The following is a 41,516-nucleotide window of genomic DNA, read 5'->3' as shown; positions in this document are numbered from 1 at the left end:
GCCAAGGCCCCCCGGCGCCGGATCGGTGATCCGGCGGACCGCGGCCACGACCCGCTTGTAGTTCGCCAGCGGTTCGCCCATGCCCATGAACACGATGTTCGACAGCCGTCCCGGCCCGCCGGGCATCCGCCCGTCCCGCATCACGGCCGCCGCCGAGCGCACCTGGTCCACGATCTCGGCGGTGGACAGGTTGCGCTCCAGGCCACCTTGCCCGGTCGCGCAGAACGGGCACGCCATCCCGCAGCCCGCCTGACTCGAAATACACAGGGTCGCGCGGTCGGGGTACCGCATCAGGACGCTTTCGAGCAGCGTCGCGTCGTGCGCGCGCCACAACGTCTTGCGGGTCGCGCCTTCGTCACATTCCAGCGCCCTGACCTCGGTCAGCAGCGGTGGCATCAGCTCCCCGACCAGCCGTTCGCGTGACGCGGCCGGGATGTCGGTCATCGCCTCGGCGTCGACCGTCAGCCGGGAGAAGTAGTGGTTCGACAGCTGCTTGGCGCGGAACGGCTTCTCACCGAGTTCGGCGACGGCTTCGGCCCGCTCGGCGACGGTGAGGTCGGCGAGGTGGCGCGGCGGCAACCCGCGTTTGGGCGCTTCGAAGACCAGGGGAAGGGCACTCATGACCGTTCCAGTGTGCCATGACCTGCACGGTTGCATGCCGACTGTTTCCGATATATCGTGAACATGTCGGAACAAGTCGAAAGGAGACCGACATGAGAAACCGTCCACCTTTTCCCCCACGTCCTGACGCGCGAGGCGCGTTCGGCCCCTGGCCTCGCGGCTTCGGCGAATTCCCTCCCGGCTGGGGCCCCGGCGGCCCGATGCGCGGCCACCTGCGCGGGCATCACCGCGGCGGCCGGCGTGGCCGGCGCGGCGACGTGCGCTCCGCGATCCTGACCCTGCTGGCCGAGCAGCCGCGTCACGGTTACGAGATCATCAGCGAGATCGCCGCGCGCAGCGGCGGATTCTGGCGCCCGAGCCCGGGTTCGGTGTACCCGACGCTGCAACTGCTCGCGGACGAAGGCCTGGTCACCAGCCGCGACGAGGGCGGCAAGAAGCTGTTCGAGCTCACCGACGAGGGCCGCGCGGCCGCCGAGCGGCAGGACGGCGCCCCGCCGTGGGAGCAGATCGCGCACGATGTCGACCCGACCGAGATCGACCTCCGCAAGGCGGGCGCCACACTGGCCGCCGCGGCGATCCAGGTCTCGCAGGCCGGCACGCCGGATCAGAAGAGGCGCGCCGTCACCGTCCTCAACGAGGCGCGGCGCTCGCTCTACGGCATCCTCGGCGAGATCGACACCGAGGAAGACGAAGAGTGACCGGGCAGCACGAGGCCGGTGGGCTTCTCGCGCACATGTACGCGATACCCCACCGGCACCGTGTACCCGTCGTCGCCGCCGGCGCGTAGCACGTCTTCGATCGCGTTCGCGGCGACCTCCGGGCTGAACTCGATCTTCAGCACCGACACCAGCTCCGTCCTCGTGCGAAAGGACCAGCGCGTCGCGACCCGGCGGCAGCGAAAACCGTTGCGGGCGAAGAAGTTCTCCACGGCCGCGGGATCGTAATGCGGCAGATCCGCCCGCATCCACTGGCCATACGGCTCGGCCGTCGCGTCCAGATCGACGATCACGAGCGCACCGCCAGGCCTCAGGATCCGGTCGGTTTCCCGCAGTCCGGGCTCGCAACCGGGGCCGAAGAAGTACGCGGTACGGGCGTGCACGACATCCACACTCGCGTCCGGAACGGGTATCCGGTGCGCGGAACCCGCGAGCACGCGCACGTTCGAGACGCCGTCGAGCCTGCGGCGCGCCCGGCGTACCAGTGGTTCATGCGGCTCGACGCCGATCACCGTCTTCGCTTCGCGGGCGAACTCCGGTAAGTGGAATCCGTCGCCGCAGCCGAGGTCGAGCACGTCGCGGCCGGCCCACGCGGCCTCTTCCACGAGCACCCGCCAGATCTCGCGGTCGATGTCCTGCGCGCGATTCTCGAGTTCGTAGACGTCGGTGTGGTACCAGATGTTCGGACTGGGGACCACGGCCCGCCCGCCGCGGGCAAGCGCTTTCAGCCCGCGGCGGGCGGCGTTCCGCATGACCGCAGCATACGGGAGCGCGGCACGAAAAAGTCTCGCCACGGACGTAGACTCGAACCTCCCTGGGGATAGGAGGCTCGCCATGGCACCCGGTCCGACGGCCACCCGATCCATACTCCCCTCGGGTATACCGTGCTGGGTCGAGCTCGCCACCTTGGACGAGGAAGCCACGCACCGGTTCTACAGCGGGCTCTTCGGCTGGAGCTTCCACGTCAACCGCGATCCCGCGACCGCCAACGGCCGCTACCTCATCGCGTCGCTCGCCGGCCGGGACGTCGCCGGGAGCTACCTCGCTGCCGCCGGGCAGACCAGTCTCTGGACGATCAACATCTCCGTGCACAGCACGGCGAACGCCGCCGAATGGACAGAGCATCTCGGCGGGCGGGTGACGCTCGGGCCCGTCGCCATCCCGAACCGCGGGAGCATCCTGCACGTCACCGACCCGGCCGGTGCGCCCGCGGTCTTCTGGCAGCCGGCATCGACCTGGGACTTCGTCAGCGGCGTACCGAACACGTTCGCCAACGCGGATCTCAATACACACCACGGCGACGCGGCCGACGGGTTCTTCTGCCGGCTCTTCAACTACACGTCCCGGCAGATCGGGGACAACCGCGGCGTGGACTACGTCGAATGGTGTCTCGACCTGGAGCCGGTGCTGTACCGGTACGTGATGGGTCCCGAGTACCCGGCTGACACGGTGCCGCACTGGATGGTCTACTTCGACGTCGATCCGGCGCGCGGTACCGACGCGACGGCCGGGCACGCGCTGATGCTGGGCGGCCGCATCGTCGTCGAACCGTACGACTCGCCGTGGGGCCGGATCGCGATCATCGCCGACCCGTGCGGCGCGGTGTTCTCGGTGATCGACCGCGGCGTGATCGACGAGGACTTCGGCCGCGCCGAGGTCGACGATCCCTACGACGACTAGAAGCCGAGGAACGCCGACAGCAGCACCCACGACACGACGGCCGAAGGCAGCAGCGAGTCCAGGCGGTCCATCAGGCCACCGTGACCGGGCAGCATCGTGCCCATGTCCTTGACACCGAGGTCCCGCTTGATGAGCGACTCGACGAGATCGCCGAGGGTCGCGGTGAGCACGATCGCCGCGCCGAACAGCACACCCTGCCAGACGTGGCCGTGCAGCAGGAAGTGCACCGTCAGCCCGCCCGCGACGATGCCGGCGACGAGCGAACCGGTGAAGCCTTCCCAGGTCTTCTTCGGACTGATCGACGGCGCCATCGGGTGTTTGCCCTTGAGCACCCCGGCCGCGTACCCGCCGGTGTCGGACGCGACCACGCCGATCATGAAAGTCAGCACGCGCCCGACGCCGTCATGCGGCGGGACGAGCATCGCCGCGAACGAGGCGAACAGCGGCAGGTACGCGGCGGCGAACACGGAAGCCGACGTGTCCCGCAGGTAGCCTTCCGCGCCACCCCGCAGCCGCCAGAGCAGGCACACCAGCACCGTGAGCGCGAACGCGATCACCGTGCCCTTGAGCCCGAACGGCCAGGTCAGCCAGATCATCGCCTGCCCGCCGGCCAGCAGCGGGATCAGCGCGAGCCTGATGCCCGCCGCCCGCCGCACCGCCTGCGCGAACTCGATCGTGCCGACCGCGATCGCGACCGCGATGATCCCGATGAACAGGTACCGCACGGTGAGCAGCGAAACGAGGATCGCCGCCCCCAGCACGAGCCCGACCCCGATCGCCGCGGGCAGGTCTCGTCCGGCCCGCGACGGCTTCTTCGCCGGTTGAGCGGGCTCGTCCGGCTCCGGAGAAGGCATCGGGGCCTTCTCCCGTTCGTCACTCACCTGGGCCATCAGACCTCGAGCAGCTCGGATTCCTTGTGTTTCACCAGCTCGTCGACCTGGGCAACATAGTTGTCGGTGAGGTTCTGCAGCTCCTTCTCGGCCCTGGCGACGTCGTCTTCGCCGGCTTCGCCGTCCTTGGCGATACGGTCGAGCTCCTCCTTGGCCTTGCGGCGCACCCCACGGATGTGCACCTTGGCGTCCTCGCCCTTGCCCTTGGCCATCTTGACCATCTCGCGGCGCCGTTCCTCGGTCAGCTGCGGGATCACGATGCGGATGATCTGACCGTCGTTGCTGGGGTTCACCCCCAGGTCGGAGTCGCGGATCGCCTTCTCGATGGCGCCGAGCTGCCCCTGGTCGTACGGTTTGATGATCGCCATCCGCGCCTCGGGGATGTTGACGCTGGCCATCTGGTTCAACGGCATCGTGGCGCCGTAGGCCTCGACGACCACGCGGGAGAACATCGAGGGGTTGGCCCGACCGGTCCGCACCGACGACAGATCCTCTTTCGCGAAGGACACCGCTTTTTCCATCTTCTCCTCGGCGTCGAGGAGGGTCTCGTCGATCACGGCTACTCCCGTTTCGTGCTCTGTTGTCTCCGGTGATCCCACCAGGGCTAGGCGGTCAGCCCGTCGGTGGGGGTGCTGACCAGTGTCCCGATCCTCTCACCGCGCACCGCTCGCGCAATGTTTCCCTCGGTGAGCAGGTTGAACACGATGATCGGCATGTTGTTGTCCATACAGAGGCTGAAGGCCGTCGCGTCGGCGACTTTCAGCCCACGTTCGAGTACCTCCCGGTGCGTGATCTCCTCGAACATCTTGGCGCCCGGGTCGGTCTTCGGGTCCGCGGTGAACACGCCGTCGACGGCCTTGGCCATGAGGACGGCCTCGCACCCGATCTCCAGCGCCCGCTGGGCGGCCGCGGTGTCCGTGGAGAAGTACGGCATCCCGACGCCGGCGGCGAAGATGACCACGCGGCCCTTCTCCAGGTGCCGCTCGGCGCGGCGCGGGATGTAGGGCTCGGCGACCTGGCCCATCGTGATCGCGCTCTGCACGCGCGTGGGCACGCCCTCCTTCTCCAGGAAGTCCTGCATCGCGATGCAGTTCATCACGGTGCCCAGCATCGCCATGTAGTCGGCACGGTCGCGGTCCATACCACGCTGGGACAGCTCCGCGCCGCGGAAGTAGTTGCCGCCGCCGATGACCACCGCCATCTGCACCCCGGTGCGCACCACGTCGGCGATCTGCTCGGCAACCGAATGCACGACGTCCGGATCGACGCCGAGCGACCCGCCGCCGAGCATCTCCCCACCCAGTTTCAGCAGTACCCGCCGATAGCCGCCGTCGGCCCGTTGCTCCGTCACGCCCGTCACCTCCGCTGGTACCGCTCCGCCCGCCAGTGCTTCTTCGGCATCGTGCCCCGTCCCCGAAGTCGCCGGAGACGGGGCACGATACGCGTCGGCCGCCGAAGCCTACTGCTGGCCCACCTCGAAACGAGCGAACCGGGTGACGGTCACGCCCGCGGCGTCGAGCAGCTGCTTCACGGTTTTCTTGTTGTCGGTCACCGAGGGCTGCTCGAGCAGCACGGTGTCCTTGTAGAAGGCGTTGACCTTGCCCTCGATGATCTTCGGCAGAGCCTGCTCGGGCTTGCCCTCGCTCCGGGCGGTCTCCTCGGCGATACGGCGCTCGTTGTCGACCAGCTCGGCCGGCACCTGCTCGCGGGTCAGGTACTTCGGCTTGAGCGCCGCGATCTGCAGCGCCGCGCCGCGAGCGGCATCGGCGTTGTCGCCCGTGTACTCGACCAGCACGCCGACGGCCGGCGGCAGGCCGGCGCCGCGGCGGTGCAGGTACGTCTCGACGGTGCCGTCGAACGAAGCGACCCGGCGCAGGACCAGCTTCTCGCCGATCTTCGCGGCCAGCTCCTGCACGGCGTCGCTGACGGTCTGGCCGCCTTCGAGCGCCGCCGCGCCCAGCTTCTCGACGTCGTCGGTGCGGGCGGCCTTGGCCGCCGCCACGATCTTGTCGGCGAGCTGCTGGAACTGCTCGTTCTTGGCGACGAAGTCGGTCTCCGAGTTGAGCTCGATCAGCACGCCGCCGTCACCGGCCACGAGGCCCTCGGCCGTGGCGCGCTCGGCGCGCTTGCCGACGTCCTTCGCACCCTTGATGCGAAGGAACTCGACGGCCTTGTCGAAGTCGCCGTCGTTCTCCTCGAGGGCCCGCTTGCAGTCCATCATGCCGGAGCCGGTGATCTCGCGGAGGCGCTTCACGTCCGCCGCGGTGTAGTTCGCCATCGTGTTTCCTTCGGAAGTCTCGCGGGAAGGCTGGATCAGGAGGAAGTGGTCTGCTCGGCGGCCTGCTGCTCGCCGCCTTCACTGCCGGCCAGCAGTTCCTTTTCCCATTCGGCCAGCGGTTCGTCGGAGGCGACGCCGGGCTCCGGCTTGTCCTGGCCCTCCGGAGCCGAACCGTTGCGGCCCGAACGGGCCAGCAGACCGGCGGCGGCCGCCTCCGCGACGACCTTCGTCAGCAGCGCCGCGGACCGGATCGCGTCGTCGTTGCCCGGGATCGGGTAGTCCACCTCGTCCGGGTCGCAGTTGGTGTCGAGCACCGCGACCACCGGGATGTTCAGCTTGCGCGCCTCGCCGACCGCGATGTGCTCCTTCTTGGTGTCCACGATCCAGACGGCGGAGGGGACCTTCGCCATGTCGCGGATACCGCCGAGCGTCTTCTCCAGCTTGTCCTTCTCGCGGGTGAGCGTGAGGATCTCGCGCTTGGTCAGGCCCTGGAAGCCGCCGGTCTGCTCCTGCGACTCGAGCTCCTTGAGGCGCTGGAGCCGCTTGTGCACGGTCTGGAAGTTGGTGAGCATGCCGCCGAGCCAGCGCTGGTTGACGTAGGGCATGCCCACGCGCTGCGCCTCACTGGCGATCGCTTCCTGCGCCTGCTTCTTGGTGCCGACGAACATGATCGTGCCGCCGTGCGCGACGGTCTCCTTGATGAACTCGAAGGCACGGTCGATGTAGGTCAGCGTCTGCTGCAGGTCGATGATGTAGATGCCGTTGCGCTCGGTGAGGATGTAGCGCTTCATCTTCGGGTTCCAGCGCCGAGTCTGGTGCCCGAAGTGGACACCCGAGTCGAGCAGCTGCTTCATGGTGACGACGGCCATGGCCGGATTCGCACCTCTATCTGTCTTGAGCGCGCCGGGGTGAGCCGGCCCGCTGGGTCGGTTTGTCGCCGCCGGCCGGGTGGCCGCCAGCCCTGGTGCCGTACCGGTGCCCGGACCCCGCCGAAGCGGGGACCGCCGGGCGCCGCGCGTCCCACCGGCCAGTCACTGGATGATGGGGCATGTACGTACACGCGAAGTCAGCCTGCGCAGGGCAGGCCGCTCAAACAGTGTACGCCCAGGCGCATGTGCGCTCAGCACGGGCAAGGTGAACGACCGCCAGTTATCCACATCCCCCCGGTTATCCACAGAATCGCATTCTGTTTCCCCACAAACACACTCAGTGCGCGATGCTGGAAAACGTGCACCTGATCCCGCGTCCGGCCCTCCCACTGGTGATGGGAGTGCTGATGCTGCTCGCCACGGCAGGCCTCGCGCCGTCGGCGGCGGCGCCGCAGGCACGGGCCGCCGCCGATCCCCGGTTCTCCTGGCCGCTGGCTCCGGCGCCCGCGGTCACCAGGCCGTTCGAGCAGCCGGAAACGGCCTACGAACCAGGCCACCGCGGCGTGGATCTGGCTGCGGCGCCGGGCCAGCAGGTGCTCGCGGCGGGTCCGGGCGTGGTCGTGTTCTCTGGCCAGGTCGCCGGCCGGGGCGTCGTCTCGATCGACCACGACGGCGGCCTGCGGACGACATACGAGCCGGTCAGCCCGCTCGTCGCGGCCGGTGCGCAGGTGTTCGCGGGGCAGCCGATCGGGGCCGTCGAGCCCGGGCATCCAGACTGTCCCGTCGCCGCCTGCCTGCATTGGGGTGTGCGGCGAGGAGAGGAGTATCTGAACCCGCTGGCCCTGATCCGCACGGAATCGGTGATCAGGCTGAAGCCCTGGGCTCGATCGTCGGTGCCGCCTTAGCGCCTATCCGGTGAGGCGGGCCCGCAGGCGGAGCACAGCCCGGGTGTGCAACTGGCTGACCCGCGACTCGGTGACACCGAGGACCTTGCCGATCTCGGCCAGGGTCAGGCTCTCGAAGTAGTAGAGGCTGACCACGATCCGGTCGCGTTCGGTGAGCTGGGCGATGGCCTCGGCCAGTTGCCGCCGGTTGTCGCGGTCGACCAGTACGGCGACGGGGTCGACGGCGTCATCGTCGGGGAGCGTGTCGACGAACGACCCGCTGTCCTTCCCCGCCGCGACGAGGTCCTCGAGCGCGACGACGCTGGTCAGCCGTAGCTGGCCGTAAAGGTCGCGCAACTCGTCGAGCCCGATGCCGAGTTCCCCGGCCAGTTCGGTGTCGGTCGGCGTGCGGTGCAGCCGCGCGCCGAGCCGTTCCAGCGCGCGCTCGGCTTCCCGCAACCGGCTTCGCACTACCCGGGGCACCCAGTCCTGAGATCGGAGGTCGTCAAGGATCGCACCACGAATGCGCTGCATCGCGTAGGTCTCGAACCGCCAGCCGCGCTCGGGATCGAACTTCTCGATCGCGTCGATGAGCCCGAAGATGCCGGACTGCACGAGATCCCCGACGTCGACGTGCGTGGGCAGCCCGGTGCCCACCCGCCCGGCGACATACTTGACCAGGGGTGCGTAGTGCAGCACGAGCCGCTCACGCAACCGCTGGTTCGGCATCGTCCGGAACTCGCGCCACAACGCGTTGATCGCAGCGTCGACCTCGTTGGGTGCATTATCGCCGGCGCCCTTCACCGCACCGGCGGCGCCAACCCCACCCCCGGCCGCGCCGGACGTCGCTGCGCCCGCGCCGGACGCCTCCGCGGGGGACCCCGCAGTGCCCGCGGCCGCAGTTCCCCCGGGCGCGACCGCGGTCCCCCCAGGCGCGGGCACGTCCTCACCCGGGTGAGCCGTGTCCCCAGCGCCAGCCCTGTCCCCAAGACGAGCTATCTCACCAGGACGAGTCGTCTCACCAGGACGAACCGCGTCCCCAGCGCGAGCCACGCCCCCAGGACCAGCCGCTTCCCCAGAACCGGCCACGTCCCCAGCACTGGCCGCTCGCCCAGCACGAGTCGCTTCCCCGGCGCGGGCCGCGTCCCCAGAACCAGCGACCTCGCCACTGCCGTCCACGTCCCCAGAACCAGCCGTCTCACCAGCGCGCGCCGCTTCCCCAGCTCCAGCCGCTTCCCCAGCGCCAGCCGTATCGCCGCGGCCAACTGTGTCTTCGGGACGAGCCGCGTCACCAGGGGAGCCGCTGTTCGGGGACGAGGCGCCAGAGTGGTTCGCCACCGTGCGGACCGCGCCGTTCTCGCGACCGCCCTCGCCTGGCTGTTCACCGCTCTGCGGACCCCCGCGGCGTGGCGCGCGGGCGGGTTCGGCGGGTACACCGGAGTCGCCGTTCGGACGGGCATCCGAACGGTCGGCGTCGGTGAGTCGCAGGTCGGCCGTCACGCGGCGGCCGCTCTCGTCAGCGGGCTCAGTTCGGTCTCCGGGCTCATGTCTGGTCGCTGGTGGTGAGGGCGGCCCGGCCGGTCCGCCCCGATCGCTTCCCGGGATCATCGGGCACGAGGGTGGGCTCGGTCGTGGATCGCCTTCAGCCGCTCGACTGTCACGTGAGTGTAGAGCTGTGTCGTCGCCAGCGTAGCGTGACCGAGCAGTTCCTGAACGCTGCGGAGATCCGCCCCTCCCTCGAGCAGGTGGGTCGCCGCGGTATGCCGCAGCCCATGGGGGCCGATGTCCGCGGCCCCAGGCACCGAGCCGACGGCATCGTGGACCACCCGCCGCACGGCGCGCGGGTCGAGCCGGCCACCGCGAACGCCCAGGAACAACGCGGAGGAACCGCCCTTGCCCGGCCGGGCGGCCATCGCCGGCCGGCCGCTGTCCAACCACGACCGCAACGCGTGGCCGGCCGGAACACCGAACGGGACAACGCGCTCCTTGCCGCCTTTGCCGAACACCCGCACGACCCGGCTCCCGAAATCCACGTCGTCGACGTCGAGACTACAAAGCTCGGACACGCGGACCCCCGTGGCGTACAACAACTCCAGCACGGCGTGGTCCCGCAGTGCTTCCGGATCCAATTCGGCCGCGCCCGCGCCCGCGGCTCGCAGGACTTCGCCCGTCTCGTCGTGCCTCAGGACCGCGGGGAGTGTCCGATGCGTCCGGGGCGACACGAGTCGCGCGCCCGGGTCGGCCCCGATCGCACCCTGCCGTCGCGCCCAGGCCGTGAAGGTGCGCGCCGACGCCGAGCGACGAGCCAGCGTCGTCCGGCCGGCGCCGCCGCCGCGCTGGTCAGCCAGCCAGGCACGAAGCGAGGCGACATCCAACCCGGCCAAGGCCTCGCGATCGTCGTCGGCTCCGTGGTCACGATGAAGGAACCCGAGAAGCGAGATCATGTCGCCGACATACGCGCGGACCGTATGCGCGGAAAGCCCGCGCTCCAGGCGCAGGTGCCGCTCGAAGTCATCCAGCAACCTGTCCGCCGCCGCGGGCAAAGCAGCCCGAACCTGCCGGAGATCGATCCGGCCTACTTCGTCCTTCCTCACGGCCATGGCTAGCCGCGCGCCTTCTCGCCGCAGTTGAGAGGCACGCGAATCGGGCACGAAACGGAGTCAGGAGTGCGCACAGCGTACGCGCGTTCGGTCACCGAGCGTTCACCAGAGACCACCGTCATGGGTACTCACGCTGGGCGAATATGGCGCGATGGTCAAGTATCGCCACACCACATCACCGGCCGATAACGCGCCGACAGCCAGGCTTTGGTGACACAAACCCTGTTCGCGATTGACGGTGTCAACCGCGTGGGTGGCCGTAGTCAACGACCCTCGTCAATGCTTCCGGCCGGACGCGGGCCCAACAACGAGGCCGCGCTGTGCAAGTCAGCCAGCGCCGCCAACGCGTAGTGCGCAAGCCCGTCCGCGCCATCACCTTCACCCTCGGACCACTGGGCGTAGCCCCGCTTGAACGCGAGCACGCCTAGCTCGCTGGCTAGCTGCGCAACGGGGTCGGGGACGCCACGAGCGACGAGCGCCGCCGTCATCGCTGCCGCGAGACCAACGCTTTTGAGCGCGTCCCGCTCCTGGAGCTCGGCGCTGGCCGCAACCGCTGCCCTGATCCGCGGCCCGAGCTCGCGGTTGACCGGCCCCATTGCACTCGAGGCGCGCTCCAGTCCGGCGGCGACCGCATCAAGCGGGCTGGCATCGGCAGACGATTCGGTAATCCCTTCGGCGAGCAGGGTGCTCAGCGTCTCTTGGCCGGCGACCAGGACCTCTCGCTTGTCGGCGAAATGTCGGAAGAACGTACTCCTGGTAACCCCGGCCCGCTCCGCGATCTGGGCCACTGTCGTGGCGTCGTAACCCTGCTCGGTGAACAGGTCGACGGCCGCGACGACCAGCCGCTCCCGCGCCCCCGGTTCCCATCGTGCCACGCCCCCATCGTAGGTGATGCGACACATGTGCCATCACTCGTGTACTGTGATGCGACAGAAGTCCCATCACTTCGAGGAGAACCTCATGCGCGTCTTCGTCACTGGCGGTACTGGCACCATCGGCTCCGCCGTGGTCGCTGAACTGCTCCGCAACGGCCACGCCGTCCTCGCGCTCGCCCGCTCGGACAGTTCAGAGCGGACTCTGAAGGACGCCGGCGCCGAGGTGTTGCGTGGAGGGTTGGCAGACCTCGACGTGCTGCGTGCCGGCGTCGCGCAGGCCGACGGTGTGATCAGCTTGGCTTTCGGTCGCGACTTCAGCAGTCCGGAAGCCCTCGCGGCGGCCATCGCCGAGGAAAGCGCCGCCATGGCCACTTTGGGTGAGGCACTGGTCGGCAGCGATCGACCCATCGTCACCGTGTCCGGAACGCCATCGGCGCCCGGCCGCGCCTCCACCGAGACCGACCCGGTGCGGACCGATGGACCGGTAGGAGAGCGTGGCCGCTCGGTGAACGCACTGCTGTCGCTGACCTCACACGGTGTTCGCGCCACGTCCGTCCGAATGCCGCGCACGGTTCACAACCGGGGCGAAGGTGGCTTCGCCGGCCTGCTGACCAAGGCCGCCCGCAACTCTGGGATCGTCGGCTACCCCGGCGACGGCACGCAACGCTGGCCAGCCGTGCACGCCCTCGACGCGGCGGTCCTATTCCGCCTCGCTCTGGAGTCCGCGCCGGCGGGGACGGCGTGGCATGCGGTCGCCGACGAGGGCGACGCAGTGCGCGACATCGCGGAGATCATCGGCCGACGGCTCGATCTGCCCGTCCAGCAGGTGCCTGAGGAGACCTTCGGTCCGTTCGGCCCGATCTTCGCCATGGACCAGCCGGCGTCCAGTGCCCACACCCGCGAGGTCCTCGGGTGGCGGCCGACGCACCCGAGCCTTCTCGACGACCTGGAGAACGTCCAACCGTGAGCCTTCGCGCGTAGCGATCGATTCCGCGATGAGCGGGCCGGATCTCGGGAGACGAGGTACCCGACGGCCTTGATCGCGGCCGCGGCGTCTCGCCCCGCTTATCCAGCCGTTGCGGCTATCGTCGCCGAACATCAAGGATCCACGAACCGAGACTGACCTCGATGACGTCGCCGTGAGACAACGGGAGTTCCGCAAGCCGACCACGATCGATACGTGGTGCGCACTGGGCTCACCGGGAGCATTGGGCGGGCCGCGCCGTGCTGGAGATGTCCGGGAGGCTGGTGATCAGTCGTGCCGCCATGCGGTACCCGGCCTCGGCGGCCTGACGCTCCCCAGCCATCTCCAGCAGGTGCGTCCGGACTGCGTGCAGGCGATGGTGCCGGGACATCCGGTCGTCAGCATCCGGCGGCTCAAGGAGGGCGAGTCCACCTACCGGACCACGCACCACGGCGACCGCGACGGCACGGTTGTAGCAGGCCCGCACCTCTGCCGGATCGTTTCCGGTGATCTCGAAGTGCACCGTCGGCTGAAGGTCGGAGCGGCCTCGACATCCGCCAGCGAAGATTTCGGGACGGCGGGTGCTCGTCGCGGGCGCGCGGCCGAGTGGATGGACATGCCGCGGCCCGGCGCATAGGTCCGCACGAACGCGACGTCGCGACAAGCGCACTGGCCAGGCCCTCTTCCGGCGCACTGAACAAAACGCCCTCGTGGCCGACCCGCTTCGGCAAGAGGGCCACCTCCACAACCTGGACAACGGACCCACCGAGACGATCAACGGGCGACTCGAACACTCCCGACTTCCGTCACGTGAAGACAACACCTCCTCGGTTCGTCTCGAACTGGCCCATTAGGCGCTTTCCTGGGTTCTCCCGACGACACGTCGTTGCTGCCAACCACTTTCATCGCACTGAACCAGCCCCTCGAGTTCGAGCGCGGGCAGCAACGCGCGAACCCGGGGTACGGGCACGCCGGATTCGGTCGCGATCTGCTCGGCCGATTTGCCCTGACGCCGCTGGAGCGCCTCGTGCACCCGGAGCGCGTCCTGCTCCAGACCATCCGTGCGGCGCTTCGGCCAAAGCCGCTCGGCCGTCGCTGTGCCCAGCTTGCCCACGATGTCGATCACGTCGTCGACGGACGCGACCAGCGTGGCGGCGGAGTTCCGGATGAGGTCATGGCAGCCCGCGGACGTCGCCGAGCTGATCGGCCCCGGCACGGCCATCACGAGCTTGCCCAGCGCCATGGCTGTGTTCGCGGTGTTGCGCGCTCCGCTACGCCGGCCGGCCTCGACCACGACGGTGCCCTCGGTCAGCGCGGCGATCAGGCGATTCCGGACGAGGAAGCGGTGGCGGGCCGGCCTGGTTCCCGGCGGATACTCACTGACGACAAGCCCGCGTTGCTCGGCGATCTTGCCGAGCAGGATGGTATGCCCGGAGGGATAGCCGGCGTCCAGACTGCAGCCCAGCAACGCGACGGTCACCCCGCCCGCGGCGAGGGCTCCGCGGTGCGCGGCGCCGTCGATGCCGAAGGCCGCACCGGAGATGACGGACAGTTCGCGCCGCGCCAAGCCGAAGGCGAACTCGCCCGCCACGTTTTCGCCGTAGCCGCTCGCCGCCCGAGATCCGACGATCGCCACCGCGGCCTCGGCAGCCTTGTCGAGCCGGGCCGCGCCGCGTGCCCATAGGGCCAGGGGTGGGGCACCGCTCTGGAGTCCCCGCCGCCCGGCGACGTCGAGGCACAGGAGCGGCCAGGCTGGCCACTCGTCATCCTCGGGGATGATCAGGCGGGCGCCGTCGCGCTCTCCTGCTTCGAGGTCCGACTCCGCGCGGTCGTTGTCGCGCCGGGCAGCCGTTTCGTCGGCGACGGATTGGGGGCATTTCCCCGCCCTGACAGCCTTTGCCGCGGCAATCGGCCCCACTTCCGCCGCGAAGGCCGCCAACGCGCGGGCCGGCGGTTCGGCGACCCGCAACAGATAGGCCCGCGCGAGTCGCTCTTCGGTCACCACCATGCTCGGCTCCGTCCGGTCGAAGCCGCCGCGCGGGCCCGGGCGAGGTGGCCATGAGAAACAGCCGGGCGTGGGCGCGGCGAGGACAGGTGCAGACGGTTTGGGCCCGCGCCAGCGAGCGAGGACCTGCGCGGGGCAGTGAGGAGCGCGGAGGTCGTGCGGATCTCCGGTCCCGGAGCCCCGGAGCGGCGGCGCCACGGTCGGCAACCGGCCCGGGGTCCTCCGGCCGGAGCAGCCGCGCGGGCCCGGGCGGACCGTCTGGCGAGGTGGCGATGAGAAACAGCCGCGCGTGGGCGCCGCGAGCACGGGTGTAGACGGCCTGGGCCCGCGCCAGCGAGCGAGGACCTGCGCGGGGCAGTGAGGAGCGCGGAGGTCGTGCGGGTCTCCGGTCTGCGGAACTCCATAGCGGCGACAGGTTCGGCACCAGGTCCGGCGTCGCGGCCGCGCAGGCCCGGGCGGGCCGTTGCCGATCGACGTGGCGATGAGACGCAACCAACCACGGGCGCGGCGAGGCCGGGTACGGATTGTGCAGGCCCGTATCGGGTGGCGAGGTCGCGCGCGGCGGTGGAAAGCGGGGAGGTCATGCGACTTTCCGGTCTCGGAAGCCCAGGACGGCGGTAGCACGGTCGGCACCCGGCCCGGGGTCCTCCGGCCGGAGCAGCCGCGCGAGCCTGGGCGGACCGTTGCCGATTGGGGCAGCGACGAGACGTAGCTAGGCCTTCGCGCCGCGAGGTCCGGTGCGGGCGGTGCGGGCCCGCGGCGGGTGGTGAGGCCTCGCGCGCGGCGGTGGGGAGCGGGGAAGTCACGCAGCTCTCCGATACCGGAACACCCAAGCGACCCCCGCATAGTCCGACCGCCGACCCACGTGACGCGGCCTCGCCCGCGGCGGTGAGAGGCAGGGAAGTCACGCAGCTCTCCGGGAGCGGAACACCCAAGCGACCCCCGCATAGTCGGACCGCCGACCGAGTTGACGCGGTCATACACGCGGCGGTGAGGGACAGAGGGGTCACGCAGCCCTCCGGTACCGGAACACCCAAGCGGCCGCGGCACAGTCCGACCGCCGACCGAGGTGGCGCGGCCTCGCCCGCGGAGGTGAGAGGCAGGGAAGTCATGCGGCTCTCCGGTCTCGGAACTCCAGTGCGGCGGCCACGTGGTCGGCACTGGGTTCGGGGTCGGCGGCCAGGTCGGCCAGGGTCCAGGAGAGGCGCAGGCAACGGTCGGCGCCGCGGGCGGACAGGAGGCCCCGCTCGAGGCTGCGATCCAGCAAGGCGGTTGCGTGCCGTGGAAGTGCGAACTGGCGGCGTAGCGCCGGCCCGGGGACCTCCGCGTTGGTGCGCCAGCCGTGCGCCGACCATCGGGTGGCCGCGCGGTCGCGGGCCGCCAGGACTCGTTCGCGCACCGCTTCTGTCGGCTCCGGGGCGCCGTCCGCGTGCGTGGTCATCGCGGTGATGGGACGCATGCGAACCCGGATGTCCACCCGGTCGAGCAACGGCCCGGAAAGCCTGTTCAGGTACCGGCGGCGGGCGGCCGGCGTGCAGGTGCAGTCGGTTTCCCGTGGCGGCGCGCACGGGCACGGGTTGGCGGCCAGGACGAGCTGGAACCGCGCCGGGTAGCGGACCGAACCCTTCGACCGGGCGATCCGGATCTCGCCTTCCTCGATCGCGGTGCGCAGGGACTCCAGGGCCTGGCCCGAGAATTCGCAAGCCTCGTCGAGCAGCAGCACCCCACGATGGGCCTGGCTGATCAGGCCCGGAGAGGCAAGTCCACTACCGCCCCCGACCAGGGCGGCCACCGACACCGAATGGTGCGGCGCCACGAATGGCGGCGTCGTCGCCAACGGTGCCGTCGGCGAAAGCGATCCGTGCACGGAATGGACCGCCGTCACCTCGAGGGCTTCTTCGATCGACAGCGTCGGCAGCAGGCCGGGCAACCGCTTCGCGAGCATCGTCTTGCCGACGCCCGGCGGCCCTGTGAACAGCACGTGATGACCGCCGGCGGCCGCGACCTCGAGCGCCCAGCGCGCTTCGGGCTGGCCGACCACATCCGTGAGATCCGGTGGTTTCGGTGGGTCGTTCCCGGCCGCGACCTCGGGCCTGACCAGCGTGCCCTCGCCTTCGAGCCAGGAGATCACATCTGCCAGGCGAGCCGCGCCGAAGATTTCCAGATCTTCGACGAGAGCCGCCTCGGACAGCGAATGCGCCGGGACCACGGCCCGTTTCATGCCCGCCTTCCGAGCGGCTATCAGCCCGGGCAGCACGCCGCGGATCTCGCGGACGCGGCCGTCCAGCGACAGCTCACCCAGCAGGATCGTGCCGGGCAGCCTGGTCGCGGGCACGCTCCCGGCGGCGGCCAGTACGGCGACCGCGATGGCCAGGTCGTAGCCCGAGCCCAGCTTGGGCAGGTCCGCGGGAGACAGGCCCAGGGTAAGCTTCTCCCCCGGCCATTGCCGACCGGAGTTGCGGACGGCGGAGCGCACCCTGTCCTTCGCTTCGCGGAGCCCGGCGTCGGGCAGGCCGACGAGCTTCGTGGTCGGCAGGCCGCCGCCGAGGTCGGCCTCGACCTCGATGAGCCGGCCGTCGATCCCGAGGACGGCGACCGACCAGGTGTGTCCGATCGGCATCAGAAGGCCCCGGGAAAGTGCTTGAGCCGGAACTCGCCGGCGGGATCGACCAGGACGGAGACCACGTCGAACCGGATCCGGCACCAGCCGACGTGACGGGCTCGGAGCCACTGGCCCGTGATGCGGCGGATACGGGCGATCTTCTCAGGCGTGACCGCCTCGGCCGGATCGCCGAAGTTCCGCCCCGCCCTGGTCTTCACCTCGCAGACCACGACCGTGCCGTAAGGATCGGTGGCCACGATGTCGAGTTCGCCCTCGCGGCAGCGCCAGTTCCGTTCCAGCACCACGAGACCGACCGACCCCAGATGCCGGGCGGCCAGCTCCTCGCCTTTGCGGCCGAGGTCGAGATGTGCGGCCGGTCTCGCGACAGCGTCGCTCACTGCTACCCCCAGTGCTCGGTTCTTCACGTCCGGTGAAGACGTTGCCAGGCTCGGCACTGGGTGCGCCAGAACGAATCGCGACACCTGTGGATAACCCACCTGTTGTGGACAAACCGGGCGGGATCAGCCCGAGAACGGACCGTCCTCGGGCAACCGCAGGTCCGGCTTCTCGAGCTCTTCGACGTTCACGTCCTTGAACGTGATGACACGCACGTTCTTCACGAAACGCGCCGGGCGGTACATGTCCCACACCCACGCGTCCGACATCCGCACCTCGAAGTACACCTCGCCACCACCGTCGCGGACCTGCACGTCCACGGCGTTGGCCAGGTAGAACCGGCGCTCGGTCTCCACCACATACGAGAACTGGCTGACGATGTCGCGGTACTCCCGGTACAGCGACAACTCCATCTCGGTCTCGTACTTCTCGAGATCCTCTGCGCTCATGGAATGCGCGCCCCTCCTCGCGAGCTCGGCCGACTTCCGGCGGCGGAACTCTCATTCTGACTCACGACGTCGTCAAGAGCACGCACCGGCGGCTCCTGCTGCTCCAGCGCGGCCGCGGTCAGCATCACCTTGTGCGGCGGCCGCGTCCCGTGCGCGGCCGCCGCCGTCGCCACGTTCGTGTAAGACCACCGATGTACCGCGCTGGGACCGTGCTCGGTGAGCGCCGCGCCGTGGTCGTTCGTCGTGTACCCCTTGTGCACGTCGAACCCGTACGCCGGATGCTCCCCGTGCAGGTCGACCATGATCCGGTCCCTGGTCACCTTGGCCAGCACCGACGCGGCCGCCACGCACGCGACCGCCCTGTCCCCCTTGATCACCGCCAGGCTCGGCGCGCCAAGCCCGGGCACCTTGAACCCGTCGGTCAGTACGTAGCCAGGCGCGGTCCGCAGCCCCGCGATCGCGCGGCGCATGCCCTCGATGTTCATCACGTGGATGCCGAGCAGGTCCACCTCGGCGGCCGGAATCACCACGATGGAGTAGTCGAGCGCCCGCGCTATCACCCGGTCGTAGACACGGTCGCGGGCCAGCGCCGTCAGCAGCTTGGAATCGGTCAGTTCCGTCAGCCGCGCCGCGTCACCGGGTTTGAGCACGCAGGCCGCGACCACGAGCGGGCCGGCGCAGGCACCGCGCCCCGCCTCGTCCACTCCGGCGACGGGACCGAGCCCGCGCCGTTCGAGCGCGGACGTCAAACCCCAGAACAGATCCCCCCGGACGACCGCCCGGGGTGGCCTGATCGGGGCCGCGAGCGCCGAAGAGCTACCCACTGGCTATCGCTTTCGCTTGGCCGCCCTGCGCACGCCGGACCCGAGCCTGCGGCTGAGCGACACCGCGGGCCAGGCCGCGGCCATCCCGACCCCGAGCGGCACACCCTGTTGCCAGTTGGGCGCACTCATCCCCAGCGCGACCGGTTGCGCGTTCTTCTGCGGGTTGGTGTCGCTGATCCCGCCCCATCTGCTGGGTGGCAGCACGATGATGCGGGCCTTGCCGATGATGTCGGAAACGGGCACGACGCCACGCAGCCCCCCGCCGCCCTGGCAGCGCGAATCGCATGAGTCGTTGCGGTTGTCCCCCATGACCCAGACGTCGCCCTTGGGCACCGTCACCGGATCGAACGGGTCCTGGTGCGGGTCGTTCGGATCCACCCAGTGGATGTAGGGCTCGTTGAGCGCCTTGCCGTCGACCACGACCCGGTTCTGCGCGTCGCAGCAGGACACGGTCTGGCCGCCGACGGCGATGATCCGCTTGACGAAGTCCCGCTCGTCCGGTGGCGCGAGGCCGAACACCGAGCCGATGTTCTGGAAGAACCGCACGACCGGGTTGCTTGAGCGCTCCACCGGGCCTTCGCTCTCGACCCACGGTTCGGGACCCTTGAACACCACGACGTCACCGGGGCTGGGATCGGTGAAGTCGTAGGTGATCTTGTCGACCAGGATCTTGTCGCCGTAACAGCCGGTGCAGCCGTGCAGCGTCGCCTCCATCGATCCCGACGGAATCGTGTAGACCCGGGCGAAGAATTGCTGGAAAACAAAGGCAAGAACCAGTGCGACCACGATCAGGATCGGCAACTCGACCCAGAAGGAACGCTGTTTCTTGGGCTTGCGGCGTCGCCGCTTTCCATTTGCGCCGGTTTCCGCATCTTCGCCGTTTTCGGCACGTTCCGGTTCGTCCTCAGCAGCGCTCGAGGGCACAGGTTCGACCACGTCGCCAGGCTACTAGGGCGCCGGTCAAGACGCCGTGGGGGCTTCGCGACGCTCCTTGATCTTCGCCGCCTTGCCGCGCAGCTCACGGAGGTAGTACAGCTTCGCGCGCCGCACGTCGCCGCGCTTGAAGACCTCGATCTTGGCGATATTCGGCGAGTGCACCGGGAAAGTGCGCTCGACGCCGACGCCGAACGAAACCTTGCGCACGGTGAAGGTCTCGCGAATGCCGCCGCCCTGACGGCGGATGACGACGCCCTGGAAGATCTGGTTGCGCTCGCGGTTTCCTTCGATGACGCGAACGTGCACCTTCAGCGTGTCACCCGGGCGGAAGTTCGGGATGTCGGAACGCAACGAGTGAGCGTCCAGGCTGTCCAGGGTGTTCATCGGGATTCCGTCCTTCGTCTGCTACGTGGTTCCGGGCGCGGACCAGCTCGGAAGCGATCGACCCGGGGGCTCATGGGGCGCGCAGGGAACCGCGCCAACCTGTCAAGTATTGCAGACGCGATCGCACCGGGATCACCCGGCCTGCCGCTGCTCCCCGCGCACGCGGTCGAGCAGCGCGAGATCACGCTCGTCCAGGCTACCCTCCGGCAACCGGTCCAGCAGTTCGGGCCGCCGCCGCAGGGTGCGCTCCAGCGCCTGGTCCCGCCGCCAGCGTTCGATCAGCGCGTGGTTGCCGGAGCGGAGCACTTCCGGCACCGGGAGTTCGCGCCAGATCTCGGGCCGCGTGTAGCTCGGTCCTTCGAGGAGGCCGTCGGAGAACGAATCCTGCTCCGCGGAGACGGGATTGCCGAGCACGCCGGGCAGCAGCCGCACCGTGGCCTCGACCATCACCAGCACCGCGGCCTCGCCACCGACCAGGACGTAGTCGCCGATGGACACCTCGTCGACCGGCATCCGGCGGGCGGCATCCTCGATGACCCGCTGGTCGATGCCCTCGTACCGGCCGCACGCGAAGACCAGGTGCTCCTCCCGCGCGTACGCCCGCGCCATCTCCTGCGTGAACGGCCTGCCGGCCGGCGTGGGCACGACCAGGCGTGTCGCTTCGCCGCATACGGTGTCCAGCGCTTCGCCCCAGACCTGCGGCTTCATCACCATGCCGGGGCCACCGCCGTAGGGCGCGTCGTCAACGGCGCGATGCACGTCGTACGTCCAGTTCCGCAGGTCGTGCACCTCGAGCTGGATGAGATCCCGCTCGATCGCGCGGCCCAGCAGCGCGGCCCGCAGCGGGTCCAGGTACTCGGGGAAGATCGTGATGACGTCGATCCGCATGGCGGCCCCACTATCCGGTTTCGTCGAGCAGGCCCTCGGGCGGGTCGAGTACGACCCGGCCCGCGGCCACGTCGACGACGGGCACGATCGCCCGCACGAACGGCACCAGTACCGTCCGGCCCTCGCGGTCCAGGCTGAGCAGCTCGCCACCGGGCGCGTGCACGATCTCCCGAACGGTGCCGACGGTCGTGCCGTCGGTGAGTTCCGCGCGCAGCCCTTCCAGCTCGTGGTCGTAGAACTCGTCGGGATCGTCCGCCGGCGGCAGGTCCGCGGTGTCGACGAGCAGCAGCATCCCGCGGGCCTGTTCGGCCTCGTCGCGGGAGCGGACCTCCTCGAACCGCACCAGCAGCCGCCCGCTGTGCGCGCGGGCGGCTGCGACGGTGAGCGACCGAGTGCTGCCGTCCCGGTGCCGCGCGGCGAGCACGGCACCTTCGGCGAACCGCTCGTCGGGCGAATCGGTGCGCACGTCTACGGCCAGTTCGCCGCGGATCCCGTGCGCTTTCGCGATCCGCCCGACCACGACCTCCACGGCGGCCGGGTCAGCGGTCGGTGTCGACGACGTCCACCCGGACGCCGCGGCCGCCGATACCGCCCATCACCGTGCGCAGCGCGGTCGCCGTCCGGCCGCCCCGGCCGATGACCTTGCCCAGATCGTCGGGGTGGACGTGCACCTCGAGCGTGCGGCCACGCCGGGTCGTGATCAGCTCGACCCGGACGTCGTCCGGATTGTCGACGATCCCGCGCACCAGGTGTTCGAGGGAGTCGGCGAGGAAGCTCACGCCTCCGCCTTACCCGCCTCGTCGGCCTCGGCCTTCTTCGGGGCCTTCTTCTTCGGCGTCGTCGCCTCGGTCGTCGGCTCCTCGCCGGCGGCGGCCAGCGCGGCATTGAACAGGTCCTGCTTCGACGGCTTCGGCTCGCGCACCTTCAGCGTGCCCTCGGCGCCCGGCAGGCCCTTGAACTTCTGCCAGTCACCGGTGATCTCGAGGATGCGCTGCACCGGCTCGGTCGGCTGCGCGCCGACACCCAGCCAGTACTGGGCGCGGTCCGAGTTCACCTCGATGAAGCTCGGCTCCTCCTTCGGGTGGTACTTGCCGATCGTCTCGATGGCCTTGCCGTCGCGGCGGGTGCGCGCGTCGGCGACGACGATGCGGTAGTACGGGGCACGGATCTTGCCCAGGCGCTGCAGCTTGATCTTGACGGCCACGGGTGTGGGTACTCCTTGGTTTTCTCGGTGCTCGCTGGTGCCGGGTCACGATCCGAGTGGGGAACGGACACGAGTACCCGAAGCTTTGGGTCGCCACGACACGGTGAGAGGGACCGGCCGCAGCGGGCAAGCGTCAATTGTGCCAGACGCCGCGGACGGGTGCGCTAGAGGGTCGTCACGCCCAGGGTGGTGAGCAGGAGCGCGACCGCCGGCAGGAAATTGTTCATCTGGTGCGCGACGATCGCCGCGGGCAGGCGGCCGGTGAACAGCCGCGCGAGCCCGATCGGGATCGCGATGACCAGCAACAGCGTCGTGCGCAGCGGTTCGAGGTGACTGACCGCGAACACCGCCGTGGACAGCAGGAACGCCGCGACCCTCGTCCACCGCTCGCCACCCCACGGCAGCCGTTCGACCGCGCCCCAGAGCAGGCCGCGATAGATGATCTCCTCACAGACCGGACCCAGCACGGCGAGGTAGATGAACATGATGATCGCGGCGGTCAGCGACATCGGCTGGTCCTCGACCAGCGCGCCGATCGCCGAGGTCGCGTTGCTCTCGCCGACGGCCTGGGTCCAGATGAACGCGCTGATCGTGGTCAGGACGAGCCCGAGCGCGCCGAGCTTGAGGCCCATCCGGATATCGGCCCAGCGCCATTCCAGGCGCAGGTCGATCCGCGGGCCGTTGCCACGCCACAGTGTGATCAGGACCGCGACGAGGGCGGCGAGAACGGTCGGGGTGATCGTGCCGATCAGGACGTCACTGACCGGGGTCGGCCTGCCGGGAGGCGCGGGGCCGAGCAGTACGCTGACGAACGCGGCCGAGGCCAGCAGGACCGCTTCGACGACGAGGAACGCGCCGAAGCCCCAGCGGTGCTCCGGTGGCGTGGCCGCTTCCGGCGACTCCAACGCCCCGGCCGGTTCGCCCGGCTGCGTCGACGTCACCCGCTGCCTCCATCCCATCCGTCCGAACCACTTCCCGAGCCTAGTCGCCATGGCTTCGCCGTTCAGGTGATCGGGCGACGGCGGACGGTGCGGGTGCGGCTCCGCTGCTCGACCCCAGCGCCCCCGTTCATGCCCTTCAGGCTATGTGGCGCCGTGCGACCGCCCGAACCCGGGCGGTGATCAGCGTCAGCGGACGAGGGCGCCGTTCAGCACGATGTGACGCGGTCTGCGCAGAACGGACAGATCCTCGCGGGGATCGGCGTCGCAGACGAGCAGGTCCGCGGGTGCGCCTTCGGTCAGCGACGGGTGCCCCAGCCATTCGCGTGCGGACCACGAAGCCGCGGCGAGGGCGTCCTCGCGGGACATGCCCGCCCGCCACAAGGCTTCGATCTCGTCGACGACGCGGCCGTGGGCCACCATCCCGCCCGCGTCGCTGCCGGCGTAGATCGTGACGCCCGCCGAGATCGCCGCACCGATCATGTCCGTCACGCCCGCGTGCAGCGCGCGCATATGGGCCGCGTAGACCGGGTACTTTCCGGCCCCGTCGGCGATGCCGGGGAAGTTCTCGATGTTGATCAGAGTCGGGACGAGCGCGGTCCCCCGACGCGCCATCTCCGCCAGCACGTCCGGCGAAAGGCCGGTCCCGTGTTCGAGGCAATCGATGCCCGCGTTGACCAGACCCGGCATCGCGTCCTCGCCGAAGACGTGCGCCGTCACCCGCGCGCCCGCCGCGTGCGCGACCTTGACCGCCTCCTCGAGCACGTCGTCCGGCCACAACGGAGCCAGGTCGCCCTTCGAACGGTCGATCCAGTCGCCGACCAGTTTGACCCAGCCGTCACCGTCCGCGGCCTGCGCGGCGACCGCGTCGAGTAGCCCGTCCGGGGACTCGAGGTCGATGCCGAGACCGGGGATGTAGCGCTTCGGCAACGCGAGATGCCGCCCGCAGCGGATCATCCGCGGCAGGTCGGCGCGTTCCTGCAGCGCGCGAGTGTCGATGGGCTGGCCGCAGTCCCGGATCAGCAGCGTGCCCGCGTCCCGGTCCACGCGCGCCTGCTCGATCGCTTCGTCCACAGTGGACGGGCCATGTACCCCGATCGCCGGGTGGCAGTGCGCGTCCACCAGGCCGGGCACCAGGAACCCCTCTGTCACAAGGGTTTGCGCGCCGTCGACCGGTTCGAAGGTGATCCGGCCGCCATCGATCCACAGATCGCGCCGTGCGCCATCGGGCAGCACGACACCGCTGAGGTGCATCACTTGTTCTTCGGCAGCTTGAACTTCGACGGGTCGAAACCGGGTACATCGTTCATGCCGCCACCCAGCTGGGACAGGTCCGGCCCGCCGCCGGGCGGGAGCATCGGCATCCCGCTGGGGAAACCGCCGCGCACCTTCGGCTGCGTCGGCCCGCGCCCCTTGCCCTTCTTGCCCTTCTTGCCTTTACGGCTCTTCGTGGCGCTACCACCGCCGAACCCGAACCGGCCCGCCATCTGCTGCATCATCTTGCGGGCCTCGAAGAACCGGTTCACCAGGTCGTTGACCTCGCGCACCGTCACCCCGGAACCCAGCGCGATACGCTGCCGGCGCGATCCGTTGATCATCTTCGGCTCGGCGCGCTCGGCGGGGGTCATGCCGCGGATGATCGCCTGCAGCCGGTCGAGCTGCTTGTCGTCGACCTGGGCCAACTGGTCCTTCATCTGCCCGGCGCCCGGCAGCATGCCCAGCAGGTTGCCGATCGGGCCCATCTTGCGGACCGCGAGCATCTGCTCGAGGAAGTCCTCCAGCGTCAGCTGGCCGGTGCCGAGCTTCGCCGCGGCCTTCTCGGCCTGCTCCTGGTCGAAGGCCTGCTCGGCCTGCTCGATCAGGGTGAGCAGGTCGCCCATGCCGAGGATGCGGCTCGCCATCCGGTCCGGGTGGAAGGTGTCGAAGTCCTCGAGCTTCTCACCGTTGGAGGCGAACAGGATCGGCTGGCCGGTGACCTGCCGGACCGACAGCGCGGCACCACCGCGGGCGTCGCCGTCGAGCTTGGTGAGCACCACGCCAGAGAACCCGACACCGTCGCGGAAGGCCTCCGCGGTGGTCACCGCGTCCTGACCGATCATCGCGTCGACGACGAACAGCGTCTCGTCGGGCGTCACCGCGTCACGGATGTCCGCGGCCTGCTTCATCAGTTCCTCGTCGACGCCGAGACGGCCGGCGGTGTCGACGACCACGACGTCGTGCTGCGCGTGCTTGGCCTCGTCGATGCCCCGGCGCGCCACGTCGACCGGGTCGCCCACGCCATTGCCCGGCTCGGGCGCGAACGTCGGCACTCCGGCCCGTTCGCCGACCACCTGGAGCTGGGTCACCGCGTTGGGTCGCTGCAGGTCACAGGCGACGAGCAGCGGGGCGTGGCCCTGCTTCTTCAGCCACAGCGCGAGCTTGCCGGCCAGCGTCGTCTTACCGGACCCCTGCAGACCCGCGAGCATGATCACCGTCGGCGGGTTCTTCGCGAGGTTGAGCCGCCTGGTCTCGCCGCCGAGGATCGCGACGAGCTCCTCGTTGACGATCTTGACGACCTGCTGGGCCGGGTTGAGCGCGCCGGAGACCTCGGCGCCCTTCGCACGCTGCTTGATCTGTGCGATGAACTCCCGCACGACGGGCAGCGCGACGTCGGCCTCAAGCAGTGCGATGCGGATCTCGCGCGCGGTGGCGTCGATGTCGGCGTCGGTCAGCCTCCCCTTGCCCCGCAGGTTCTGCAGGGTGGAGGTGAGCCTGTCGGAGAGGGTGTCGAACACGGGTGTGCACGCTCCAGCTGGTCGTGGTTGCTCCCCGACCAGGGTAGCCGCCCGCCGAGCGCGAGCTGCGGGGACCGCGAAGCCCGGTTGAACCGGTACTCAGCAAGTGCTGAACAACCCGGGAACTCGAACCCTGGTTTGAGGCGGAACAATCGCTCAGATTACTCGCTGTTCAAGCCCTACCGGTGGAACATGGTCTGGCGGTTCGCGGTGATGGTTGCGTCCTCGCTGGGCCAGCGGTGCGCTGAGCGTGCGCACCACGGGCCTGGCGAACACGATCGGCCAGCGCGTGATGAACGACCCGCGTCAGCGCAACCCGCCCGTCCTCGTTCTCGGTGCGGGAGGAACTGGACCGCCTCGCCGCGCGGCGCACGCACCGGCTGTCCACTGTGGAACACACCGACCAGATCGTGTACTGCACGAACGCCGGATCGTCGAGCGCGGCAAGCATGCCGAGCTCATGGCGCTCGGTGGGCGGTACGCCCGGTTGGTCCGGGGTGAAGCCGCCTAGGGTGAGGGCATGCCCGACGCCGATCCAGACCTGGCCGAGCTCGCGCACGCGGTGCGCGAAGGCGTCGGCAGACTCAACTGGCGCATGCGCGCGGAGCGGGACCGAAGCGGCCCGAGCGCGCTGGAGCTCGCGGTGCTCAGCCGCCTCTACCGCGCGGGCACCCAGACGCCGAAAGCCCTGTCGGATGGGGAGAAGATCCATCCGCAGTCGCTGACCCGGGTGCTCGCGGCGCTGGAGCGCGACGGCCTGGTCGCGCGGCGCACGGATCCCGAGGACGGGCGGCGCTCGTTGCTGAACATCACCGATCGCGGGCTGAAGACGTTGCGTGCTTACAGCGAGCAACGGGAGGAATGGCTGGCGGCGGCGATGGCCGACGTGCTCACCGAAACAGAACGGGACCTGCTGCGCCTCGCGGCGAAGGTGATGACCCGGCTCGCGGACAGCTGAGGTATGGGGCGGAGGTGCAGGCGCGGGGGGCCGACTTACTCTCGGCGGGAGCCGGACTCGCGGGCAGCGGGAGCCGGACTCACCCGCGGCGAAAGCCGGACACGCGGGAGGGGTGCTCATGCGGGTGGCTCGCCCCCTCGCCGAGCCACCCGCATGATCGCGCCGGACGCCACAAGGGGGCCGTACGCTCGCCGGAACCCCCAGAAACCTGGCGAACCGACCGTTGGACATCTCGACGCGATGGCCCTAAGCCTGCCCGGTCCCTGGGGTCGCCCGGCAGCGTGACAACACCCAAGTAGGCCTAGGTAGATCTACTCAACTGCAGTCGGCGCCGCCGGGCGCTAACGGTGGGACACGTCACGACGGGACACATGACGCGTATATCCGAAGATTTTTCTCAGCGCCGGGATTTCGGGGCCGACCGGGCCTTCGACGCGGCCTTCTTCGCGCCCGTCTTGGCCTCCGCGGCCTTCTCCTCGGCCACCTTCGCCCGCTTCACCGCCGGCGACTCGGCCTGGTCGGCGTCGGTGCGGGCCTGGGCGCTCTCCTGCAGCGCGGCCAGCAACTCCTCGACGCCCTCGTCCTGCTTCGCCGCGCTCGGCCGCATCACCTCACGGCCCTCGACCTTGGCCTGGATCAGTTCCTCCAGCGCCGCACCATAACTGTCGGTATACCGGCTCGGTTCGAAATTACCGGACAGGTTCTCGATCAGATTCGCCGCCGCCCTCACCTGTGGCAACCGGATATCGATATCGTCGTACAGGAACGGGAAATCGGGCGTCCGGACCTCGTCCGGCCAGTGCATTGTGTCGAGCATGAGCACCTGGCCCCGCACCCGCAGCGCGCCGAGCGTTTCCTTCTGCCGGATCGCGACCTTCACGATCGCCACCCGGTCGGCCTGCTGCAACGCCTCGCTCAGCAGCACATACGGCTTTGTCGCGGGTACTTCCGGCTCCAGGAAATAGCTTTTGACGAAGTACAGCGGGTCGAGCTGCCCCGATGGGACGAACCCGCAGATCTCGATCGAATGCCCGGTGGGCAACGGGAGCTCGGCCAGCTCGTCGTCGGAGAGCACGACGACGTCACCACCGGGCATCGTGTATCCCTTGCCGATCTCGCCCTGCGGGATCTCGGCACCGTCGACCTCGCACACCCGCTTGAGCCGGATCCGGCCGCCGTCGACCGAATGCAACTGGTGCAGTCCGGTGCTGTGGTCTTCGGTGGCGCTGTAAGCCTTCACCGGAATGGCCGAACTGCCGAATCCGATAGTGCCCTTCCACACGGTGCGCATTCGAAAAGCGTATCCACCGACCGGGCGGGGCTTATAGCTACAAACGGGCGTTCGGACCGGCGAATTCGGCCGCGATCCGGGCGAACGGCTCACTTTCGGAAAGCGCGTCCGCCGAATAGCCGAAAGCACCGGCCGCCGCCTGGAGTACCTGGGCGAGCGCGCCTACTTCCGGTGACGGCGCCGCGGCCAGCACACCCGCCTGGCCGTCCTCGACCCGCTCGGCCAACCGGGTGAGGGCGCTGGAGAGCAGGCGCTGCCCGGTCACGAGATCCGCGAGCACCACGCCGAGTTCGCCGACCGACATCTCCCCGGCGGCGTCCAGTTCGGCGGCGCAGGCACGGAGGTGGGAAGCGGCCACCGTGATCGGCAGGACGGTCGGCTCGAGCTCCGGCATGGCGGACATGCTGCCATGGCGATCACCGTTCTCCCGCGCGACACCCCGGTCGGTCACGAAGAAGCCGCGAGCACGACCTGCTCGACCCGCTGCCGCCAGGACCGGTCGAGACTCACCCCTCGCGGCGCGACGGCGAACGAGTCGACGACGGCCCCGCCGAGCGTGGCGACCTTCGCCCAGCGGACGTCGGCGTCACAGGACTGCAGCGCGCCCGCGACCCGGTACAGCAGGCCGATTCGGTCCGAGGCGCGCAGCTCCAGTACGACGTTGTTCGGCCCGGAGGTCTCGTCGTCGAACCACAGCACCTTCGGCCGCGCCACGATTCGGATCGGAGACTGGTAGTCCCGCTCCTTCGCGGCGAGCCTCTGCTCGAGCGCCAAGCCGCCCGCCATCGCCCGTGAGAACTGCTCACGCAGTAACGCGGTGTCCGGCAACGAGCCGAACTTGGGCGAGGCGACGAAGATCCCGGCGCGCCCGTTGCCGTGGCTGCGCAGCAGCGCGGTGTGCACCTCGAGCGAATGCAACGCGAGCACCCCGGCCGCCGGGGCGAGGAGCTCCACCCGCGCCGGCACGGCCACGACGACTGTTGCCATGTTGCCGTCGTGACTGATCGAGACCTCGGCGCGGCCCGTGCGCACCGCCGTCGCGACCAGTTCGCGCTGACGCGGGTCGAGCGGCTCGGGCGGGCTGAACCCGTTGCCCTGCATGACCTGCTTGCAGCGTGAGACCAGATTCTCGACGAGGCCGGCCTTCCACTCGGTCCACATGCCGGGGCCGGTCGCGAGCGAGTCGGCGATGGTGAGCGCGTGCAACAGTTCGAGCAGCACGACATCGTTGTCGACCGTCTTCGCGACACGATGCACCGTCGTCGGGTCCTCGGTGTCCCGCCGGGTCGCGGTGTGCGGCAGCAGCAGATGGTGCCGCACCAGCCCCGCGACCATGGCCGCGTCGGCGTCGGTCAGCCCGACCCGGCGGGCGACCTGCGCCGAGATCGCCGCACCCAGTTCGGAGTGATCGGTTTCGCGGCCCTTGCCGATGTCGTGCAGCAACGCACCAAGCAGCAGCAGGTCCGGTCGCGACACGGTGGTGGTCAGCTTCGACGCCTCGACACAGGTCTGGACCAGATGCCGGTCGACGGTCCACGCGTGCACCGGTGACCGCGGCGGCAGGTCGCGCACCGCGCCCCATTCCGGGAACAGGCGGGCCCACAGCCCGGTACGGTCGAGCGCTTCGACCGCGTCGATCAGCCCTTCGCCCGCACCGAGCAGTTCGGTGAGCGCGTCGCGCGCGTCCGCCGGCCACGGCGTGCGCAACTCCGGCGCGGAGTCCGCGAGCGCGCGCAGGGTGCCGTGGGCGATCGGCGCGCCCGTCCTCGCCGACGCCGCGGCCACCCGCAGCAGCAGTGCAGGATCCTTGGCGGGCACCGCGTCCCGCGCCAGAGCCACCTCGTTGCCGTGCAGCACAACGCCTTCGTCGAGCGGGGTCCGGCTCGGCCGCCGCCCGAAACGGCTCTTCGGCGGCTCCACAGTGGACCTGAGCGCGACGTCGACGGCGTAGCTGACCGTTCTCCCGGCACCGGCGAGCTTGCGGGCCAGGGTGAACCGGTCACCGAAGCCGAGCTCGGCGGCCACGAGTTCCGCGTCGGGCGCGCTCAGCACGTCCCGGTCGCGCCGCAGCTCCCGTCGCAGCTCGGTGCGGACGTCGAGCAGCAGTTCCTTGGCTTCACGCAGTTCGTCGCCGGGCCGGTCGGTCAGCTGGGCGACCGAAAGCGCGTCGAGCACGCCCAGATCCCGCAGCCCGCCCTTGCCGTACTTGAGGTCGGGTTCGGCGGACTGGGCGATCTCCCCGCTGCGCTGCCAGCGTTTGCGGGTCGACTCGACCAGCTCGGGCAGCCGCTTGCGCGCGATGCGGCGCCACTGTTCACGGGCCGCCGACGCGAGCCGCGCGGCGAGTTCGGTGTCCCCGGCGATGGGCCGGGCATCGAGCAGTCCCATGGCGGTCCGCAGATCCTCCGAGGCGACCTGCAGCGCCTCCGCCGGCGTGCGAACGGAATGGTCGAGGCCGATGCGCGCGTCCCACAGCGGGTACCACAACGCGTCGGCGATTTCGGCGACCTTCGGGTTCTGGTTGTGCACCAGGACCAGGTCGAGGTCGGAGAACGGGAGCAGTTCGCGCCGTCCGAGGCCGCCGACGGCGACCAGCGCGACACCGGGATCAGCGGTGTCGACGCCGGCCGCCGCCGCGGCCTTGCTGAGCCAGAACTCGTACAGGTCCACCAGCGCGGCCCGGAGCGCGGCGGCGCCGAGCCGGCCGTGGCGCCCTTCCAGCAGCCGGTTCGCGGCCTTCGCGAGTTCCCCCCCGAGAACCATCCGCGCCTACAGCGCGTCCGTGCCGCGTTCGCCGGTGCGAACCCGGACCACGGTCTCCACGGGCGTGACCCACACCTTGCCGTCACCGATCTTGCCGGTGTGCGCGGCGTTGACGATCGCTTCGATGACCTTCTCCACGTTCGCGTCGTCGGTGACGACCTCGACGCGGAGCTTGGCCACGAAGTCGACCGCGTACTCGGCACCGCGGTAGACCTCGGTGTGGCCCTTCTGGCGGCCGTAGCCCTGCACCTCGCTCACGGTCATCCCGAGCGCGCCGAGCTGCTCGAGCGCCGCGCGGACGTCGTCCAGGGTGAACGGCTTGACGATGGCGGTGATGAGCTTCATGCCTTGCTTCCTTCCAGTGCCGCGCCGTCCTTCGACGCCGCAACCGAACCCGGAGTGCTGCCACTGTGCCCGCCAAGAACGGACTGACCGAAGTCATACGCGCTTTCCGCGTGCTGCGCCTCGTCGATACCGGCGACCTCGTCCTCCGTGGAGACCCGGAAGCCGCCCGCGGCCTTGATGATGAAGCCGATGATGAGGGTGACGATGAACGAGTACCCCATCACCGCGAACGCGGCTATGGCCTGCTTGCCCAGCTGGCTCCACCCGCCACCGTAGAACAAACCGTCACCGCCGGCGGAGTTCACGCTGGAGCTGGCGAACAAGCCGATCAGCAGCGTGCCGGCGAGACCGCCGACCAGGTGCACGCCGACCACGTCGAGCGAGTCGTCGAAGCCGAACCGGTACTTGAGCGAGACCGCGAGCGCGCACACCGCACCGGCGATGACGCCGATCGCGATCGAGCCGAGCGGGGTGACGAAACCACACGCCGGGGTGATCGCGACGAGACCGGCGACGGCGCCGGAGGCGGCACCGAGGGTGGTGGGCTTGCCGAACTTGAGCTGCTCGACCAGGAGCCAGCCGAGCACGGCGGCGGCGGTGGCGACGGTGGTGTTGGTGAACGCGACCCCGGCGAGGTCACCCGCCGACAGCGCGGAACCGGCGTTGAAGCCGTACCACCCGAACCACAGCAGCGAGGCGCCCAGGAGGACGAACGGGACGTTGTGCGGGCGCCCGGTGTCCTTCGGCCAGCCCTTGCGCTTGCCGAGCACGATCGCCAGCGCGAGCCCCGCGGCACCGGCGTTGATGTGGACCGCGGTACCACCGGCGAAGTCGAACGCCTTGAGCTTGTTGGCGATCCAGCCGCCGAGTGCGTCGGGACCGATGAAGCCGTCGAACGAGAACACCCAGTGGGCGACGGGGAAGTACACGATCGTGACCCACAGGACCACGAACAGGCCCCAGCCCCAGAACTTCGCGCGGTCGGCGATCGAACCGGAGATGAGGGCGGGGGTGATGATCGCGAACATCAGCTGGAACATCGCGAACGCGAGGACGGGCAGGGCGTCCGAGCCCGGCCAGGCGACCGCCGGGCTGGTGTCGGTCGCCGCGGTGGCGTACCCGGCCAGTTCGCCCCAGGTGTGCGCGAATCCGGCGTGGTCGAAGTTGCCGATCAGCCCGCCGAACGCGTCAGAGCTGAACGACTCGCCGAAGCCGTAGAGCACCCACAAGACAGACACGATCGCCAAGCAGATGAAGTTCATCATGAGCATGTTGAGGACGCTCTTCGAGCGGACCATGCCGCCGTAGAAGAACGCCAGTCCTGGTGTCATGAGCATGACCAGCGCGGCGCTGGCCAACACCCATGCGGTGTCTCCTGCGTTCAGCACATTTTCCTCCCGGATCGAGTATTGCCCGGGAGTTTTGATTTCCGGTGTTTCGCCGGACGGCATGCCAGGTTTCGCGGATGTGAACTGTCCTCACGGCGTTGTTACGAGCACGTTTCCCGGAGACCGGCCTGTTATGTCGCTTCACGAAACGTTGCCGTCAGATACGGTGCGTGACCAGCTCACGGACGGCTACGGGTGCGCGCCGGCGCGCCGTCCGGGTACTCCTTTTGGCCACGTCAGGCGTGACCGTGAGTGTTGTGACGCGATGTGCATGCCGGTCCACGTCACCCGTGTTACCGACTTCCTCCAGGTTCGCGCGGCTCGCCGGGGAGCTGCGATCATGGGGCCATGACGCTCCCCGACGCCGTGGTTCAGGCGCTCCGGTGTTCGGTGTGCGGGGACCCGGTCGAGCCGGCCGGGCACGCGCTGCGGTGCCCGAAGCGGCATTCGTTCGATCTCGCGAAGCAGGGCTACGTCAACCTCCTGCATGCCAAGGTGCCCGCCGGGACGGCCGACACCGCGGAGATGGTGGCCGCGCGCGCCGAGTTCCTCGCCGCCGGGCACTACGCGCCGCTCGCCGATCTCGTCGCGCGGCAGGCGAAGACCTCGGGACTGATCGTCGATGCGGGGGCGGGCACCGGGTACTACCTCGCGCGGGCGCTCGAGCGGAACCCGGGCGCCAGCGGGCTCGCCTTCGACGTGTCGGCGACAGCCTTGCGCCGCGCGGCGAAAGCGCAGGAGCGCCTCGGCGCGGTGGTGTGGAACCTGTGGGAGCCGTGGCCGTTGGCCGGTGGCTCGGTCTCGGTACTGCTGAACGTCTTCGCGCCCCGGAATCCCGCCCAGTTCCACCGGGTGCTGCGGCCGGACGGGGTGCTCGTCGTCGTGTCGCCGCGAAACGGGCATCTTGGCGAACTGGCGTCGGTGGTCGATCTCCTCGACGTGGACCCCCGGAAGGAAGAACGGCTCGACAGCGGTCTTACCGGGCGTTTCGAGCTCGCGCACCGGGAGGATCACGTCCGGGGCTTGACGCTGTCGCCGGAAGACGTCCGGCGCGCGGTCATGATGGGGCCGACCGCTCATCACCCCCAGCGGCTGGCCGGGCTGGACCGGCTCCGGGACCCGGTCGAGGTCACGACGTCCTTCGTGCTCTCGGTTTACCGGCCGCGAAGGGTGGCGGAGTGACCGCGGTACCGGCGACGTCCATCACCGACCCGGCCTGGCTGCGGACGCAGATCGGCCTGGCAGCCCGGCGCTACGGTTGCGCGCGGCCCGCAGTGCTCGGCACCATCTGGTGGTATTCGGCGTCTTCGGTGCTGGTCGCGCCCACGGTCGAGGCGCTGGCGAAGGGCCAGGCGGTGGATCCGTCGCTGCCCGCGATCACCCTCGACGTCACGGACGACGGGAGGCTCCTCGATGCCCACGCCGCCCGGCCGCCGGCGGGCGAACTGGGCCCGGCGATGAGCGAGGCGCTCGAGTCCGCCATCGCGACGATCGAGCAGGTAACGGGCGCCCGCGCCCCCGCCCTGCGCGCCATCGCGACCGACTCGATCGCCAACCGGCTGCTGTGGGCGGGCGCGCCGGAACTCGCCGAGCCCCTGCTCGCTTCCATCGGCGGCCTGCCCAAGCCGCGCTATTTCGACGTCGGCCCGGCGAAGGTCGTCCACCGGGCATCCTGCTGCCTGATTTACCAGGTGGGCCAGCCGAAATGCGTCAGCTGCCCCCGCCAGCGACCCGCCGAGCGCGCCCGCCGCCTCCGCGCCGCCGTCACCGGGACGTGACCGGGCCTGGGCGCCGGGAATCGTGGCTTTGTGCCGGGCAACGTAGGTAACGTCCCTGGTGTGACTGAACGCAGCTGGGGCTTCCGCACTCGTGCCCTGCACGCAGGGGGCAGCCCCGACCCGGCGACCGGGGCACGAGCGGTGCCGATCTACCAGACGACGAGCTTCGTTTTCGAAGACGCGGCGGACGCGGCGAACCTGTTCGCCCTGCAGAAGTACGGCAACGTCTACAGCCGCATCGGCAATCCGACCGTGGCGGCGTTCGAGGAGCGCCTGGCCAGCCTCGAAGGCGGCATCGGCGGCGTCGCGACGAGCAGCGGGCAGGCCGCGGAGTTCCTCACGTTTTCCGCGCTGGCCGAGGCCGGTGAGCACATCGTCTCCGCGAGCGGACTCTACGGCGGCACGGTCACCCAGCTCGACGGCACGCTGCGCCGGTTCGGCGTGGACACGACGTTCGTGCCCGGGGACAGCATCGACGCGTACGCGGCGGCCGTCACCGACAAGACCCGGCTCATCTACACCGAGGTCATCGGCAACCCCAGCGGCACCATCGCGGATATTTCGGGTCTCGCGGAACTGGCGCATGCCCACGACATCCCGCTCGTGGTGGACGCGACGCTCGCCACGCCGTACCTGTGCCGCCCGATCGAACACGGCGCGGACATCGTGCTGCACTCGGCGACGAAGTTCCTCGGCGGGCACGGCACCACCCTCGGCGGCATCGTCGTCGAGTCGGGTGCCTTCAACTGGGGCAACGGCAAGTTCCCCCGGATGACCGAGGTCGTGCCCTCCTACGGCGGTCTCAGGTACTGGGAGAACTTCGGCGAGTACGCGTTCTGCACGCGGCTGCGGGCCGAGCAGTTGCGGGACATCGGCGCGGTGCTGTCACCGCATTCGGCCTTCCTGCTGTTGCAAGGCGTGGAAACGCTGCCTCAGCGGATGGACGCGCACGTGCGCAACGCGCAGGCGGTCGCGGAGTTCCTCGCCGCCGACGAACGGGTCGCGTGGGTCAGCTACGCCGGGCTGCCGGACCATCCGCACCACGAGCGCGCGCGGAAGTACCTGCCGCAGGGGCCGGGCGCGGTGTTCTCGTTCGGGGTCAAAGGCGGGCGCGCCGCAGGCGAGCGGTTCGTCGAGTCGGTCGAGCTGCTCTCGCATCTGGCCAACGTCGGCGACGCGCGCACGCTGGTCATCCACCCGGCATCGACGACGCACCAGCAACTGACCGATGAGCAGCTGGCGGCCGGCGGGGTCGGGCCCGATCTCATCCGGTTGTCGGTCGGGCTCGAGGACGTCGAGGACATCTGCTGGGACATCGACCAGGCGCTCGCGGCGGCGGTGAAGGAATGAGCGCCTGGACCCCGCCGACCGCGCGCGAACGCCAGGCGATCCTGAGGCGCACGAAGTCGGTCACGATCGTCGGTGCCTCCGACAACCCGGCCCGGCCGAGCCACTTCGTCGCGACGTACCTGCTGTCGTCGAGCCGGTATCAGGTGAACTTCGTCAACCCGCGGTTGAAGACGCTGTTCGGGCGGCCGGTGTACGCGTCGCTCGCGGACGTGCCGGAGGTCGACCTGGTGAGCGTGTTCCGCAAGCACGATGACCTCCCCGACGTGGCCGAGGAGGTCGTCAAGGCGGGTGCGCGGACGTTGTGGCTGCAACTGGGGCTGTGGCACGAACCGGTCGCGGAGCGGGCCCGGGAAGCCGGTCTGGACGTGGTGATGAACCGGTGCGTGAAGATCGAGCACGCGCGCTTCGCGGGTGGCTTACATCTCGCGGGTTTCAATACCGGCGTCATCAGCTCACGACGGCAAATGGCTCCGTAGAAAGGAAGAATCGTGATGTCCGAACGGTTGTTCCCACTATGAGTGAAGAGCTGCGGGTGACCTTCGTGGGCGGGCCCACCGCGTTACTGGAGATCGCGGGCAAGCGGCTGCTCACCGATCCGACGTTCAGCCCCGCGGGGGACTACGAGACCGCGCCAGGGCGGACGCTGACCAAGACCGAAGGGCCTGCCGTCCCGCTCGAGTCGCTGGAGCCCTTGGACGCGGTGCTGCTGTCGCACGACCAGCACGCCGACAACCTCGACCCGGCCGGTCGCGAGCTCGTCGGCCGCATCCTGCTGACGCTCACCACGGTGAGCGGCGCACGGCGGCTCGGCGGGACGGCGCAGGGCCTGCCCCCGTGGTCGGCGCTGGCGCTGGGACAGCTGGAGGTCATCGCCGTCCCGGCGCAGCACGGCCCGAAGGGTGCCGAAGGTGTGGTCGGCGAGGTGACGGGTTTCGTGTTGCGGGGCCGTGGCCTGCCGTCGGTCTACATCTCCGGGGACAACGCGTCGCTCGAGCAGGTACGGGCGATCGCGCGGCGGGTCGGCTCGGTCGATGTGGCGCTGCTGTTCGCGGGCGCGGCCAGGACTTCCCTGTTCGACGGCGCGCCGTTGACGCTGACCAGCGAGGCCGCCGCGGAGGCGACGCGCATCCTGAACGCGAAGATCGTCATCCCGGTGCACACACGGGGCTGGGCGCATTTCACCGAAGGCCCGGACGCCATCCGCAAGGCGTTCGCGAATGCCGGCCTGAGCGAGCGGTTGCGGGTACTGGAGCCCGGGGAGTCGATCAGGCTGGCGACCACACGCGGGAGCTGAACCTCGCTGGTGGACGCTTGAGGCGGACAAGGCGTGGGTGTCTGGTCGACGGGGACCGGGTCGATGAAGTCACCGTTGCCGTCACCGCGCCGCCTGGTAGCGGTCCACGAACTCCTTCCGCCCCTGCTCGGTCAGCCCGCCGTACAACCGCAGCCGGGCCATCCCGCCGTCCGGGTAGATGTCCAGGCGCACGTCCGTGATCTCGCGCGCCTGCTCGAGCGGGAAGCGGTGCCGGGTGTCCGGTTGCAGGCGGGTCCGCGGCAGCACCTCGAACCACTCCCCGCCGTCGGCGGATCCGCTCAGCGAGGCCCAGCCAGGCGCGTTTCCCTTGAAATGACTGGTGTCCAGCTCGACCAGCCGCGGCACGCCGGACCCGGCGAGCGCGATCTCCACCCAGTCGTTCCCGTCGTCGCGCCGGCGGGCGGTCTCCCAGCCCTCCCCCATCACCGAGGCGAAACCGGGCGAGATGAGGTTGCTCGGCGCGGAGTAGAACATGTTGCTCGCCGCGGTCACCCGCGCGCCGTTTTCGAGCGCCGCGAGGTCCAGCGCGCCCAGGTCGAGCAGGCGCGGGTCGGCGACCGGCGCGCCGTGCACGCGGAACCGCGCCACCCCGCCGTCGGGATGGATGGTCAGCCGCGCGTGCGTCCACCGCCGCGGCGAGGACACCTCGAAGAGGTTCTCGGCGTCGCCGGTCAGCGGCGACTTCGGCACCAGCGTCGTCCAGTCCAGTTCGGACAGTTCGGCCGGGCTCGGGTACCCCTCCACGGCGACGGCCTCGACCGAAGCGAACGGCGGGTAGTTGCCGGTGAAGAACGCGGTGTCGACGATCACGCCCGAGATCACCCCGGGCAGGCCGAGCCGGACGATCGCCTGGTCCGCGCCCGGTTCGCGACGGCGCCGCGTCTCCCAGCCGTCGTAGATCTGCCCTTTGTGCCCGAAACTCCACGGCTGGAACTCCGGCTTCGCGGGCTTGATCAGGTTCTCCCGCTCGGCGAACAGTTCGTCGTTGGCCCACACCACGCTGCCACCGACGCGCCGCGACGCGAGATCCGGTTCATTCGTCCACACCGGACGGTCGTTCACGCAACCCCTCCTCGTACCAGCAGTTCACCCTGCGGCTGTTCCCCGGTCTCCCGGCCGCGCAACCACGTCGAGCGCACGACCCCGCGCAGCGTCCGGCCGTGATAAGCGCTGACCGGGTTACGGTGCCGCAGGTTCGCCACGTCCACCACGAACTCCTCGTCCGGCGCGAAAACGCAGAAGTCGGCGTCCGCGCCGACCTCGATGCGGCCCTTGCGCTCGAGGCCGACCCTCGTGGCCGGTCGCTCGGCCATCCATCGCACCACGTCCGCGAGGGTGAAGCCACGTTCACGTGCCCCCGTCCACACCGCGGGCAGCCCGACCTGCAGGCTCGCTATCCCGCCCCAGGCCTCGCCGAAGTCACCGAGGTCCAACCGTTTCAGCTCCGGCGTGCACGGCGAATGATCGCTGACGACGAAGTCGATCGTGCCGTCGGCCAGGCCCTGCCACAGCAGCTCGCGGTTGCGCGACTCGCGGATCGGCGGGCAGCACTTGAACTGTGTCGCGCCGTCCCCGATCTCCTCGGCGCTGAAACTCAGGTAGTGCGGGCAGGTTTCGACCGTCAGCGCAACGCCTTCGCGCTTGGCCTCGCCGATCATCGCGAGCGCGTCCGAAGAGGACAGATGCAGGATGTGCACCCGCGCCCCGGTCCGCCGGGCCAGCTCGACGACCCGGGCGATCGCGATGGTTTCGGCGTCGGACGGCCGCGAATTCAGGAAGTCGGCGTAGTGCCGCCCGTGTGGCGGCGGGGCTTGCTCGATCGCTTCGGCGTCCTCGGCGTGCACGATCATCGTCGCGCCGAGCCCGGCCAGGACGCGCAGGTCGGCTTCCAGCTCCTCGGTGCCCAGCGGCGGGAACTCGTCCACGCCCGAGTACAGCAGGAAGCATTTGAACCCGAACACCCCGGCTTCGTGCAGCGCGGGCAGTTCCCTGCCGTTGCCCGGGATCGCCCCGCCCCAGAACCCGATGTCGACGTGCACGCGCCCCGCCGCGGTCTTGCGCTTGACGTCGAGAGCGTCGACGTCGACCGTCGGCGGCAGGCTGTTCAGCGGCATGTCGACGATCGTCGTGATGCCGCCGGCCGCCGCCGCGCGGGTCGCCGTCTCGAAGCCTTCCCATTCGCTGCGTCCGGGGTCATTGACGTGCACGTGGGTGTCGACCAGGCCGGGCAGCAAGACCTCGTCCTCGCCCAGTTCGACCACGCGCGAACCGACCAGATCGCCGTGCCGTGCGACGGCCACGATCCGCCGGCCGTCCACGCCCACGTCGCACGGCCCTTCACCCGCGGCCGTCACCGCCCGTCTCGCCCGGAACACCAGCTGCATCACGACTCCCTCCTAGACCCCCTCGAACTCAACCACGTTAGCCAGGGAGGTGCCCATGGCGGCGTTTCCTGTGCGCTCGATCATGATTTCCACCAGCACCGGGCGGCTCGTGCGCTCGGCCTCCTTGCGGGCCCATTCGATCGACGAGCGGATCTCGCCGGGCTCGGTCACCCGCGTACCGGTGCAGCCGTAAGCGGCCATGATCTTCACGTTGTCCGCGCCGTGCTGGTCGTAGTGGATGTCGACCTGGTAGTTCATCTCGTAGCCGCGCTCGGCCTGCCGGATGAGGCCGAGGTACTCGTTGTTGAGCATGATCAGCACGAACGGCACGTCGTACTGCGCCGCGACCGCCAGCTCCTCGACGAGGAACTGGAACGAGTAGTCCCCGACGACGCCGACGACTTCGGCCCCGGGCCGCGCCTTCTTGACCCCGATCGCGGCCGGGATCTCCCAGCCGAGCGGACCGGCCTGCCCGCACACCTGGTAGTGCCGCGGTTTGTGCGCGTGCTGGAACTGCCCCGACCAGATCTGGTACAGCCCGATCGCGGTGACGAAGTACGCGTCCTCGCCGAACAGTTCGTTGATCTCGTGGAACACGCGCGGGGCCTTGATCGGGACGGTCTCGAAGTCCTCGCGGCGCGGCAACTCGTGGCGCAGCTGGCCGATCCGCTTGACCCACACGCCACGGTCGGCGAGCACCTCCCGGTTCCGGACGGCGTCCAGCAGCGCGGTCAGGAACTCGCCCACATCGGACACGATGCCCAGGTCCGGGCCGAACACCCGGCCGAGCTGCGTGGGTTCGATGTCGACGTGGATGAACTTGCGGTCACCGCGGTACACGTCGAGCTCGCCGGTGTGCCGGTCACCGAAGCGCGCGCCCAGCGCCAGCACCAGGTCGGCTTCGAGGAACGCGGCGTTGGCCCAGCGCTGCGAGGTCTGGATCCCGGCCATCCCGGCGAACAGTTCGTGGTCCTCGGGGAAGCTGCCCTTGCCCATCAGCGTGACCTGGACCGGCACGCCGAGCCGCTCCGCGACCTCGCGCACCTGCTCCGCCGCCTCGCTCAGCACGACACCGCCGCCCGCGAGGATCATCGGCCGTTCGGCGGCGAGCAGCAGGTCGAGCGCCCGTTCGACGCGCGGGCGGTGCGGGGTGACCACCGGGACCGGCAGCGGGCAGTCGATGCTCGAATCCCATTCGATCTCCTGCTTCTGCACGTCCAGCGGCAGGTCGATCAGCACCGGGCCGGGCCGCCCGGACCGCGCGATGCGGAACGCCTCGCGGAAGATCCACGGCGCCTGCGCCGCTTCCTTGACCTGCACGGCCCATTTCGTGACGGGTTTGGCGATCTCGACGATGTCGACCGCCTGGAAGGCCTCCTGGTGCAGCTTCGCCGACACCGCCTGCCCGGTGATGCACAGGATCGGGATCGAGTCGGCCTGCGCGGTGTACAGCCCGGTGATCATGTTCGTGCCGGCGGGCCCGGACGTGCCGATGGCGACCCCGACATTGCCGGTGGTGCGCGCCCAGCCGTCGGCCATATGCGTGGCGCCCTCCTCATGGCGAACCACGAGGTGCTCGATGCCGCCGTGCCGTTCCATCGCCTGGTAAAGCGGGAGAATCGCGGCGCCGGGGCAGCCGAACGCGGTGCTCACGCCCTCGCTCGCGAGGACTTCGACGACGGCCTGCATCACGGGGATTCTGGGCATGGCACTACTCCCGTCCGGACAGTTGGGCGACGAGTTTCAGCAGGGCCCCGTGGTCGAGGCCGCCGTGTCCCTGGGCCTTCAGCGAGGCCATGAGCTGCGCGACCGCTGCGCCGAGCGGGATCACCACACCGGCCTCGCGCGCGGCGGCCTGCACGATGCCGAGATCCTTGTCGTGCAACTCGACGCGGAAGCCCGGGGTGAACTCGCGCTTGACCATCGCGGCGGCCTTGCGGTCGAGGATGCGGTTCCCGGCCAGACCGCCGGCGAGCACCTTGATCGCCGCCTCGGTGTCCACTTCGTGCGCTTCGAGGAAGACCAGGGACTCCGCGACCAGTTCGATGGTGCCGGCCACGATGAGCTGGTTCGCGGCCTTGACCGTCTGCCCAGCGCCCGGCCCGCCGACGTGCACGATCGTGCCGCCGACCGCGTCGAGCACCGGTTTGGCGGCTTCGAAGTCCGC

Annotated in this window: 44 protein-coding genes and 1 pseudogene (1 of these 45 only partly in view); 11 read left to right on the top strand and 34 right to left on the bottom strand. The window is 69.9% G+C overall.

Going from position 1 to position 41,516, the window contains the following annotated elements; all coding sequences use genetic code 11:
• Positions 1 to 621: pseudogene (locus FG385_RS25320) on the bottom strand (radical SAM protein); the annotation flags it as partial.
• A 92-nt stretch (positions 622 to 713) separates the two neighbouring features.
• Here FG385_RS25320 and FG385_RS25315 point away from each other — a divergent pair.
• Positions 714 to 1,319, top strand: coding sequence for a PadR family transcriptional regulator (locus FG385_RS25315; protein WP_139099291.1), 606 nt, complete (start codon positions 714 to 716; stop codon positions 1,317 to 1,319).
• Here FG385_RS25315 and FG385_RS25310 read toward each other — a convergent pair.
• Positions 1,274 to 2,089 (bottom strand): class I SAM-dependent methyltransferase, encoded by an 816-nt coding sequence (locus tag FG385_RS25310; protein WP_139099290.1) that lies wholly within the window; start codon positions 2,087 to 2,089, stop codon positions 1,274 to 1,276. The genes FG385_RS25315 and FG385_RS25310 overlap by 46 nt on opposite strands.
• Before the next feature lie 82 nt (positions 2,090 to 2,171).
• Between FG385_RS25310 and FG385_RS25305 the strand changes: the two genes are divergently transcribed.
• Positions 2,172 to 3,017 carry a VOC family protein gene (locus FG385_RS25305; protein ID WP_139099289.1) on the top strand — a complete coding sequence of 282 codons (846 nt, stop codon included), beginning with the start codon at positions 2,172 to 2,174 and terminating at the stop codon, positions 3,015 to 3,017.
• Here the strand turns inward: FG385_RS25305 and FG385_RS25300 are convergent.
• The 5 genes from FG385_RS25300 to rpsB all read right to left on the bottom strand — a co-directional run bounded on the left by FG385_RS25300 (position 3,014) and on the right by rpsB (position 7,054).
• The gene (locus FG385_RS25300; RefSeq protein ID WP_139099288.1) at positions 3,014 to 3,907 is read right to left on the bottom strand and encodes a phosphatidate cytidylyltransferase; all 894 of its coding nucleotides are present in this window, start codon (positions 3,905 to 3,907) and stop codon (positions 3,014 to 3,016) included. The two genes, FG385_RS25305 and FG385_RS25300, sit on opposite strands and share 4 nt — an antisense overlap.
• The gene (frr, locus tag FG385_RS25295) at positions 3,907 to 4,464 is read right to left on the bottom strand and encodes a ribosome recycling factor (protein ID WP_139099287.1); all 558 of its coding nucleotides are present in this window, start codon (positions 4,462 to 4,464) and stop codon (positions 3,907 to 3,909) included. The genes FG385_RS25300 and frr overlap by 1 nt, the downstream gene beginning before the upstream one ends.
• A gap of 47 nt (positions 4,465 to 4,511) precedes the next feature.
• Positions 4,512 to 5,258 carry a UMP kinase gene (gene pyrH / locus FG385_RS25290; RefSeq protein WP_139099286.1) on the bottom strand — a complete coding sequence of 249 codons (747 nt, stop codon included), beginning with the start codon at positions 5,256 to 5,258 and terminating at the stop codon, positions 4,512 to 4,514.
• A 108-nt stretch (positions 5,259 to 5,366) separates the two neighbouring features.
• Entirely contained in the window at positions 5,367 to 6,185 is an 819-nt protein-coding gene (gene tsf, locus FG385_RS25285; RefSeq protein ID WP_139099285.1) for a translation elongation factor Ts, read from the bottom strand.
• Positions 6,186 to 6,220: 35 nt separating this feature from the next.
• Complete coding sequence (gene rpsB, locus FG385_RS25280) at positions 6,221 to 7,054, bottom strand: 30S ribosomal protein S2 (RefSeq protein ID WP_139099284.1); 834 nt, start codon at positions 7,052 to 7,054, stop codon at positions 6,221 to 6,223.
• 347 nt (positions 7,055 to 7,401) lie between these two features.
• Here rpsB and FG385_RS25275 point away from each other — a divergent pair, with 347 nt between their 5' ends.
• Entirely contained in the window at positions 7,402 to 7,959 is a 558-nt protein-coding gene (locus FG385_RS25275) for a M23 family metallopeptidase (RefSeq protein ID WP_139099283.1), read from the top strand.
• Positions 7,960 to 7,962: 3 nt separating this feature from the next.
• On the opposite strand, the gene FG385_RS25270 is transcribed toward FG385_RS25275, so the two are convergent.
• Positions 7,963 to 8,742, bottom strand: coding sequence for a FliA/WhiG family RNA polymerase sigma factor (locus FG385_RS25270; RefSeq protein ID WP_235022785.1), 780 nt, complete (start codon positions 8,740 to 8,742; stop codon positions 7,963 to 7,965).
• A 522-nt stretch (positions 8,743 to 9,264) separates the two neighbouring features.
• Here FG385_RS25270 and FG385_RS25265 point away from each other — a divergent pair.
• On the top strand, positions 9,265 to 9,504 hold the full coding sequence (locus FG385_RS25265; RefSeq protein WP_139099282.1) for a hypothetical protein: 240 nt from the start codon (positions 9,265 to 9,267) through the stop codon (positions 9,502 to 9,504).
• A gap of 38 nt (positions 9,505 to 9,542) precedes the next feature.
• Here the strand turns inward: FG385_RS25265 and FG385_RS25260 are convergent, their stop codons facing one another.
• Together FG385_RS25260 and FG385_RS25255 are read right to left on the bottom strand one after the other, a co-directional pair.
• The gene (locus FG385_RS25260; protein ID WP_139099281.1) at positions 9,543 to 10,538 is read right to left on the bottom strand and encodes a tyrosine recombinase XerC; all 996 of its coding nucleotides are present in this window, start codon (positions 10,536 to 10,538) and stop codon (positions 9,543 to 9,545) included.
• Positions 10,539 to 10,801: 263 nt separating this feature from the next.
• Positions 10,802 to 11,413 carry a TetR/AcrR family transcriptional regulator gene (locus tag FG385_RS25255; protein ID WP_139099280.1) on the bottom strand — a complete coding sequence of 204 codons (612 nt, stop codon included), beginning with the start codon at positions 11,411 to 11,413 and terminating at the stop codon, positions 10,802 to 10,804.
• An 85-nt stretch (positions 11,414 to 11,498) separates the two neighbouring features.
• On the opposite strand from FG385_RS25255, the gene FG385_RS25250 reads away from it, so the two are divergent.
• The gene (locus tag FG385_RS25250; RefSeq protein WP_139099279.1) at positions 11,499 to 12,380 is read left to right on the top strand and encodes an SDR family oxidoreductase; all 882 of its coding nucleotides are present in this window, start codon (positions 11,499 to 11,501) and stop codon (positions 12,378 to 12,380) included.
• 229 nt (positions 12,381 to 12,609) lie between these two features.
• Here FG385_RS25250 and FG385_RS25245 read toward each other — a convergent pair whose 3' ends face one another.
• From FG385_RS25245 to ffh, 15 genes are all read right to left on the bottom strand, one after another.
• The gene (locus FG385_RS25245) at positions 12,610 to 12,900 is read right to left on the bottom strand and encodes a hypothetical protein (RefSeq protein WP_139099278.1); all 291 of its coding nucleotides are present in this window, start codon (positions 12,898 to 12,900) and stop codon (positions 12,610 to 12,612) included.
• A 327-nt stretch (positions 12,901 to 13,227) separates the two neighbouring features.
• Entirely contained in the window at positions 13,228 to 14,385 is a 1,158-nt protein-coding gene (gene dprA / locus FG385_RS25240) for a DNA-processing protein DprA (protein ID WP_139099277.1), read from the bottom strand.
• A 1,105-nt stretch (positions 14,386 to 15,490) separates the two neighbouring features.
• Complete coding sequence (locus tag FG385_RS25235) at positions 15,491 to 17,002, bottom strand: YifB family Mg chelatase-like AAA ATPase (RefSeq protein WP_139099276.1); 1,512 nt, start codon at positions 17,000 to 17,002, stop codon at positions 15,491 to 15,493.
• Positions 17,002 to 17,382 (bottom strand): YraN family protein, encoded by a 381-nt coding sequence (locus FG385_RS25230; protein ID WP_139099275.1) that lies wholly within the window; start codon positions 17,380 to 17,382, stop codon positions 17,002 to 17,004. Before FG385_RS25230 ends, FG385_RS25235 begins: the two co-directional genes overlap by 1 nt.
• A gap of 123 nt (positions 17,383 to 17,505) precedes the next feature.
• On the bottom strand, positions 17,506 to 17,829 hold the full coding sequence (locus tag FG385_RS25225; RefSeq protein WP_027946358.1) for a DUF2469 domain-containing protein: 324 nt from the start codon (positions 17,827 to 17,829) through the stop codon (positions 17,506 to 17,508).
• Positions 17,826 to 18,653 carry a ribonuclease HII gene (locus FG385_RS25220; RefSeq protein ID WP_200834642.1) on the bottom strand — a complete coding sequence of 276 codons (828 nt, stop codon included), beginning with the start codon at positions 18,651 to 18,653 and terminating at the stop codon, positions 17,826 to 17,828. Before FG385_RS25220 ends, FG385_RS25225 begins: the two co-directional genes overlap by 4 nt.
• A gap of 3 nt (positions 18,654 to 18,656) precedes the next feature.
• Positions 18,657 to 19,589 (bottom strand): signal peptidase I, encoded by a 933-nt coding sequence (gene lepB / locus FG385_RS25215; RefSeq protein ID WP_139099274.1) that lies wholly within the window; start codon positions 19,587 to 19,589, stop codon positions 18,657 to 18,659.
• Positions 19,590 to 19,613: 24 nt separating this feature from the next.
• The gene (gene rplS, locus FG385_RS25210; protein WP_139099273.1) at positions 19,614 to 19,973 is read right to left on the bottom strand and encodes a 50S ribosomal protein L19; all 360 of its coding nucleotides are present in this window, start codon (positions 19,971 to 19,973) and stop codon (positions 19,614 to 19,616) included.
• Between the two features lie 132 nt (positions 19,974 to 20,105).
• Positions 20,106 to 20,861, bottom strand: coding sequence for a tRNA (guanosine(37)-N1)-methyltransferase TrmD (trmD, locus tag FG385_RS25205; protein WP_139099272.1), 756 nt, complete (start codon positions 20,859 to 20,861; stop codon positions 20,106 to 20,108).
• Positions 20,862 to 20,871: 10 nt separating this feature from the next.
• Entirely contained in the window at positions 20,872 to 21,390 is a 519-nt protein-coding gene (gene rimM / locus FG385_RS25200; RefSeq protein WP_139099271.1) for a ribosome maturation factor RimM, read from the bottom strand.
• 10 nt (positions 21,391 to 21,400) lie between these two features.
• Positions 21,401 to 21,640 (bottom strand): RNA-binding protein, encoded by a 240-nt coding sequence (locus FG385_RS25195; RefSeq protein WP_020671256.1) that lies wholly within the window; start codon positions 21,638 to 21,640, stop codon positions 21,401 to 21,403.
• Complete coding sequence (rpsP, locus tag FG385_RS25190) at positions 21,637 to 22,065, bottom strand: 30S ribosomal protein S16 (protein ID WP_139099270.1); 429 nt, start codon at positions 22,063 to 22,065, stop codon at positions 21,637 to 21,639. Before rpsP ends, FG385_RS25195 begins: the two co-directional genes overlap by 4 nt.
• A 164-nt stretch (positions 22,066 to 22,229) precedes the next feature.
• Entirely contained in the window at positions 22,230 to 23,024 is a 795-nt protein-coding gene (locus tag FG385_RS25185; protein WP_139099269.1) for a CPBP family intramembrane glutamic endopeptidase, read from the bottom strand.
• 168 nt (positions 23,025 to 23,192) lie between these two features.
• A complete protein-coding gene (locus FG385_RS25180) occupies positions 23,193 to 24,257 on the bottom strand; it encodes an amidohydrolase family protein (protein ID WP_139099268.1) in 1,065 nt (354 codons plus the stop codon).
• Positions 24,257 to 25,777, bottom strand: a complete 1,521-nt coding sequence (ffh, locus tag FG385_RS25175; protein ID WP_139099267.1) for a signal recognition particle protein — start codon at positions 25,775 to 25,777, stop codon at positions 24,257 to 24,259. The genes FG385_RS25180 and ffh overlap by 1 nt, the downstream gene beginning before the upstream one ends.
• Positions 25,778 to 26,297: 520 nt before the next feature.
• Between ffh and FG385_RS25170 the strand changes: the two genes are divergently transcribed.
• Positions 26,298 to 26,735: a MarR family winged helix-turn-helix transcriptional regulator gene (locus FG385_RS25170; protein ID WP_139099266.1), complete on the top strand. Its 438-nt coding sequence runs from the start codon at positions 26,298 to 26,300 to the stop codon at positions 26,733 to 26,735.
• A gap of 397 nt (positions 26,736 to 27,132) precedes the next feature.
• Here the strand turns inward: FG385_RS25170 and ku are convergent, their stop codons facing one another.
• From ku to FG385_RS25145, 5 genes are read right to left on the bottom strand one after another with little or no spacing between them, the layout of a single operon-like run.
• Complete coding sequence (gene ku, locus FG385_RS25165) at positions 27,133 to 28,026, bottom strand: non-homologous end joining protein Ku (protein WP_139099265.1); 894 nt, start codon at positions 28,024 to 28,026, stop codon at positions 27,133 to 27,135.
• A gap of 37 nt (positions 28,027 to 28,063) precedes the next feature.
• Positions 28,064 to 28,420, bottom strand: a complete 357-nt coding sequence (locus FG385_RS25160) for a hypothetical protein (RefSeq protein ID WP_139099264.1) — start codon at positions 28,418 to 28,420, stop codon at positions 28,064 to 28,066.
• A 53-nt stretch (positions 28,421 to 28,473) separates the two neighbouring features.
• Positions 28,474 to 30,789 (bottom strand): [protein-PII] uridylyltransferase, encoded by a 2,316-nt coding sequence (locus FG385_RS25155; RefSeq protein ID WP_139099263.1) that lies wholly within the window; start codon positions 30,787 to 30,789, stop codon positions 28,474 to 28,476.
• Positions 30,790 to 30,795: 6 nt separating this feature from the next.
• The gene (locus tag FG385_RS25150; RefSeq protein ID WP_139099262.1) at positions 30,796 to 31,134 is read right to left on the bottom strand and encodes a P-II family nitrogen regulator; all 339 of its coding nucleotides are present in this window, start codon (positions 31,132 to 31,134) and stop codon (positions 30,796 to 30,798) included.
• Entirely contained in the window at positions 31,131 to 32,522 is a 1,392-nt protein-coding gene (locus FG385_RS25145; protein WP_200834641.1) for an ammonium transporter, read from the bottom strand. Before FG385_RS25145 ends, FG385_RS25150 begins: the two co-directional genes overlap by 4 nt.
• 348 nt (positions 32,523 to 32,870) lie before the next feature.
• Between FG385_RS25145 and FG385_RS25140 the strand changes: the two genes are divergently transcribed.
• Genes FG385_RS25140 through FG385_RS25120 form a run of 5 tightly spaced genes read left to right on the top strand, consistent with a single transcriptional unit; the run spans position 32,871 to position 36,944 of the window.
• Positions 32,871 to 33,704 carry a putative RNA methyltransferase gene (locus FG385_RS25140; protein WP_139099261.1) on the top strand — a complete coding sequence of 278 codons (834 nt, stop codon included), beginning with the start codon at positions 32,871 to 32,873 and terminating at the stop codon, positions 33,702 to 33,704.
• Complete coding sequence (locus tag FG385_RS25135; protein WP_139099260.1) at positions 33,701 to 34,300, top strand: (2Fe-2S)-binding protein; 600 nt, start codon at positions 33,701 to 33,703, stop codon at positions 34,298 to 34,300. The genes FG385_RS25140 and FG385_RS25135 overlap by 4 nt, the downstream gene beginning before the upstream one ends.
• A 60-nt stretch (positions 34,301 to 34,360) precedes the next feature.
• Positions 34,361 to 35,650, top strand: coding sequence for an O-acetylhomoserine aminocarboxypropyltransferase/cysteine synthase family protein (locus FG385_RS25130; protein ID WP_139099259.1), 1,290 nt, complete (start codon positions 34,361 to 34,363; stop codon positions 35,648 to 35,650).
• Entirely contained in the window at positions 35,647 to 36,126 is a 480-nt protein-coding gene (locus FG385_RS25125; RefSeq protein ID WP_139099258.1) for a CoA-binding protein, read from the top strand. Before FG385_RS25130 ends, FG385_RS25125 begins: the two co-directional genes overlap by 4 nt.
• A 38-nt stretch (positions 36,127 to 36,164) precedes the next feature.
• The gene (locus tag FG385_RS25120; RefSeq protein WP_139099257.1) at positions 36,165 to 36,944 is read left to right on the top strand and encodes an MBL fold metallo-hydrolase; all 780 of its coding nucleotides are present in this window, start codon (positions 36,165 to 36,167) and stop codon (positions 36,942 to 36,944) included.
• 81 nt (positions 36,945 to 37,025) lie between these two features.
• Here the strand turns inward: FG385_RS25120 and alc are convergent, their stop codons facing one another.
• The 4 genes in view from alc to FG385_RS25100 are tightly spaced (at most 22 nt apart) and all read right to left on the bottom strand, a layout consistent with a single transcriptional unit that may run on beyond the window.
• On the bottom strand, positions 37,026 to 38,027 hold the full coding sequence (alc, locus tag FG385_RS25115) for an allantoicase (protein WP_139099256.1): 1,002 nt from the start codon (positions 38,025 to 38,027) through the stop codon (positions 37,026 to 37,028).
• Entirely contained in the window at positions 38,024 to 39,349 is a 1,326-nt protein-coding gene (gene allB, locus FG385_RS25110; RefSeq protein WP_139099255.1) for an allantoinase AllB, read from the bottom strand. Before allB ends, alc begins: the two co-directional genes overlap by 4 nt.
• A gap of 12 nt (positions 39,350 to 39,361) precedes the next feature.
• Complete coding sequence (gcl, locus tag FG385_RS25105) at positions 39,362 to 41,038, bottom strand: glyoxylate carboligase (protein ID WP_456061883.1); 1,677 nt, start codon at positions 41,036 to 41,038, stop codon at positions 39,362 to 39,364.
• A 22-nt stretch (positions 41,039 to 41,060) separates the two neighbouring features.
• Positions 41,061 to 41,516 carry the 3' portion of a 2-hydroxy-3-oxopropionate reductase gene (locus FG385_RS25100; RefSeq protein WP_139099253.1) on the bottom strand. It continues 408 nt past the right edge of the window, so 456 of the gene's 864 nt are visible here — the last part of the coding sequence; its start codon lies beyond the right edge, outside the window — the gene reads right to left on this strand; it ends in the stop codon at positions 41,061 to 41,063.

The organism is Amycolatopsis alkalitolerans (genome assembly GCF_006152065.1).
Taxonomy (GTDB): Bacteria; Actinomycetota; Actinomycetes; order Mycobacteriales; family Pseudonocardiaceae; genus Amycolatopsis_E; species Amycolatopsis_E alkalitolerans.
This window is presented reverse-complemented; position numbering and strand designations above follow the sequence as displayed.

Excerpts from the sequence above, each read along its gene's own strand:
- FG385_RS25315 (WP_139099291.1), top strand. The coding sequence starts at position 714 with ATGAGAAACCGTCCACCTTTTCCCCCACGTCCTGACGCGCGAGGCGCG.
- FG385_RS25310 (WP_139099290.1), bottom strand. The coding sequence starts at position 2,089 with ATGCGGAACGCCGCCCGCCGCGGGCTGAAAGCGCTTGCCCGCGGCGGG.
- FG385_RS25305 (WP_139099289.1), top strand. The coding sequence starts at position 2,172 with ATGGCACCCGGTCCGACGGCCACCCGATCCATACTCCCCTCGGGTATA.
- FG385_RS25300 (WP_139099288.1), bottom strand. The coding sequence starts at position 3,907 with ATGGCCCAGGTGAGTGACGAACGGGAGAAGGCCCCGATGCCTTCTCCG.
- tsf (WP_139099285.1), bottom strand. The coding sequence starts at position 6,185 with ATGGCGAACTACACCGCGGCGGACGTGAAGCGCCTCCGCGAGATCACC.
- rpsB (WP_139099284.1), bottom strand. The coding sequence starts at position 7,054 with ATGGCCGTCGTCACCATGAAGCAGCTGCTCGACTCGGGTGTCCACTTC.
- FG385_RS25275 (WP_139099283.1), top strand. The coding sequence starts at position 7,402 with ATGCTGGAAAACGTGCACCTGATCCCGCGTCCGGCCCTCCCACTGGTG.
- FG385_RS25260 (WP_139099281.1), bottom strand. The coding sequence starts at position 10,538 with ATGGCCGTGAGGAAGGACGAAGTAGGCCGGATCGATCTCCGGCAGGTT.
- FG385_RS25250 (WP_139099279.1), top strand. The coding sequence starts at position 11,499 with ATGCGCGTCTTCGTCACTGGCGGTACTGGCACCATCGGCTCCGCCGTG.
- dprA (WP_139099277.1), bottom strand. The coding sequence starts at position 14,385 with ATGGTGGTGACCGAAGAGCGACTCGCGCGGGCCTATCTGTTGCGGGTC.
- FG385_RS25235 (WP_139099276.1), bottom strand. The coding sequence starts at position 17,002 with ATGCCGATCGGACACACCTGGTCGGTCGCCGTCCTCGGGATCGACGGC.
- FG385_RS25225 (WP_027946358.1), bottom strand. The coding sequence starts at position 17,829 with ATGAGCGCAGAGGATCTCGAGAAGTACGAGACCGAGATGGAGTTGTCG.
- rplS (WP_139099273.1), bottom strand. The coding sequence starts at position 19,973 with ATGAACACCCTGGACAGCCTGGACGCTCACTCGTTGCGTTCCGACATC.
- trmD (WP_139099272.1), bottom strand. The coding sequence starts at position 20,861 with ATGCGGATCGACGTCATCACGATCTTCCCCGAGTACCTGGACCCGCTG.
- FG385_RS25185 (WP_139099269.1), bottom strand. The coding sequence starts at position 23,024 with ATGGGATGGAGGCAGCGGGTGACGTCGACGCAGCCGGGCGAACCGGCC.
- FG385_RS25180 (WP_139099268.1), bottom strand. The coding sequence starts at position 24,257 with ATGCACCTCAGCGGTGTCGTGCTGCCCGATGGCGCACGGCGCGATCTG.
- FG385_RS25170 (WP_139099266.1), top strand. The coding sequence starts at position 26,298 with ATGCCCGACGCCGATCCAGACCTGGCCGAGCTCGCGCACGCGGTGCGC.
- ku (WP_139099265.1), bottom strand. The coding sequence starts at position 28,026 with ATGCGCACCGTGTGGAAGGGCACTATCGGATTCGGCAGTTCGGCCATT.
- FG385_RS25160 (WP_139099264.1), bottom strand. The coding sequence starts at position 28,420 with ATGCCGGAGCTCGAGCCGACCGTCCTGCCGATCACGGTGGCCGCTTCC.
- FG385_RS25155 (WP_139099263.1), bottom strand. The coding sequence starts at position 30,789 with ATGGTTCTCGGGGGGGAACTCGCGAAGGCCGCGAACCGGCTGCTGGAA.
- FG385_RS25150 (WP_139099262.1), bottom strand. The coding sequence starts at position 31,134 with ATGAAGCTCATCACCGCCATCGTCAAGCCGTTCACCCTGGACGACGTC.
- FG385_RS25140 (WP_139099261.1), top strand. The coding sequence starts at position 32,871 with ATGACGCTCCCCGACGCCGTGGTTCAGGCGCTCCGGTGTTCGGTGTGC.
- FG385_RS25125 (WP_139099258.1), top strand. The coding sequence starts at position 35,647 with ATGAGCGCCTGGACCCCGCCGACCGCGCGCGAACGCCAGGCGATCCTG.
- FG385_RS25120 (WP_139099257.1), top strand. The coding sequence starts at position 36,165 with ATGAGTGAAGAGCTGCGGGTGACCTTCGTGGGCGGGCCCACCGCGTTA.
- allB (WP_139099255.1), bottom strand. The coding sequence starts at position 39,349 with ATGCAGCTGGTGTTCCGGGCGAGACGGGCGGTGACGGCCGCGGGTGAA.
- gcl (WP_456061883.1), bottom strand. The coding sequence starts at position 41,038 with ATGCAGGCCGTCGTCGAAGTCCTCGCGAGCGAGGGCGTGAGCACCGCG.